The sequence below is a fragment of the Mesorhizobium sp. WSM4846 genome (assembly GCF_055811415.1).
The window spans coordinates 139,587-197,257 of the sequence record NZ_JBVVPZ010000004.1 but is presented as its reverse complement, the minus strand read 5'-3'; the positions used below and the strand labels follow the sequence as shown (position 1 = coordinate 197,257).

Below are 57,671 nucleotides of genomic sequence, written 5' to 3'. Positions count from 1 at the left end.
AAGAATTGGCGGGACCTCCGCCTTCCCTCCGCGCGTTTTGGTCCGCACAAAAAAAGCGTTTGGCGCCGGATCAGTCCGACGCGCCCCGAGACGCACTTCACGTCGTTTTCAGATTGAGCCTCGACCCTTCACCGGTCGAACATGCGGCCTAGTAGCGCCAGCTCGGAGGGGCGGGACACACCTGCTCCTTCAGCTTGTCGGGAAGGCATAACACTCCCCGCCTGCCCACGCCAGAACCCTGCCCTCTCTATCCCGTTCAGACTCATCGTGCCTGCTTGCCACGGACGAGTTCGCCTTCGGACGGCGGCGCTTGGCCTGCCGTTCAGGAACAACAACGCCCAAGCCAAGTTCGGTGGTGCAGGAGGTAAGGACAATGCGAACACTAAGAACATTATTTGGATACTTGTGGCGCTCGAATTGCAAGTCGCCGCCCGACCTTGCGCCGCCCGTCGATGCGATCGTTCGTCTGCTGAAAGAAAAGCAAAACTCGCTACAAAGAAAGGACTTGGTCGACCAGATCAGACTGCTGGCGGCTGACCGCTGGCGACGCAGCTTGGGAAGGATCGGCATCATGCCCCGGCTAGCCCTGGGTCGCTGGCGCATGGACCACGCCCGACTGGAAGGCAGCCGAAGCCCCGGTTCGAAGCTTGGCTGTGCTGGAGCCGGAACTTGCCATCGGGACGGTGCCCCGCGGCAGGCACGGGCATGCGGCAAGGCCTTGGTCGCCTGAGGTCAGGTTCGCGCCAGTTAGTCACCGCTCAATTCTGGCTGGCAGGTGACGACATGTCTTTTCGTGCAAGGCCCCGCACAGCTTCAAGACCCCGTGGGAAGCCGCTGCGGTTACTAAAATCCTGCGGTTGCCGGCGGCCTCGAGCGTGCCGGGCGCTTACCTTTTGCGCCGTCAATAAATCGATGAGTGTCACACCGGCAACGAGCACCAATGCAAGTCCGACGTTGTCACGTTTTGGATTGTCATGCCGGAACGCCCATAGGAGTGTTCCGATGTCGAGCCCATCACCGGCCACACGGCTCCAAAGCCCGGACTGTCTGTCTGCCGACAAGGACAGAATGCCGCTGCTGAGTTCACGCGCTCCATAGGCGCGGATCACGCCTTCCTTACCAGGTATGCCGAGTGCGCGGGCGATGCGCTCGGAGGCTATGAGTTCGACCATGCCCAGCGCAATGCTAAACCATCCGAGTTTGCGCGCTACCATATCGGAGGGCGCGAGCGCCTTCGGGCCAGATTTTACGACCTTTGGGTCGCTTGGCCGTCTGCTGAGATTGCCCAATTTTCTAAGCATGTTCATGACACTGATCCTATGGCTTCAGTACGACTTTGACGCAACTGTCCTGCTTGTCGCGAAAGATCTTGTACATCTCGGGTCCTTGTTCGAGCCCGGCAGTGTGGGTGATGACAAACGACGGGTCGATCTGACCTTCTTCGATGCGGCGCAGTAGGTCGTCGGTCCAGCGGTTCACATGGGTCTGGCCCATCCTGAAGGTCAGGCCCTTGTTCATGGCTTGGCCCATCGGGATCTTGTCGACGAACCCACTGTACACGCCCGCGATTGAGATGACGCCGGCTGGCCTGCAGACATAGATCATTTCACGCAGCACGTGGGGCCGATCGCTCTCCATCAGCATCATCTGCTTCGCGCGGTCATAAACAGTGTCTGGTTGACGAAAAGACACGTGACTTTCCATCCCGATGGCGTCGATGCATTTATCTGGCCCCTTGCCGCCTGTAAGCTCGTTCAGCCTTTCAACAACGCTCTCCTCCAGGAAGTTGGTGGTGATCGCGCCGCCCGCTCCGGCCATGGAAAGGCGTTCGGGCAGGCAATCTATGCCCACGACCTGCTTGGCACCGAGAAGAATGGCGCTGCGGATTGCCATCTGCCCCACCGGGCCACAGCCCCAGATCGCGACGGTATCGGAGGGCTCGATTTCGCACTGGACAGCAGCCTGCCAGCCAGTTGGCAATATGTCGCCAAGGAAGAGGACCTGCTCATCGGAGAGCCCGACCGGTACCTTGATGTGCGTTGCATCGGCAAATGGTACGCGAACATACTCCGCTTGTCCGCCCGGGTAACCGCCGGTCAGATGGGTATACCCAAACAGCCCAGCCGTCGTGTGACCGAACGCCTTGTCGGCGATGTTCTTGTTGCGGTTGGTACGTTCGCAGACCGAAAAGTTCCGGCGCTTGCACTGGTCACATTCCCCGCAAATGATGGTGAAGGGAACGACGATGCGGTCTCCCTTCCTAAGCGCGCCGTTTACCCCGGATTCAACTTCCACCACCTCACCCATCATTTCGTGGCCCATAATGTCGCCTGGCAGAATTGCCGGAATGAGGTTGTGATAGAGATGCAGGTCCGAGCCGCAGATCGCGCAGCTCGTCACCTTGACGATGACGTCGCGCGGGTCCTCGATTTCGGGATCGGTAACCTCATCGCAACGTATGTCTTCTTTTCCATGCCAAACCAGCGCTCGCATGCTTAATCTCCGTAGGCCCGGTTCGCGGCGTCATGAGAGCGAGCTCGGCCGCTTTCCTTCAGGCTGCGAATTGGCTTTCCGGGGTCCAACCGCGAGGCAGCATCCATGTTCCCCGCCTCCGTTAAAAAACTTAGGCCGGCTTTTGTAGGTGGGGCTGTTGGCAGTGTCGGAGCGTCGAGAAGGCGGTGGCCGCCCTGCCGGACATCGTTAAGAAGATCAAGGAAGATTCCCGGCTTCGCCGTGGGCGTGGTGCATGGCGGCAACGTGAAGGGGCTGGTTGCGAGTCGGGGTGGAGAAGGTTGGATTTCGTGCTCTCCCTCTACCACCTTCAAAATTGCCCAAACAATTCTCCGGCCCCTTCATGGCTTCCCGGAAGCCCAGCGTTTGCGGGATGTGCGGCCGAAAGCTGGGGAGAGCGGAAACAACTTTCCCTTCAATCTGCTCTCCGAATGTCCATCATTCTCCGAAGCTGGGGAACCTTTTGGATCTTCGGTCCGGCCCATCCGCGGACACAATCTTTGCGTTTCCGCCAACGGTTCGGCCAATGGCGTCTCTATGACTTGTCCGCAAGCATCGCCGCAACCTATAGGTTTGCAACTAGCCTTATGGTTTGCTAGCTTCACCGTAGGGATGAGGAGATGCGGATTTTGTACCGCCTTTGGAAGTGGCTCTTACGTCCGAAAGCGCTGGGTTCCGGAGCGAACAGGGAGGAGCTTTCACCGAGTCATCCGTCCTCCATCAGCGAAGCACGTCTCCTGGACTTTATGGCGAACACGACTGATGGTGTGTCGTTCTATGATCAGGACTTCCGCCTGACGCACTACGCAACCAACCTCAAAAGCATCCACAGCCGCCCGCTAGTTGCGGGCGACGCTCTGTGGGAGATTTATCCGAACGTCGACACTGAGCTCATCGAAAAATTTGTTCGCGTGCTGCGCGGCGGCACTCCAATAAATGTCAATCTCCAGCGATCGCTGGGGGAGGCGCCCCGTTCCGCTGTCGTTTTCGGCGCTGCGAACGGAATTGGAATCATTGAATCCAGAGAAAGGGAACGGGGCGGGCGGGGCTCACCGGAAGAGCAAGAGCGTATGATGCTCCTTCATCAGGCGACGCACGACGCATTAACCGGATTGCAGAACCGGCGGGGGTTCAGCGAAAACCTGCAACAAGCTCTGTCGGTGGTCGATGAGCCAAATGCCACTGCCCTGCTGCAAATCGACCTTGACGGTTTCAAAGCGGTCAATGACACGCTCGGCCATGGCACGGGCGATACGTTGCTTCAACTGGCAGCAGGCCGGATCCGGGACACGCTGCAGGACGGCGAACTCGCATACCGGTTAGCTGGAGACGAGTTCGCCGTCATTCAATCGCGTACGGGACAGCCCGCCGAAGCGGAACGCCTCGCGGGGGCGTTAATTGAAGGATTCAAGGCGCCGTTCATGATCAACGACATCCCCGTCTTCGTCGGCGCGAGCATCGGAATTGCATTCGGACCGGGACACGCGACCGAGGGCGAGCAGTTGATGAAGGCCGCGGATATCGCCCTTTATGCAGCCAAAAGAGACGGACGCGGCTGTGCGCGAATTTTCAATCGCTCGATGCAGCTCCTGCTCGAACAGCGTGAAAACCTGAGGCGCAGTCTTCGAATGGCGCTGGACCGGAACGAGCTTTATCTTGAATATCAACCGCTCATTCGGGCTCCCGCGTCGGTCGTGGGCTTCGAAGCGCTGCTGCGATGGCGGCATCCCGAAGTCGGGACCATTCCTCCGAGCGTGTTCATACCGATCGCCGAAGCCGACGGTCTCATGGACGAGATTGGACGATGGGTGATCGAAGAAGCCTGCCGCCAAGCAACGAGATGGCCGTCTTCACTGACGGTCGCCGTGAACCTGTCGCCGGCGCAGTTCCTGAGCGGTTCGCTCACGGACACGGTTGCTCAGATCGTCGACGCAGTCGGAATCCGCGCCGACCGGCTTGAGCTCGAGATTACCGAAACCGTTCTTCTCGAGCAAACCGTCGACAACATTGACACACTGAATACCCTGAATGTCCTCGGGATAAGGATCGCGCTAGACGATTTCGGCACCTACTACTCCTCGTTGAGTTACCTTAAGAACTTCCCGTTCGACACTTTGAAGATAGACCGATACTTCATAAAAGACTTAGAAACCGATCGAAAAAGTCAGACGATCGTGCGATCGATCATAGGCATGGCGCACGGCCTGGGGATAAGCGTCACCGCGGAGGGAGTTGAAACGTCGGGACAGGCACAGTGGCTGATCAGGGAAGACTGTGATTACCTCCAGGGCGATTTCCTGGGACGGCCACTCGGAGCCGAGGCGACGCGCGATTTCATCAGGCGATCTCCCAAGGAACTAATACGCGAAAGTGGGGACGAAATCTGGCGATCCAGCGTCCGGCCCCATGCATAGCGGCGTGGACGAAACTGAGGGGTCGCATCGCTCGACTAAAATGCAGCCAGAAACGAGTGAGGAACGCCGATGAATATTGCTTCTCATGACGAAGATGGCGAAGCAGTCTTTGAGACAATGATCCAGATCGATTTGGACGTCAAAACTTTTATGTCTGATTGGATACTCTGCGATCAACTCTCGACCTACTCGGCGCGAATGATCAGCCATAACAGACCTGACTCCGTACGGCATTCAAACCTCTTTTCCTCTGCGTTGAACGAATTATTGGAGGTCGCCTTTCGTACGCGGCATTTCGGCGGTGAAATAGCCTGTAGGGTGTCCCGCCGGGGTGAGACGGACAGGATCGAACTGACATTCCCTTGCATGCCCGAAGAACGACAATTCTTTGAAGAAGCGGTGTTTCAAATTACGGGATCCGAGGCAATGGAGCGCTATCTCAACTCAGTGTCCGGAGACCTCGCGCCCAGTCGTGAAGTCGTTCTCTTGGAACTCGCCATCGACTACAACGCGACCCTTCGAGTCGAGCAAGTCGGCGCTGATATCATCACCCTTGTCGTCGATCTTCCGCTTGAGGGCATGCCAAGTTGAGCGCGTACAACCTTTTCCCGCGTTTCAGAGCGCAATACGATGTAAACGATCAGGAGTTCTCGATATCGGGAATACTGCGGCCCCAGTCGATCGATGAGCTTGCGCCCAGCATTGCCCTGTTGAAGGAATCAATCGCTCGTGTACGCGGCACCCTGTACGTAAACGTCAAACGATTGACGCAAATGAACAACACCGCATTTCATGCTTTCTCGCGGGTCATTATTGACGCCTGTCGCGCTCGACCAGATCTCAGGTTCGTACTCGTAACGTCAAGCGTTGTCGGGTGGACGACCAGAAAATTCGGGCGCCTGAACGGAATCGAAGCGAACATCACGGTTCAAGAGTATGACAGTGATTTCTATCCGGGGCAGAGCTTCCTCGAAGAAGGCGGGTTCATTCCGATCCTCCGCACACAGACGAAGATGACTTGGCGCCACGAGCGCACAATCTTGCCGCGACACGGCATGCAATCCGGTATCATCATGGCCGACATCTGTTGCGGAATTGGTGATTTCGCCGTACTCGTGCAGAAAGAATTTCAGCCGTCACGGATTGTCGCTCTCGACCATTCCAGATCAAGCCTTGCTTATGCGCGAAGCGTGGCTGCGGCATTCGATATCGGAGGAATTGAATATACCTATGGCGACGCGTCAGAAATGCTGCTCGACCAAGATCAGTTTGACTTGGTCACATGCCGACACTCCCTGCAGGTGTTCAACAAGCCCGAACTGATTCTCAAGGAACTCTTTCGCATCTGCAAGCCGGGCGGACGCGTCTACATCACGAATGAAAAGAACTCGCACTGTCTGGGCGAACCGCGCGCCGATAGCATCCAGTGGACCTATAATGAAGTCGCCAAGCTTTGGGCGCACTTCCAGATGGATATCGAGCTTGGCCCCAAAAGCCGTCGATACCTGGTCGAAGCGGGGTTCGAAGACATTCGAGTCGAGTCTTTCGTGGTCACCAACCACGACGGCGATCCGCAGGACTTCGCAGATGTCGTCGCGGCATGGGAGAACGTCTATGCAGGCGAGATGGCGACAAAGCGAGGTGACCCGCCGGCGTTCATCAGACGGTTCCGACAGGGTTTCCAGGATCACATTTTCGCTGCGCTCCACCCCAAGGGATATGCCGGCTGGCCAATCTGGGTTGCATCGGGACGTAAGCCACTGTGAGCGAGTCGCATGCCATTTCCCCCAAACCCTGGTCCGTTTTCCGGCCTAACAGCTTCCGCGCGAAATTCATAATCGTTGTGGGCGGGGCGGTGCTCTTCGACCTCCTGGTCGGTGGGAGCGTCGCCCTGTGGAACGTCAACCGGCTTTCCCGCGACGCGACGTACCAGATCGAGAGCGGCCTCACCAAGGCGAGCCAGGAATACCTCCAGAATTATATCGAGACGACTGCTCTGCGCGCCGATCTCCTCTTCGACCAAATGCACTCCGAGGTCACCGCACTTGCAGGCTCCATGCAGAGACTGATCGACCATCCAGAGGCGAAGGAGGCAATCGGCAACGCGCTGGCGACGGACTCCTATTTCAATGCGCCGCTTATACATGACCCCAAGGGAAACTGGATGCAGAGCCCACAAGGGTCGCCTTCGGTCTTGAGTATCTGGGGATATCTTCTCTCCCCCGATGGCCGACCGAAGCCCGAAATTCTCCACAAAATTCAGGAGAGTGCGGCGTTCGACATTTTTGGCCCAAGCCAAATGGCAACAGGCGCCAGGAAGTTGCAGGTCTATTACGTTGGACCGAAGGCAGCACCTATCATGCGCACGACTCCTTACTCCGATCAGGCGCAAACCTTCGACAAGCTCTATCCGGGCCACAACAACGCAAATTTCTGGGATTTCTTCTTTCCTGGCGTCTATGAGCGCTGGCAGGGGTGGATCAGGGACCCGAATTCGCGCCCCGTAAAAGGCGATGACATCACAGCGACTGCCCCATATATCGATGCGATTACCGGTAAGCTCATAGTGAGTTTCTTCCATCCGCTCTGGACGAAGGACCGCAAGGATGTCGCCGGCATGGTCGCTTCCGACGTAACGCTCGATCAACTCGCTGAAATCGTCGAAAGCGTGAAGGTCGCTGAGACGGGCTTCGGTTTTCTCACCATGTCGAATGGCAATGTGCTCGCGATCAAGCCCGAAGGCGAGAAAACGCTCGGGCTCAAGATTGCAAGTGGTGCGGCGGGTCAAGGCGTTACCGGACTCGATCGCTCGCTCAAAAAGAGTACGCATTCGGCCGTTGCGGCGCTCGAACTTCCTGCCGACGACAAGACGGTCATCAAGCATATTTCGATTTGGGAGGAGGATGGCGAAGCCGAACCTCACATCGTCGCGCTTCGCCGACTGGAGGCAGTCAATCTCTGGAATAGCACGGGGTCCATCACAGCCGAAAACCAGATGCTCGGCTTCGTCGTCCCGGAGCGGGAAATCTATGCTTCCCTACTTGCAGCGCAACAGAGCATTTCCAGCGCGACCAACCGGATCCTGGTCTCCCAGATCATCGCAATTATCATTTCGCTCCTGATTGTCTTTGCGGCTGTCTTCGGAATCTCAAAGCGGATCACCGCAGGCCTCAGCGCGCTTGCAGCAGCCGCAAAGCGGCTCCAGGCACAAGACTATTCAGTTCGAGTAAGCATTCCGACGCATGACGAAGTGGGAGAGGTGGGGGTCGCGTTCAACCGGATGGCGGAGGAGATCAGCTTCCATACGGAAAATCTCGAGCAAATCGTCGATGAAAGAACGAAGGAGCTTGAAGACGCAAATCAGGAGATTTCCGCCCTCAACAGCAAATTGCGAGATGAGAACCTGCGCCTTGGTGCAGAGCTTGCAGTTGCCAAACATATCCAGATGATGGTTCTGCCGAGAGCAAGCGAACTCGAAGCCATCCACGGGGTCGAAATCGCCGCTTATATGCGGCCGGCCGACGAGGTCGGCGGCGACTACTACGACGTCTTGCAAGAGGGATCGCGGGTCAAGATCGGGATCGGCGATGTGACAGGCCACGGGCTCGAAAGCGGTGTGCTGATGCTGATGGTTCAATCCGTTGCACGCGCACTGCAGGAGACTGGCGAGGACAATCCACGTCAGTTTCTCGATCGACTGAACAGAGCCATCTATAAAAATATCGAACGGACCAACACCGACAAGCATCTCTCGCTGGCCTTTCTTGACTTTGAGAATGGGAGGGTGACCCTGTCAGGGCAGCATGAGGAGGTTCTCGTCGTTCGTGCAAATGGAGAGATCGAGCGTATCGATACCGCCAATCTTGGTCTGCCGATCGGCCTCGAACGCAACATCTTGCCGTTTATCGCAACGCGCGACATTCCGTTCAACAGCGGCGATGTGATCGTGCTCCACACGGATGGTGTGACCGAGGCGGAAGATCCGGAGGGAAAATTGTTCGGTTTGATACGCCTCTCTAACAGTGCGCGCCACTATCATCGCAAGAGCGCCGAGGAGATCAAAACTGGAATTATTGAGGACCTGATGGCCCATATCGGAACACAGAAAATCCACGACGACATCACGCTCGTGATCATGAGGCACAAGTAGGAATGACAACACTGTTCGGAACAGCCGACTTTGCAATTGGAATGAGAGAGAGCGTCAGCCGCGTGCGATTGTTCGATGGACCTCTCGACCTGAGTTGGCATCATTGCGCTACTACTTCGGACTTCATCGCGGACGTTTTTGCCCTACGCTTCCAGTCTTCTCGCAACGACTACAGGGAAGTGCGACACAGCATTGGCTATCTAGTCAACGAACTGATCGAAAATGCGGTCAAGTTTCGTGCGCCAGGCGAGATCACGATCGAGGCGGCCATAGAATCGGAAAGTTTTAAAATCAAGGTTTCGAATGTTGTTGACGTCGAAACGACCGCTAAATTTCAAAATCTTCTGTCGGAGATCACAGCCGGCGATCCGAGTGAGCTCCTGATCCAGCGAATCGAAGAGAATGCCGCGGACCCTCAGACAACAAATTCCGGTCTTGGATTGCTGACGTTGATGAGCGACTATGGCGCGAGCCTGGCTTGGGTCTTCAGCCCCGCCGACGAAAGGGATCAGGTTCGCCTGGAAACATATGCTTCAATTGTGGTATCATCAGAAACTTATAACTAAAACGAAATGAAGACAAAATCGTGGACATAACAACGACAAATTATCGCGTGTGGAACGAAGGAAGCGATGTTTATTTTGACGGCGTAATGAGGTTGTCCAGTTCTGAGGCCTATGCGCCCATTTTGCAGCTAATGATGAATGTCCTTACCTCCAATCCTACTACTATAACGATACATGTATCAGACTTGGAGTTTCTTAACTCGTCGGGCATCAATTTATTGGCCAAATTTACCATAGAGGTCAGAAAGCATCCCGAGGTCCAACTCATTGTCCGGGGAAGCTCGGAAATACCTTGGCAGTCGAAATCGCTGCCAAATCTCAAAAAACTACATCCTGCGATGGTACTCTTCGTTGGCTGACAGGCGGTTTATCCTCGCCGAGGACAACCTGTTAAGGCTCCACATGCTTAAGCCCGGCCGCCAGTGCTTGCAGGAGTTTGCAAACCAAAACCGTTCCGTCGTTATGCTGCCTGCACATTTTTCGAGATGCGCGCCCACTCCGGAATCCAGTCGCGGTGCGCGGCCAGCAGATCGTCGACCAGCGACCAGATCTGGTCGAGATCGAGCTCGGCGGCGGTATGCGGATCCATCATCGCCGCGTGATAAAGATGCTCGCGGTTTTCCGTCATCAAGGCCGCGACAGTCAGTTCCTGCACATTGACATTGGTGCGGATGAGCGCCGTCAGTTGCGGCGGCAAGGCGCCGATGAAGGTCGGCTGGATGCCGGACGCATCGACCAGGCACGGCACTTCGGCCGCGCAATTTTCCGGCAGCGAGGTGATGCAGCCATTGTTGCGGACATTGCCGTAAATAACCGAGGGCTCACCGGTCCAGACCGAGTTCATGATCAAGGAAGCATATTCATGGCTCTCCTCGATCTCGATGTTCTCGGCGCTCCGGTAGGCGGCCGCCTGCCCTTTCCAACGCTCGATCTGCTCGATGCAGCGCTTGGGATATTCATCCAGCGGAATGCCGAACTTCTCGATCAGATCGGGCCTGCCGTCCTTGATGAAATACGGCGTGTATTCGGCGAAATGCTCCGAGCTTTCGGTGACGAAATAGCCGAGGCGGGTCAGCACCTCGTAACGCACCTTGTTCGGGCAGCGCGGATTCCAGTGGCTGGGTTTCGGAAATCGCCCGTCGCGGTAGCCGCGCACGAGATCCGGATAAAGGTCGCGGTAGCTGCCATCGGCCTGCCGATGCTCGAATTTCAGGTAGAAGGCCATGTGGTTGATGCCGGCGGCACGGTAACGGATTTCCTCGAGCGGGATTTCGAGATCGCGGGCGAGCTCGAAAGCCGTTCCCTGCACCGAATGGCAGAGACCGACCTGCTTGATGAGCGGATACTTTTCCGCAATCGCCCAGGTGTTGATCGCCATCGGGTTGACGTATTGCAGGAGGATGGCGTCGGGGCAGATTGCCATCATGTCTTCGCAGATTTTCCAGAGATGCGGCACGGTGCGCAAACCCCGCATGATGCCGCCAACGCCGAGCGTATCGGCGATCGTCTGGCGCAGGCCGTATTTCTTCGGCACCTCGAAATCAGTGACCGTGCAGGGCTCGTAGCCGCCGATCTGGAAGGCAACGACGACGAAGTCCGCGCCTTCCAGGGCCTTGCGCTGGCTGGAATGCGTCTCGATGGTCGCCGCAGCGCCAAGCGTCTTGACCAGCTTTCCGGCGACGATCTCGCTTTCTTCCAGGCGCTGCGGATTGACGTCCATCAGCGCGATGGTAGCGCCCGAAAGAGACGGCCGCTGCAGCACATCGCCGATGACATTCTTCATGAAGACGGTGGAACCGGCCCCGATGAACGTGATTTTGGGTTGTCTCGTCATGAATTGCGCCCCTCTTGTCTGCGATTTATGCGGCTACCTCGAACGCGGCCTTGACGAGCCGTTCAGTGTAGGCGGTCCTCGGATGGGAAAGAACCTCGTCGACGGGTCCCTCCTCGACGATTTTACCGTGCTGCATCACCACGACCCGATGACAGAGCGCGCGTACGACCTTGAGATCGTGGGAAATGAAGAGATAGCTCAGGCCGCGCTCATCCTGCAGCTTGCGCAGGAGGTCGATGATCTGGGCCTGAACGGAGAGATCGAGCGCCGATGTCGGCTCGTCGAGCAGGATGAATTCCGGCTCGAGTGCGATTGCCCGCGCAATAGCGATGCGCTGGCGCTGTCCGCCGGAAAACTCGTGCGGAAAGCGCGACAGGATGTTGTGCGGAAGCCCGGCGCTGACAAGCGCCTGCTCCACGCGCTGCAGCCGATCACTTTTGTTGTCGCCGAGCCGATTGACGATCAGCCCCTCCTCGATGATCTGGCCGACCGACATGCGCGGATTGAGCGAGGAGAACGGATCCTGAAAGACGACCTGCATGCGCGATCTGAGCGGCCGCATCTGGTCACGTGTCCTTGCGTGGATCGGTTCGCCGTCGAAGAAGATTTCGCCGCCGTCGGCCGTCAGAAGCTTCACCAGCGCCTGCCCGAACGTCGTCTTGCCGGACCCGGATTCGCCGACCAGCCCCAGCGTTTCGTACCGGTGAAGCTTTAGGCTGAGGCTGTCGACGGCGACGAGTTCCTTGAGCCGCGGCTTGAAGAACCCGCCATGCTTCAGCATGAACGACACCCGCACATTGCTGCCCTCGAGAATGACGGCTGAGTCCACCGGCGTCGGATTGGCCATGCCCTTTGGTTCGGACGCCAGAAGATGGCGCGTATAGGGATGCTGCGGGTTCTTGAAGAGCGCTTCAGTGGTGTTGTGCTCCTTCACCTCGCCCTGGCTCATGACATAGACGTAGTCGGAAAACTGGCGAACGACCGTCAGATCGTGAGTGATCAGGATTACCGCCATACCTAGCTTCTGCTGCAGATCACGGATGAGGTTGAGGATCTGCGCCTGCACGGTGACGTCGAGTGCCGTCGTGGGTTCGTCGGCGATGAGTACGTCCGGATTATTGGCGAGCGCCATGGCGATCATGACGCGCTGGCGCTGACCGCCTGAAAGCTGGTGCGGATATTGGTTGAAGCGGCTTTCCGGGTCCGGAATCTGCACCTGCCGCAACAGCTCCAGCGTACGCTCCGCTGCTTGCCTGCGGCTCATCTTCTGATGAACGCGGATCGCCTCGATGATCTGCGCGCCGACCGTGTAGACCGGATTGAGCGAGCTCATCGGCTCCTGGAATATCATCGAAATGCGGTCGCCGCGCAGCGCCAGGCGCTGCCGGTCGGAGAATTTCAGCACATTCTTCCCATCATATTCGATCCGCGAGTGCACGGCCACGGTGGCGCGCTTGGTGAGCAAGCCCATGACCGTGCGCGCCGTCACCGACTTGCCGGAGCCGGATTCTCCCACCACAGCGATGGTCTCGCCGCGATAGAGCTGAAACGAGACATCCTTGACCGCGTCGACGGTTCCGCCTTCTACCTTGAAGGTCACCGCGACATTGCGGGCGTCGATGATCGGACTGCCGGTCCTCACCGCATGATCGTGACGTTCGTCCGGCGCCATCGAGGTCTTTTCCGTCAGAGCCATGGTGCCGGCCTTCTCAATAGGGATCGACGGCGTCGCGAAGACCATCGCCCAGCGCATTGAACGAAAAGACGGTGACCAGCACGAAACCCACGGGGGCAAGGATCCAGGGATAGGACCCAATGACGGAGTATGTCGCGGTATCCTGCAGCATCAGCCCCCAGGAGATCAGCGGCGGCTTCACCGCGAAACCGAGGAAGCCGAGGAAGGATTCAAGCAGCACGACATTGGGGATCGCCAGCGTGACGGCGACGATGACGTGGCTCATGACGTTGGGGAAAATATGCTGAAAGATGATCCGGCGGTCGGTTGCGCCGATCGCCATCGCCGCCCGCACATAGTCGATCCGCGCCAGCGCCAGCGTCTTGCCTCGAACTTCGCGCGACAGCTGTGCCCAGCCGAGCGCCGACATGACGACGATGACGAAGGCGAGGAAGACATTGGTCGGCGCCGTCACCGGAATCAGCGAGGTGAGCGCGAGATAGAGCGGCAGTTGCGGAAAGGCGAGCACCAGTTCGACGAAGCGCTGCACCCATGCGTCGAACCTTCCGCCGAAATATCCGGACACCATGCCGACCGTCGTGCCGACTACCGTGATGATGAACACCACGGTCAGGGCGATCATCAGCGAAATGCGCGAGCCGTAGATGATGCGCGACAGCACATCGCGGCCGAATTTGTCGGTGCCGAGGAAATTGACCGGGCTTCCGTCGGTGGCGCCGAAGAAATGCCGCTGCGCCGGGATCAGTCCGAATAGCCTGTAGCCGAACCCCTTGACAAAAAAGCCGAGCGTCTGCGGGTTATCGTAGTCGGGGCCGACGATCGGCTGGAACGTGACGGGGTCGAATTCATCTGTTTCACGAATCGGATAGCTGCGCGGCGGAAAGACGAAGTTCCCCTCCCGATCCGTCATGCTGATTGTCTGCGGCGGCGCGAAACCGACGCCGGTCAGTTTCGGATCGACGGGTGCGAAGAACTCCGCGAAAATCGTCATGATCATCAGGAGGCAGACAAGGATCAGCCCTATCATGCCGGTCCAGGATCGCTTCAGACGGCGCCAGACAAGCGCGGTATAGGTTTCATTGCCGTTGCCTTTGGCCGGCGGCACGGAGGCGAAGATTATGGATTGGACGTCGGCTTTCATGCGTCGGCCCCTCCCCCAAGACGAACGCGCGGGTCAAGTGCCGCGAGCAGCATGTCGGCGATGATGTTGCCGACGATCAGCGTCACCGACAGAACCAGCATGAAGGTCGCCGTGACATAGACGTCGCCGACCCACATCGAGCCGACGATGGCCGGGCCGACCGTAGGCAGGGCGAAGATGATCGCGGTCTCGATCTCGCCGGTCAGCATGTAGGGCAGCACGACGCCCTGATACATGACGAGCGGATGCAGCGCGTTCGGCACGGCGTGGCGCATGACCACCGCGCCCTCGCTCAGGCCCTTGGCCCGAGCCGTTTCGACATATTGGGCGTTCAGCGTATCGAGAAGATTGCCCCGCATGACGCGCATGTTGTAGGCGAGCCCGCCCAAAGTGGCGATCGCGATGACCGGCCAGACATGCTTGACCAGGTCGACGAACTTGCCCCACGACCAGGGCGCCCCGCCGTAGCGAGCGGAATGGAAACTGTTGATCTCAGTGACATTGAAGTGGAACACCAGGATATAGACGATAATCAGCGCCATCAGGAATCGCGGTATCGTCATGCCGAGAAACGAGATGCCCGACAGCAGGCTGTCCACCCAGGAATATTGCCGGGTTGCCGCCAAAACGCCGAAGGTGATGCCGATCACCGAAGCCAGGATATGGCAGACGAGCGCCAGCGCCAGCGTACGGGGCAAACGTTCGCCGACCACATCGGCGACAGGCTTGTTGTAGAAGAGACTGTGGCCGAATTCGCCGCGGGTGACGATGCCCGTGATCCAGTTGACGTACTGGAGGGGCAAAGGCTTATCGAGGCCATGCGCGATCTTGTAGGCCTGCGCCTGGGCGTCGGCCTTTTCGAAGGATGCGCCACCCTGGTTGATCAGTTGCGAGCGCACATAGTCGCTGTAGTCGCCCGGCGGGGCCTGGATGATCGCGAACGTCACGACGCTCAGGACGAAGAGGACAGGAATCGCCGAGGCGATACGCACAAGCAGAAATCTGAACATGATCGTGTTTGCTTCTCTTGTGGCTCGTGGCGATCTGCTCCTTCACGAGGCGCGGTATCTCCACGGTTCAATTCGCAACCTCACCTCCGGCGGATGCTCGCCGGAGGGGAAATCGACTGCGGTCAGTTGATCGGACCGCCTTCACCGGGCTTGCCCGGAAGCTGCTCGGGGAACAGCTCGTAGTCGCCCTGCTTGTCGGCAGCGACGAAGACCCGTTCACGGATGATCGTGTCCTCCGCCCAATTGAACATGAAGATCGGCACGCCTTCCGGAATGTTGGAGAAGCGCTTGTTGATGATGAGCGCACCCGGATATTCTGTCAGGCCGATCGTATCGAGATTCGTCGTCGAGACCTTCTGGAACTGCTTCATCAGATCAGCCCGCTCGTCATTGTCGTTGCTGGAGATGAACTTGTTGACGACGTCCACGAGTTCCTGTTCGAACGGCATCAGATCGACCGTGCCGTCCGTTCCTGCCCTGTGATGCCAACTCGTGCGCGGACCGGTCGGGGCAAGCTGGGTCGTGTTCTGCACAACTGAGGTCTGTTCCTGCTCGTTGCGGCGAACAAGCCAGTCGAAGCGCCCGGCATACTGGGTTGCGTCGCGCTTCGCGCCATCGATTGTGTTGAGCACGACCTTGAGGCCAAGCTGTTCCATCTGGCCGACCAGACCTTCCGCGAGATTGCGATCGGTGCTGTAGTCGGAATTCACCAGAAGCACGATCTGTACGTCCGAGCCGCCAGCTGTACCGGCCGGAAAGTTGACGGCGCCGTTGCCGTCCGTGTCCTTCAACCCGACCTTCTCCAGCAGCGCCTTGGCGCCTTCCAGATCGAACGGGTAGTACACCGTCGAGGCGCGGTCGTAAAAGCTCGTGCCAGAGGAAATGCCGCCGGGATAGATCGCGGTGAAGGGTCCTTTGACGAGGGATTCGCCGAGTTTCTTGCGATCGATGGCCATGGTCACGGCCTTACGGAAATCGACGTTGCGGTTGAGCTCGCGTACGGCCTGCGCCCGCTCGTCCGGCTCGCCCCAGCCATTGGCTGAAAAGTTCATGCGCAGATTGTAGCCGATCAGCCGGGCGCCAAAGGCCAGCCGCGCGGGAGCCGTTTCCTGTGCGGCGCGCTTCAGCGATTCCACGAAATTTTCAGGTTGCTCCAGGTTCGAGATATCGCCGGACCCGGCGATCGCCTGCACGTCACGATCGGCCCAGGTCGAAAGCTTGTAGTGCAGTTCGTTGAGATAGGGCAGCTGATTTCCCTCTTCGTCCACCTTCCAATAGTAAGGATTGCGGCGAAGCACGATGACGTCGTCCGAACGGTATTCGATAGGCACCCAGGCGCCCATGACGGGCATATTCAAGTATTCCGGCGGAAAGCCGTTCTTGTACTCGTCGTAGGTGGTGCCCGCATATTTCGGATGCTTGGTCTTCAAAATGTGCGAGGGGCCAGGGCAGAAGGTTCCATAGGCCATCGCATAGAGATGCTGGCGCGGGAACGCGTCCTTAAAAGTCCATTCGATCGTATATTTGTCTACCGCCTTCAGGGTGGTGCCTTCTCCGAACGTTTCCGGTGTTGCACCGTTCAGCGGCGAGACGTTCGGATCGACGACATTGTCGTCCCAATAGAACATCACGTCATCGGCGTCGAAGGGATCTCCGTCGGACCACTTTGCGCCTTCGATCAACTTCATCGTCAGTGTGTGGCCGTCTTCCGACCACTCCCAGCTCTGGGCAAGATTGTGCAGCGGCTCGACGTCTTTGGCATCGACCTGGAAGAGCGGCGCGGTGCGCGTCAGGCATTCGAACATCGCAATGTCAATGCCGCCCCAGCCTTGCGTCTGCCCGGCACTGTAGTTCCAGCCTTCCGGCCGGCCGCCGATGACGTGGCGCATCGTGTCGCCATAGACGCCTATCCCGTCGGGCATGTTGCCTGTCTTGAAGACCATCGGCTCCTTTGGCAGCCGCTCGGCCAACGGAGGCAGTTTCCCGGTCTTGACGAATTTTTCGGTGACCCACTCCGGCTCGCGATATTCGGATAGCGCCTTGAATTCCAGAATTGAATCGCGAGGCACGTAATTGATCTTGCCTTGCGCCGGAAACGGCGGCTGTTCCGGCACGATCGTCGGCTCGGAGGCCACGGCCTGGATCGCGAACGCCGATACACCAAACAGGAGCGCGGCGGCGGTTTTCATGCGGCCAAAAATGTTCATTGTCCTGGTCTCTCCCTTATGCTTCGGGCCTGCCGCGATGGCATGGCTCTCCTCCTACAAGCATTCGATCGAAGCGGTATTCCGCTTTCTCAGAAGCGGTATTCCGCTTTCTCGGATGACAGTGCCGTGCTGCCCGAGCGCATTCGCCGAGGCACGATCCTGGCCGCCCGGTTTTCCGGAACATTGGCTTATCGCAACCAATGTCTCAGCCGGCCGCGCGCAATGCGTCCTTTTCGGCCCTGATCTCTTCGATCGAGCGAACCTCGCGGCGGGCAACGCCCTTCCATTCCCGCGTTTTTACCGTCGCGCGGCTCAGCCGCTCCTTGGCGCTGTCGATCGCATGGTCGAATTGCGGCAGCCATTGCGCTTGCGCCACAACCATCTCGTCGACCATCTGCCAGACCTCTTCCGGCGTGCAGATGGCGCCAACCAGCGGATCGTGCAGCACGGCCAGTTTCAGGAGGTCGATGTCGCCGGAGATTGCCGCGTGGACGGACATGCGCTGGACATTAATCGACGAAATGCAGGTCGCGGCGCAGGCTTCCGGAAGCGTGATGCCGGCCACCATGTTGATGCCGAAGCGATCGACGAAACCAGGCGATTCGATGATTGCATCGGACGGAAGATTGGTGATGACGCCTTCGTTCTTGACGTTGAAGTGACCGCGATAGACCCGACCGGTCTCGAGCGCCTCCAGTATGTGGCTGGCGTGCTCGTTCGAGCGGCGCCCGGGATCGAAGGGCTTTCCCGCATCTTCGAGGAATTGCGGGAACTCGGTTTCGAACCAGTTCCGGGTTTCGGTCGAATAGCGCAGATAACCGCCGGTTTCGCCGTGGATCCAGTCCGACATATCGATCCACTTGGCAGTCTCCTCAGGCCGTTTGCGATACCAGGGTAGATATTCCGACAGGTGGCCGTTACTTTCGGTCGAATAGACGCCGAAGCGCTTCAACACGTCGATCCTGAGTTTCTCCTGCCGCGAGAAGACCGGATGCGCCTCGAAGGCGGCGACGAGCTCATCCCTGCCGATCTTGCGGCCCTTGACGCGAACGTCGACGAACCAGGTCTGGTGGTTGATGCCGGAGCAGACATAGTCGAGCTCGCCTTCCCCGGCGCCGAGGATCTCGGCAATCTGCTCGGCCCCATGCTGGACCCCATGGCAGAGACCGACCGTATCGACCTTGCCGAATTCGATCGCCGCCCAGGTGTTCATCGCCATCGGGTTGGCATAGTTCAGGAATTTGGCGCCTGGCTCGGCCAATTCGCGAATGTCCTTGCAGAAATCCAAAATGACCGGGATGTTGCGCTGGCCGTAGAGAATGCCACCGGCGCAGATCGTATCGCCGACGCACTGGTCGACGCCGTATTTCAAGGGGATGCGGATATCGTCGGCATAGGCGGCGAGACCTCCGACGCGCACACAGCTAATGATGTAGCGCGCGCCCTCGATCGCCTTGCGGCGGTCCGTCGTCGCGGTCACCCGTGCAGGAAGCTGACTCGACTTGACGATCCGCAGGAGAATTGACTCGATCATCTTGAGATTGTGCTCGCTGATGTCGGTCAGTGCGAACTCGATGTCGCGCAGCTCCGGCACACACAAAATGTCCGTGAACAGCTTCTTGGTGAAACCGACGCTGCCCGCGCCAATGATTGCGATCTTAAATCTGCTCATTCGAACCTTCTCCGCAAGCGGATTGGACCGATAGGTAAAATCGGTTCGTAGAAATCCAGTCCAGGCGTGTTATTCGGAAGACACGCAACCAAGCGGCGTGCAACCGGGGTTTCATCCTCATCTCTTTTGTTTTTTGGTCAATATGCGTAAGATCACGCCCCTCCGGTAGGGCGTAGATGTGCTTTGTAGGGTAATTTTGTGCTGCAAAAACTCGTCGACCTTGGACCGGTGATGAAAATGATTTCCCTGCCGCGCGCTCGGCAGCGATTGCACACCATGCCGACGAGCACCGGCTACGACGTGAGAACGGATGCCGGCTATAACTGGGATGGCCGCAGGCGCGGGCAGACGCCGTTCACAGTGATACAGCACACCATCAGCGGCACCGGAAACTTGCGTTACGGAACCAGGTCCTACCGCATCGCTCCGGGCGAGACGATGCTGTTGGTTGTTCCGCATTCGCACCGCTACTGGGTCGAAAAAGGCGGGCGCTGGGAGTTTTTCTGGATATCGATGCATGGGGCGGAAGCGTTGCGCATCCATAGAGAAGTCCTGGCAACGAAAGGACCGGTGTTCAGCCTTCGGGCAGCGACCGTCGATAATCTGGCCGACTGCGCCTACCGGCTGGTCAAAGGCGACGGCTCAACGCCGGCACGCGCCTCGGCAATTTCCTACGAGGCGGCCATGGCACTCTATGACGACGTGTTCGAACTGCACGGAAATGACGTGGCGGAGAATTCGGTAGTGCGTCAGGTGACTGACTATATCGGTGCGCATCTGCATCTGCCGTTGCCGGTCGATGAGCTGGCGCGGCTTTCCGGTCTCAGTCGCGCGCATTTCTCACGTGTGTTCGCAGCGCATGAAGGTATTCCTCCGGCTGAGTTCGTCCTCAACAGACGACTCGACCGCGCCGCAAAGCTACTGACCATGTCCGCCGACCTTCCGGTGAAGGATATTTCCGGCATGTGCGGCTTCGAAGATCCCAACTACTTCGCCAAGGTATTCCGACGTGGCTTCGGCGTCAGTCCGACAGAATTCAGAACCACTGGCATGTATGCAAGCGCCGGTTATCAGCAGGGGTAGATTTTGGACAGATGACAAATAGCGCTGACCTGTCACCCTTTGATGGCTGCTTTTAGCGCGAGAGAGACCGTCAACCTGGTCACTCGGACATCGGCTTTCAGGAGGCGGCAAAGCTGGCCTTGTAAGCAAAAAGCGTCCCAAAAGGCGCCTCTCAATAGCTTGATTCCCTTGAGAGAACTTGGAGCGGATGAAGCGATTCGAACGCTCGACCCCAACCTTGGAAACGTCTATTTCTGCCAACGCCGACTTATCCGAATCTTCGCTGCCAATCCGAGATGATCAAGACCAGAAATGATGCAGGTTCTTCTGGACCAGCGTGGCAGCTGAGCAGACGCAGCTTCCTGGCTTCTGCATATGGACCCTCTTGGGTAATTGATAATTGCGCCGTCATGCTCCAAAACAGGTCGGCAGACCCGCGAGGATGGTTTCGTGCGGGGTCGTCCACGGTCCTCAGGCGAGAATTCCAAAAGACGTTCAACAATGACCCAGCACGTACAAAATGCTCGAATTCTCATGTACAGCCACGACACGTTCGGGCTCGGTCACTTGCAGCGCTGCCGGACGATCGCGCATTCGCTGGTCGAGGATTTCCGCGGACTTCAGGTGCTTATCATTTCGGGTGCGACTATCGCTGGCGCCTTCGACTACCGCGCCCGTGTCGACTTCGTGAAGATCCCCAGCGTCATCAAGTTGCGCAACGGCGAATACACCTCGCTGGAAAAGGATATCGATCTGCATGAGACGCTAAGGATGCGCCAGTCGATCATCCGCCACACAGCCGAGACCTTCCGGCCGGATATCTTCATCGTCGACAAGGAACCGCTTGGCCTGCGCGGTGAGATCGAGGACACGCTGTCCTACCTTAAGACGCGGGGCACCACGCTCGTGCTCGGCCTGCGCGAGGTGATGGACGCGCCGCATCTGCTCGAAGCAGAGTGGGCACACAGGGATGTGATGCGTAAGATAGGCCTGTTCTACGACAAAGTCTGGGTCTATGGTCCGCCGGATTTCTACGATCCGCTGATCGGTTTGGACGTGCCGCCGGCTGTCAGGGCAAAGATGAAGTTCGTCGGTTTCCTGCAACGGAGCCTGCAGAAGAACGAGTTGCCCGGCCACCGGCCCGACGGCGATTATATCCTCGTTACCACCGGTGGCGGCGGTGACGGCGGCGACCTGATCCACAGTGTCATCGATGCCTATCAGCAGGATCCGCAATTGCAGCATAGGGCGCTGATCGTGCTTGGGCCTTACATGCCGGCGCGCAAGCGCAACAAGCTGCTCAAGAAGGGGGCCAAGATCCCCTATATCAAGATCATCGAGTTCGACAACCGCATGGAAGATCTCATTGCCGGCGCCAAGGCGGTCGTGGCGATGGGCGGTTACAACACCTATTGCGAGATACTGTCTTTCGACAAGCCGGCGCTGATCGTGCCGCGCGTCAAGCCCCGCGAGGAACAACTGATTCGAGCACGGCGCGCAGCCGAACTCGGCCTCATTGAGATGCTTTTGCCGGAAGAAGCCGAGGATTCCCAGCGGTTTGCCAATGCGCTGGAGGTGCTGCCGGCCCGGCCCGGCCCATCGCAGAGCCATCCGCATCTGACGCTGGAAGGGCTGCCTCACATTTCTGAAATCGTCTCGGAACTGCTCGACCGGCGAGGCGGCCATCACCTTTCGGTCATTGAAGGCATGATCTGAATTGCAACATCGCAAGATCGTCGTGGTTCTGAAGGGCTATCCGCGGCTGTCGGAAACCTTCATCGCGCAGGAACTGCTCGGTCTGGAGCGTGCGGGGTTCGACCTGATACTCTTCGCGCTCAGGCGGCCGACCGACGCAAAACGCCACCCCGTGCATGACGAGATCAAAGCGCCCGTCCATTATCTGCCGGAATATCTGCATGAAGAGCCGCTGCGCGTGGTTCGCTCCCTGTTTGCTTATCTGCTTCGGCCGGGCTTCTGGCGCGCGCTCGGATCGCTGGCTATCGACCTCGGCCGCGACTTTACGCGTAATCGCGCGCGCCGCTTCGGGCAAGCGCTCGTGCTGGCGGCCGAATGGCCGGAAGACGCGGGCTGGCTGCACGCACATTTCGCGCATACACCGGCATCGGTGACGCGCTATGCCAGCCAGCTTCGTGGCCTGCCCTGGAGTTGCTCGGCCCATGCCAAGGACATCTGGACTTCGGCGGACTGGGATCTGGCTGGCAAGCTTTCCTCGGCCCGCTGGACGGTAACTTGCACGAAAACCGGCTTCGACCGTCTGAAAAAACTCGCTAACGGCAACGCGTCTGTGCATCTGAGCTATCATGGGCTCGACCTTGATCGCTTCGGCAGTTTCGGCGAGGCGCGAAAACAGCATGACGGCTCGGCGCCGGACCAACCGGTTATCATTCTGAGTGTGGGGCGCGCCGTTGAAAAGAAAGGTTACGATACGTTGCTGGAGGCCCTTGCCCTCTTGCCTGGTGATTTGGCGTGGCGTTTCGAGCATATCGGCGGCGGCGAGGAACTAGAACGGTTCAAGGCGCTGGCGCAAAAGCTCGGCCTGGATGGCCGCGTCTTTTGGAAAGGCGCGCTTGCGCAGGAGGAGGTGCTTGAGCACTACCGCTGCGCCGACATCTTCGCCCTGGCCTGCAGGATCACCGCAAATGGCGACCGGGACGGTCTGCCGAATGTCCTGGTGGAGGCGGCTAGCCAGCGGCTTGCCTGCGTGTCGACCGATATTTCCGGCGTGCCGGAGCTTCTATCGCCGGATGAAACCGGGCTGCTGGTTCCGACGGAAAACCCAATTGCCCTGGCGCAGGCGCTGGAGCGCCTGATCCGTGATCCCGTGCTGCGCGCCCGCCTCGGCGACGCCGCAGAGCGGCGCGTGCGCGGTAATTTCGATCATTTGGCAAGCATTGGACAGCTCAAGGAACTGTTCGAGCGGGAGTGGCGGGCCGCCGAATGAAGCGGCTGCGGGCTTTCTTCTATGTCCAGCACCTGCTCGGCATCGGCCATCTCGCGCGCGCCAGCCGCATTGCGGCGGCTCTGGTCGACGACGGGTTTGACGTAACCGTCGTGACCGGCGGAGCGCCGATCGCGGGGTTTCCGGGAGTGGGTGTGAAATCTGTAACCCTGCCACCTGTCACCTCCGGGGATGAAGGATTTTCCGGACTTGTCGACCTGCAGGGCAAACCCATCGACGATGATTTCAAGAGATGGCGTTCAGAGATGCTGCTGCAGGCGTTCCGGGATTGCAGGCCTGATATCGTCATTGTCGAGGCGTTTCCATTTGGACGCCGGCAGATGCGTTTCGAACTCCTGCCGCTGATCGAGGCCATCGACGCGACGTCGCCCAGACCGCTGCTGGCGACGTCCGTCCGTGATATCCTTCAGGAGCGCGTCAAGCCGGGCCGAAACGAGGAAACGGTCGATCTGATCAACAGGCATTTCGACCTTGTCATGGTCCACGGCGATCCGGCTTTCGCAACCATCGACAAGACATTTCCATTGGCTGGGGCGATCAAGGCCGAGGTCACCTACACAGGGCTCGTTGCCGCGCCGCCATCGCCCGCGGCCTCCGCGCGGTTCGACGTTCTGGTGTCGGTTGGCGGCGGGGCTGCCGGAAAGAGCCTTGTCTGCTCCACCATCGCAGCGGCGCGGCATGCCAACAACGCTGGGAAATGGTGTTTGATCACCGGCCCCAACCTGCCGAAAGACGAGTTTGACGCGATCACACGCGATGCCTCGCCGGTCCTGTCCATCTTCCGGTTCCGCGAGGATTTCGCCAGCCTGCTGACCGGCGCCCGCCTGTCGGTCTCGCAGGCGGGTTACAACACGGTCTGCGATGTCCTGCGCGCGGGTTGTCGCTCTCTGCTCGTTCCATTTGCAGCCGGCGGGGAAACCGAACAGACGGTTCGCACCCTGAGGCTCGAAGAACTCGGTCTTGCAACGGTGCTGATGGAGAAGGACCTAACGCCTGAAGGTTTGGCGCAAGCGATCGAACAGGCGCTTGCGGGACCGACGCCAGCCGCGCATCGTCTCGATCTGGAGGGCGCGCATCGCTCGGCGCAAATTCTGCGCCAGCGGTATCGAACATGGTCCCTAAAAGTGGGGCCCGGTTTCGGAGAAGTTCATGATCAAAACAGACGATAGATGCTAACGCGCGTCGCGTCTGGCGAGGTTCGTGCGACGCGCTTCAACTCCTCGTTTATGCATGTCGTTGTCCCAAACCGCGCGAAATGCGTCAAACAGTTCCAATCAGCATAAAGCGCGTATATTTTTTTGTCGGCAGTTCGCCGGAGAACCGCACCTCCCGTAACGCCGCCATTGCTTCGAAGGCTGCAAGCGAAGCCACGCAGTTGATGTGCGTCGGCTCGCTGAAATAATCGTTCGATTGCAGCAGTACAGTCGTGCCCCGCGGAAGCAGAGCAAGCCAGGCGCGCAGATCGGCTATGTGTTCGCAGCTCGTATTGACCATCAGGTCGGGCCGCCCGGCCGCATAGTCGAGTGCGTACATATCTGCCGTCAGCGCCCGGAACCGGTCGCCGGCTTCCCGGTTGAGGGTCCGGGCGACCGGCGCGACTTCGGGATCGATGTCGATGCTATCGACTGCCGCGATGTCGAAGCGGGCGTCGTTGAAAAGCATAGCCGGCAATACGCCGTACCATCCACCCAGAACCCATATGCGCCCGAACCGGCCGCCGCAGCTTTCGAACAGCCTGTCGAGCGCCCACATCTTGCAGGCGACCTGCTTGTGGTTGAAGGCGTTGGCGATATCGGCGTTCGGATGCCTGGTGATGACGCGCGCCAGCCCTGCCACCAGGGGGCACTTGACATAGGCAGCAATTCCCCGCGTCAGGTCAAAGGCTTGCTCGTGCCAGTCCATGCCGGCATTGCGTGGTTGCGTGACATCCATCATATTCGTCTTGTAGGTTGGGATTTCGGGCGACACAACGCAATCTTGCCTCCCGGAAGGCTGTTGATTCGCGGACGTGATTATGCTGCAAGCCGCTTCGCCATTGCCCGGTGCCGGAGAGAGCCTGTTGCATCTGTCCGTACCATCGGCGTCCATTCGCCAGCACCAGCCGCTCAGCTGCGGCTTCGTGCTGCTCGGCTATTCGCCGAAACCCTACCGAAGCCGCGAACCGTTTGGCCAGCCGCCTTCTTCGATGATCAGCAATGCCCATGTCGTTGTCATCGACCATGCGCCGGAACTGGATCGCGCCGCGTCGCAGGTTCCTTCCATCGTTGAGCGCAGGACAATTTCCGTGCGCTGCAGCTTCGAGCTTGTTCTTGGTGACGAAGAAATTGCCGACACGCCATTCGCCGGCAGGTGCTTTTACATCCTGCATCGTTCCAACTGAAGGGTCCACAGCCGCATATGGAACCCAGCCTAGCCCGCTATATCTGGACGCACACCAAGAAGCAGCAGCTCTGGATATTGATGATCGTCGTGCTTTCGATGATCCCGTATTTCATGTCCTTCGACCTGCCGAAGCTGATCATCAACGGCCCGATCCAAGGTAGCGGGTTCGAGCAACCGGGCGCGACCCAGCCATTCATGAGGCTGCACTATAACCTGCCGTTCATCGGAGAGGTCCAGTTCTTCTCCGGTTTTCAGCTCGACCGCGTGGCGACGCTGTTTGCGCTGAGCCTTGTGTTCCTCTTGCTGGTCGTCATCAACGGCCTGTTCAAATTCTATATCAACACCTACAAGGGCCGCCTCGGCGAACGCATGCTGCGGCGTATCCGCTTCGATCTGGTCGATCGTGTGCTGCGGTTTCCGCCGTTTTACTTCAAGCGGGTGAAATCCGCCGAAGTGGCGACCATGGTGAAGGACGAGGTGGAGCCGCTGGGCGGCTTCATCGGCGATGCCTTCGTGCAGCCGGTGCTGCTCGGCGGCCAGGCGCTGACGGCCATGCTGTTCATCGTGGTCCAGAATTTCTGGCTCGGAATGATCGCGGCCGGGATCGTGGCGGTCCAGATCGTGCTCATCCCGCGAATGCGGCGGCGGCTGATCGTGCTCGGGCGCGAACGGCAGTTGACGGCGCGCGCGCTTTCGGGCCGGGTTGGCGAAATCGTCGACGGCATCGGCGCGGTACACGTCCACGACACATCAAACTACGAGCGCGCCGACATAGCTGCCCGGCTCGGGCTCATCTTCAAGATCCGCTTCGATCTTTACCAATGGAAATTCATGGTGAAGTTTCTGAACAATTTTCTCGCGCAGCTCACGCCCTTTCTGTTCTACATGATCGGCGGATATCTGGTCATCCAGGGGCGGCTGGACGTCGGTCAGCTCGTGGCCGTGATCGGCGCCTACAAGGACCTGCCCGGACCGATGAAGGAACTGATCGACTGGGATCAGGCGCGGCAGGATGTCCAGGTCAAATATCAGCAGGTCGTTGAACAATTCACCGTCGATCGGCTCATTGCGCCGAGGATCGGGGCATTGACGATCGACGATCCCGATCCGATGACCAAGCCCCTGTCGGCGATCGGTCTGTCGATAGCAGATGATGGCGGTGCAATGCTCCTCGACCGTGTCTCCCTCAAGATCAAGCCGGGTGAGACGGTGGCGCTGCTCAGTACCGCAACAGGTGGAGCCGAGGCGCTTGCAGAAGCCTTCGCAAGGCTGAACTGGCCGGACAGCGGAAGGGTCGCTTCGGGCGCCGACGACTTGCTTGAACTCCCCGAAGCAGTGACCGGCCGGCGCATGTCCTATGCCTCGTCGGATGTTTTCCTGTTCCAGGCAAGCCTACGCGATAACCTGCTCTACGGGCTGAAGCATGCGCCGCTGACATCGGTGCCTTATGACGATGCTGCGGCAGACCAGCACCGCTGGAACATGCATGAGGCGCGCCTGTCGGGCAATCCGGATCTTGATATCCACAGCGACTGGATCAACTATGTTTCCGCCGGCGCTACCGGCCCGCACGACCTCTTTGAAGCCGTGCGCCGGGTACTCGACGCGGTTGTTCTATCGCGCGATATCCTGGATCTTGGCTTGCGCTCTTCGGCCGATCTCACGCGTCACAGCGAGCTTGCCCGGCGGATCGTCGAACTGCGTGCGGCGCTGCGAGCCCGGCTGGAACACGAAGGGCTGAGCGGACTAGTGGTTCCTTTCGAACCGGGCGCCTACAACAAGGAAGCAACGATCGGCCAAAACCTGCTCTTCGGCGCTGCCGCCGGCCCCGAACTGGCCGACAGGGCTCTGGCGGCCAATCCCTATTTTGCTTCTGTTCTGAGGCAAGCCGGCCTCGACCGCACGCTCTACGAAATGGGCATGGAGATCGCCGAACAGGCGATCGAGCTGTTTGCCGACCTGCCGCCCGATCACCCGTTCTTCCAGCAACTTGCCTTCATGAGCGCCGAGGAGATACCCACCTACGAAACCTTGCTGCAACGGCTCAAGAACCGTCCCCACGAGGCGGTTTCGGAGAGCGACCGCGCCATGATCGTCACCTTGAGCTTTGCCTATATCGAGCCCCGGCACCGTTTCGGCCTGCTGAGCGACGAACTGATGAGCAAGATCGTCGCTGCACGCAACCTGTTCTATGAAAACCTGCCGCCCGAGCTGCAGAATGCCATCGAACGGTATGATCCCGCCAAATACATTGCCGCGGCCACCGTCATGGATAATGTCCTGTTCGGGCGTGTGGGCAACAACCATCCCGACGCGCCGGATCGCATACGCTCCATCGTCTATGACATTCTTGACGAACTTGGGCTTTATGCCGAACTTCTGGATGTCGGCCTGGACTTCAACGTCGGCTCCAGCGGCAGGCGGCTGACCAGCGGGCAGCGACAGAAACTCGATGTTGCCCGGGCCCTGCTCAAGCGTCCTGATTTTCTCATTCTCAACCGGCCGCTGTCGGCGCTCGACCAGCGCATGCAGGACAAGGTGCTGCGGAACGTGCTCGAGGAAGCCAGGCGCGACGGCCATTCGCCGGCAATTGTGTGGGTCGTGACGAATCCGGCGATGGCGATAATGTTCGATCGCGTTATCGTCTTCGATTCGGGTAAATTGGTGGAAGACGGAACACCCGAGACACTTTTGGCAGGGAACGGTACATTGAAGGGACTGTTGTCATAGAGCAGCGGACATTCAGATGGGATCATTCTGCCGGTGGGAATTTACTGCAAGGTCAAGGGATTCGACGACGGGCGCAGCGAGGCCACATCCCGCCGAAACCCGAAGGGTTTGCCGCAGATTCATCCGGCTCTTCGAGTTTCCGGTTGGCGGACGCCATTGCCAGGTGGCATCGCCCGATCGCACGACATCGGGCTCGCCACCTTTCGCGCGGTTCGTCTCGCCATCCCGGAAACAGAATTCATTCCATCTGGGCGTCCATTGCTCTAGTCTGGCAAACGCGAATTTTGGGAAGGTTTGCGACAATGCTGCTCAAGGATGAAGTTGCAATGCTGCAACGCGTTCCCTTGTTCTCTGCCATCGACCCGACAAAGCTCAAGCTGCTTGCGTTCACATCCGATCGTGTGAGCTACAGCGCCGGCCAGATCCTTTTCCGGCAGGGCGACGAGGGAGACGCCGCCTATGTCATCCTTTCAGGCAGGGCGGATATTCTGGTCGATTCCGACAGCGGACCGATAAAAGTTGCCGAACTGGAGCCAAATTCGATTGTTGGCGAGATCGCCATATTGTGCAACAGCTCTCGCACCGCCACCGTCAGAGCGGCAAGTCCGCTGGAAGTCTTGAGGATCCGCAAGGATCATTTCCTGAGGCTTATGAGGGAGTTCCCGGAAATGACCATCGAGATATTGCGGGTTCTTGCCGATCGCCTAAGCCATACGACCGCGGATCTGATCGACGCACGAAGCACCAAATAACGGATGACGTGCGCTCGATCCTCGCCGTCGCGATGGCACTGGCCTCTTGCTGAGAAGGTTACCCCGGAGAAAACCTGTCTCGCCTAGCAGCAGTTGTTTGGCTACGATGGGCGACGGGGACTGGGAAGGGGTAGCATGGACTACGAAGTTTTCCTGGTCAGGTTTTGGGGCGTGCGCGGCAGCACTCCGGTATCAGGGCCAGAATTCTCTCGCTATGGCGGCAACACGAGCTGCATTGAGATGCGATGCGGCAAGCACACGCTTCTATTCGACGCGGGCTCTGGCCTACGGCCTGCCGGCGCCGCACTTCGGGCGTCAGGCGTGACCGATTTCGACCTGTTTTTCACCCATTGCCATTACGATCACATCATCGGGCTGCCGTTTTTTGCGCCGATCTATGACCGGAGCGTCAAGCTTACGCTTTGGTCCGGGCATCTTGCAGGACGCATGACGACCCGGCAGATGGTCGATGAGTTCATGCGGCCGCCGTGGTTTCCGGTGAAACTGGAGATCTGCAAGGCAAGCCTCGACTGCCGCGATTTCGTATCCGGAGACGTGCTTCGCCCGCGCGAAGGGGTGGTGGTCCGAACCGGCAGTCTTATCCATCCGGGCGGCTGCATAGGCTACCGGGTAGAATGGGGCGGCCGGGTCGTGGCGGTGATCACAGACACTGAGCACGAGCCGGACAAACTCGATCAGGCGGTGCTCGCCCTGATCGAAGATGCCGACCTCGTCATTTACGATTGCACCTACACCGACCAGGAAATGAAACGCCGCCGCGGTAACGGGCATTCGACGTGGCAACAGGGCGTCAAGCTCTGTGAGGCGGCCGGTGCGCGGCGGCTTGCGCTGTTTCACCACGATCCGACACGCACCGACGAGCAACTGGACGAGATCGAGCAACTGGCCAAAGACAGGTTTGCCGGCGCTTTTGCCGCTCGGGATGGCCAGACGCTCCAATTTCCGGGCTCGTTGCACAAAAAGCGCTGAGCTATTTTCCTCTACTGGCGCTGCGCCCGATCAATGTCCCGATCGGAAGCCATGCGCACGCTTCAGTCTGTGCGGTGACTGTGAACAGCCGTTCGAGGAACAGCCAGGCCGATTCATCATGTACGAGATGGTGGGTGAGCAGGCCGACCGGTTCGCCGCCGCCGAGTGCACGCTGCAATTGCGCGATGATAGCCTGAACCAATAGGCCATGATCTCGGCAGCCGCGCGTGCCATGCCAATCCATGATGTCGACATTGCTGTTGATGACCGCCAGTGGAGCCGGCTTCGGCGGCCCATAGACCGACAATGCCGCAAATCCTATCGATCCAAGGTTGGGTACCAAGCCGGCGTCGATCCTGTTCCAGGGTGGCACCAGCATCGGAACGGCACGTGAGCCGTGCAGGCCGGTTATATGCGACAGCCCGCGAGCCAGATCATCGAGCACCGCCTCGCGTGGCCGATGCGCGCCGAGCTCCTGCTTTTTCTGGTTCTCGGGCGCATGATTTCGGTGCGCCCAGCCATGGATGGCGACCGCGGCATGCGGCGCCTCGTCAAGCCGGACGACAAGCTTCTCATCAGTCAGGGCCGGAATGACGGCCAGAGTGACCGGAACCGCGAATTCACCGGTGAGGTCGAGCAGCCGATCAAGCGCAGGCGTCGGATCCACGGCGTCATCGTCGCGGAGCCAGAACTCTGCCTTACGGTCCGCCCGTTGCCGGCACGCCAGTTCTTCCACCAAGGGCTGCCAGATCCGATCGGATGTCATGAAACCGGGATCTTCGCAAGAAGTTCGGCCAGACGCCCCGCTGCAACACCGAGGGAGCGTTCTTCGAGGATGAAACGTCTGGCTTCCGCGGCCATGATGGTTCTTTCGTCGTTACGGGTGAGAAGCCTTTCAATGGCAGAAGCGAACGCCGCCACATCGCCCGGCGGGGTGAGAAACCCGGTCTGGCCATCCCGCACGACCTCCGGCACGCCGGCGATGTCCTGAGCCACCACCGGAAGGCCGGCGGCCTGTGCTTCAAGATAGGCAACGCCATAGGCCTCGCCGTAACCCGGCCAGACGTAAATTCCCCCACTGTAGAGGACATCCGGCACGGCGGCCGGCTCAATCGCGCCAAGCCATACGATACGGTCGGCGGGCAAGCCGGCGAATTGCGCTTTGACCTCGTCACGGGCAGGCCCATCCCCGACGACGGACATGGTCCAGGGCAGGTGGCCGATCGGACCGAGCGCCTGCGCCAGCATGCGATAGCTTTCGACTTTGTCGCCCGGGCGCATCATGGCGACGGTAACGAGGCGCGTCGGACAACCCCGTGCCGGCATTTCCCAGAATGCCGATGTGTCGATGAAGGGCGAAAGCAGACCGAGAGCGGCGTCGGGAATCGCATCAGCCAGTCCCTGACGATCCCTTTGCGTGAAGCAGATGTTCAGCGCTGCCTGTTCGACGGCTCGCGCCACCAACGCCTGCGTGTCGGCCCACAAACCGGCGTTGCGCCGCCTTGAATAGGAGGCTTCCGCTGTCACACAGGGGATAGCAAAGGCCGACGCCAGTTCGGGTCCGATCAGGTCGGGCGCCTTGTAATAGGGATGATAGCAGAACCAGAGATCGGGCTTGCCGTCACGATCCCAAAGCTTTGTCAGCCGCGCGGCTTCCTCTCGGGCTTCGATCTTGAGCGCATCGAAACTTTTCGGAACCGGTTCGCGTAGATAGAAGCGCAATTCGGATGCCAGTTCGACGCTATGCCCTGCATGCTCCAGCGCCTTGACCAGCGTCCGTGCCATCTGGCGGTCGCCGGAGGCAACGGGATGATTGGGCGACTTCAGCGGCGCGTAGAAGGCAATTCGCATCGTCGGACCCTATCATCGGAAAGCCTGCGCAAGTCAATTTCGAAGCATGATCGACTCACTTTCAAGCAGTGGAATGTGGTATCTGATGCTCATGGAAACAGCTGCAGCGTCCGATCCGTTTGTCGCTTCTTTGCCGGTCTTCGCAAGGTTCGAAAGCGTTGCCGATATCGATAACTATCGGCCTCTCCCGGATGGCTGGGCGCTGGCCACCGCCGACATCGTCGGCTCGACCAAGGCGATCGACGCTGGGCGCTATAAAACCGTCAATATGGCCGGCGCCAGCGTTATCTCGGCGCTGCTCAATGCGCTGGGTCGGCGAGATCTTCCCTTTGTCTTCGGCGGCGACGGCGCGCTCGTGGCGTTTCCCGGCTCGGCACTGGAGATCACCCGCAACGCGCTGGCCGCTGTCCAGAGATGGGTGGCGGACGAACTGGACCTGACCTTGCGTGCCGCAATCGTGCCGATAGAGGATATAAGAGCGCAAGGCCTCGACGTTCGCGTGGCGAGGTTCCGGGCCTCCGAAGCGGTCTTCTATGCCATGTTTGCGGGCGGTGGCGGCAGTTGGGCGGAAGCCGAGATGAAAGCGGGGCGCTACCGCATCGATCCTGCGCCAGCCGGCACACGGCCGGATCTTACCGGCCTCTCCTGCCGCTGGAACCCGATCGACGCCCGGCACGGCGAAATCGTCTCGATCATAGCCATCCCGGGGGCGTCGCGCGACTTGCGCAGTTTTCAGTCTTTGGCTTCCGACATCATCGCCCTTGCCGGGGGGCAGGAACGCGATGGCCACCCGTTGCCGGTGAACGGTCCGGCCTACAGTTTTTCGCCCGCCGGCCTCGATATCGAGGCGCGGGCCATGGCGCCGGCAGGATGGCGGTGGCTGTCGAAGCTGTGGATATTGTTCCAGCTGACGCTTACGGCTGTCAGTGATAGATATGGCTGGACGATCGGCAGCTTCGATCCGAAGATCTACAAACGCGACGTGGCCAGCAATTCGGATTTCCGGAAGTTCGACGACGGCTTGAAGATGACTATCGACGTTGACGCGGATGTGTTGCAACGGATCGAGAACCGGCTGAAACAGGCGGAAGAGGCGGGCATCTGCAACTATGGCCTGCACCGCCAGAAATCGGCCTTGATGACATGCCTCGTCGCCTCGCCGCTGCAGCGCGATCACGTTCATTTCATCGATGGCGCCGCCGGCGGCTATGCGATGGCCGCCGCAAGCCTGAAGGCGAAGGTGCCGGCCTGACGGCAGCTTGCGGAAATCAATTTTCCGCAATATCCGTCGGGGTTCTTGGGGAACCAGGTGAGCCTCGCCATGGGCGCGGTCGGCCTGTCCGAATTGACGGAAAGCAGATTTTTTGGACGCCTCACGATCGACATATGACCGTCTTCTGAACCTGATTTCGACGCGCGCCGCGCAAGTCGGCGTGATCGGGCTGGGCTATGTCGGGTTGCCGCTGGCAGTTGCGATCGCACGCGCCGGCTTCCCGGTTTCCGGCTTCGACATCGAATCCCAGAAGGTCGAGAGCCTGAACAAGGGCCAATCCTACATTGAGGCGGTGACGTCGACAGCCCTTGCCGACCAGGTGGCGAGCGGACGGTTCCGCGGCACTGCGGATTTTGCCGAACTGGCCGTCTGCGATGTCATCATCATCTGCGTTCCGACACCGCTGACGAAAAACCGTGAGCCGGACCTCTCCTTTGTCAGGAACACGGCAGGCACCGTCGCGAAGCATCTGCGTCTCGGCCAGCTGATCGTGCTGGAATCGACCACCTATCCCGGCACCACCGACGACGTGATCAAGCCGATACTGGAAGAGACCGGCTTGCAGTCGAATATAGACTTCTTCCTCGGTTTCTCGCCCGAACGCGAGGATCCCGGCAATCGCAGCTTTGAAGTCGCGACGATCCCCAAGGTCGTGGCAGGCGACGGCATTGAAGCGGCGATACTCGTGCAGGCTTTCTACCAGGGCGTCGTCAAGACCGTCGTTCCGGTTTCCACCACGGCGACCGCCGAGGCGGTCAAGCTGACGGAAAACATCTTCCGCTCGGTCAACATAGCCCTGGTCAACGAGTTGAAGGTCGTGCTCGGTGCGATGGGCATCGATATCTGGGAGGTGATCGAGGCGGCAAAGAGCAAGCCCTTCGGCTACATGCCCTTTTATCCTGGCCCCGGACTTGGCGGGCACTGCGTTCCGATCGATCCCTTCTACCTGACGTGGAAGGCGCGCGAATACGAAATGCCGACCCGCTTCATCGAGCTGGCGGCAGAGATCAACACGGCCATGCCGCGTCATGTGGTCGATGAACTGGCGAAGGCGCTGGACCGGCGCTGCGGCAAGGCGCTCAGCCGCTCGCGCATTCTCATCATCGGGCTCGCCTACAAGAAGAATGTGCCCGACATCCGCGAAAGCCCCTCGTTGCGGCTCATTGAACTCATCGAGGAATGGGGCGGCAAGGCGGAATTTCACGATCCGCATGTTACCGAGATCCCGACCACACGGGAGCATATGACGATCAAGGGGCGGCGCTCGGTCGAATTGACCGAGGCGGCATTGAAGGATTTCGATGCTGTCGTCATTGCAACCGACCACGACGCGATCGACTATCAGGCGATCGCTGATCACGCTCTTCTGATCGTCGACACACGCAATGTTTTTGGCCGCCTCGGGCTAGCCCGAGAGACGGTGGTGAAGGCCTGACGGCGTCTGGGCTGGCGAATTTGTTGCCTGATGTCAGGATCGTGATTGCACTCCGCCGGCAGCCTCGCCACATAATTGCCCTTCGCCGGCTTTTGCCCGAAGCCGGCTTCATTGACTTCGAGGGTCTTATCTCTGGGTCGTTAGTGGCGGATCAAAGGAGAATGGCTCGTCTTCGACGGGTCTCAACATAGCATGAGCACAGCGCAAGCAGAAATTTCCACCATTCTCATGGATAAGGTTGCCGATTGGCTGACCCAATCGGCGTTGGCGGGCGACGCCCTGGAAACATTGGTAAAGGGCTTTTGTGAACGGCTGGCTGCTGCCGGCCTGCCGCTGAAGCGGGTGCATTTGAGCTTTTCGATGCTTCATCCGCTTTATGACGCGCTTGGCTTCACCTGGCTTCGCGGCCAAGGCATGGAAGTGGAAGGCTTCCGCAAAGAGGACGGCGTTCATTCTGACAGATTCCTGACCAGCCCATACTACCATCTGCTCAGCAACAAGCTCGACCATCTGCGGCGCCGGCTCGACCCGTCGATGCCGTCGGAATTTCCTGTTTTCGATGATCTCAGGCTTATGGGCGTGACCGATTACATGGCTTTCGTCCATCCCTTCAACGGCAATACCAGTCAGGGCATGATGGGATCCTGGTCCACCGACAGCGCTGCAGGCTTCAGCGACAACATGATTTCAGCGCTGCTGCGCATCCAGAACCATCTCGCTATCGCAACGAAGATGGCGGTGCTCACCAAGCTGGCCGACAACATGATGACCACTTATCTCGGCGGCGACGCCGGCAGGCGCGTGCTGGACGGCCAGATCAAGCGCGGCGAGGGCGACACAATCCGGGCCGCACTGGTCATGGCCGATATGCGCGGGTCGACAAGGCTTGCCGAAACTTCCGGCCGCGAAATCTACATCGATACCCTGAACCAGTTTTTCGATGCCATTGCTGCACCTTTCAATCGCCGAGGCGGACAGATCATGAGTTTCCTGGGGGATGGCTTCATTGCCGTCTACCCTTGCGAAAGGCACCGCTCGCAGTCCGAGATCGCCTGCCAGGCTGCTCTTGCAGCAGCGCACAAGGCCACCGCACGCATGATGGATCTCAATCTGCGCAGAAAGGAGCAGGGATTGGGCGACATAAAATTTGGCATTGGCCTGCATGTCGGCAATGTGATGTTCGGCAACGTCGGGCTTACCGATCGGCTAACATTCTCTGTCTTCGGCTCGGCTGTAAACGAGGTCCAGCGCCTCCAGACCCTGACCAAGAAATATCCGCACAGCGTTCTCGCCAGCAAAGACTTCGCCGGCTATTGCGGCGCCAACAGCTGGCTGACGCTCGGCAACGAGGAACTGGCGGGCATCAAGCAGAAGCTGACGGTGCTTTCACCCGATCTGTCGGGTGCTCTCGCACTCGATGAGGACGGTGCGCTGGAGCCGATCCACGACCGAATATCCGACGCCGAGCAGGTCATGCTGCTTCATCGCGATGCCGCGCGACTGTCGGCGGGCGACCCGAGGAAGCTCCAGTAACCGCCACGATCTGATCCGAACGCCTTTGGTATGCCGTCCGGTCTCCGGTTCCGCCAGGGAACTGGCGACCGTTTCGAATCCAAGTTGCTCTAGGCTGGCAATGCGTTAGTCTCGCTTTCAGGGCCTGCCGCCGGGCGGGCTGCCAGAGTGGGGCTGGTGTGAGAATGAATTCGGGTGTTGATCTGCTGCGGATCGAGGATGTTGGCATCTCTTTTGCCATTATCGGGGGACCGTTGCATGCCGTCAGGCGTGCAAATCTTCGCGTCCTGCCCGGCAAGGTTACTGCGCTTGTGGGCGAGTCCGGTTCCGGAAAATCGGTTCTCAGCCAGGCAGTGATGGGCATTTTGCCGAACACAGCCCATGTTCGCGGCCGTATCCTGTTTTCCGATCCTGAAAAGCCCGGCACGACGCAGGATATCCTGCAGATGCCGCGTGACGGACCCGAAATCCGGGCGTTGAGAGGCAGCCGCATCGGCAAGATCTTTCAGGAGCCAATGACATCACTGTCGCCGCTGCACACGGTCGGCAATCAGGTCAGCGAATCCCTGCAGATTCATACGCCCATGGCTCGGGCGGAACGCAAGGCGCGGGCCGAGGAAATGCTCGACCTTGTCGGCTTTCCCAACCCCAAGCGCGCCTATGACATGTATCCGTTTGAACTTTCGGGAGGATTGCGTCAACGCGCGATGATCGCCATGGCGCTTATCTGCCGGCCCGCCCTGTTGATCGCCGACGAGCCGACAACGGCGTTGGACGTCACCATCCAGGCGCAAATCCTGCAATTGCTGCGCGGGCTTCAGGCCAAGCTGAACATGGCGATGCTGCTGATCACGCATGACCTTGGCGTGGTCGCCAATGTCGCCGACGAGGTGGTGGTCATGTACCATGGCGAGATCATGGAAGCGGGACCTGTCGAGGCGATATTCCGCCGGCCAGGCCACCCCTACCTGAAGGGCCTGATGGCAGCCGTTCCGCATTTCGACCTGAAGCCTGGCGAAAGGCTAAAGGCGCTCCGCGAGGTGCCGGTGAATGTCGGGAATCTGCTCGGCAAGCAGACGGCGCCGGCATCGAAGGGGCCGGACGACATCCTGCTGTCGGTCAGGGATCTCATAAAGACCTTCACCATCCGCAAGTCCGGATGGTTCGGCGGAGATCATCAAACCTCTGTTCGCGCCGTGGACGGCGTGAGCTTCGATATCAGGCGAGGTGAGTGTCTGGGTCTTGTCGGCGAAAGCGGCTCCGGCAAAACCACCGTCAGCAAGGTCCTCATGCGGGCTGTCACCCCAAACGGCGGCTCTGTGATCTTCAACGGCCGCGATGGTCCGATCGACGTCCTGGAAGCCGAGGGAGACGCCCTGCGCATGCTGCGCGCCAAAATCCAGATGGTCTTCCAGGACCCGGTTTCGTCGCTTTCACCTCGCATGACGGTGGAGAACATCTTGAGCGAGCCGCTGGAGATCCATCAACGTGGCAATGCCGCGTCCCGACTCGCCACAGTCAAGAGCCTGATGCAGGCAATCGGGCTCGATCCGCGCTTCATAAAGCGTTATCCGCACAGTTTCTCCGGCGGGCAGCGTCAGCGTATCGGCATCGCGCGCGCGTTGGCGCTGGGGCCTGAACTGCTGATCTGCGACGAGCCGGTTTCGGCACTCGATGTCTCCGTCCAGGCGCAGATCCTGAACCTTCTGAAGGACCTGCAGAAGGAACTGGGCCTGACCTACCTGTTCATATCCCACAACCTGGCGGTGGTGGACTACATGGCAGACCGCATCGCGGTGATGTGCGGCGGCCGTATCGTCGAGCTCGCGCCGCGCGAAATTCTGCTTAGGAAACCGGTCCACCCCTACACGCGCTCACTGGTCGCCGCAGTACCTTTCCCCGATCTCGACAGGCCGATGGACTTCACAACGCTGAAGCTCGACGGCGCTTCCGACACCAGCACATGGGGACCGCAATTCCGCGACGAGAGCGACAAGGATATGCTGTCGCCGCTCGACCTTGGCGGCGGCCACCTCGTGCTGGCCCGGCGTACGGCCGATGTCAGCGAGTTACGCCATTGATCAGCCGGCGCACCGTCCTTGGACTTATGGCTTCGGCATTTCTGCCGGGCACGTCGCGCGCCGGCGATCTGGAGCCGGAATTTCTTCAGCCGCAGCTGAAGGCCAAGGCGCTGCCGGCACTCGCCGAACGCTTGCCCAAGAACCCGCGCGCGTTGAACCTCGCCGCGATGGGCCGGCAGCCCGGCCAGTATGGCGGCACGCTGCGCACGATCATCGGCAGCCAGAAAGATATCCGGATGATGACGATCTACGGGTATGCTCGCCTGGTCGGCTATGACGAAAAGCTCAACTTGCAAGCCGATATTCTCGAAAGTTTCGACGTAGCGGATGATCGCGTCTTCACTTTCAAGATTCGGGAAGGGCATAAATGGTCTGACGGCAGCCTGCTGACGCCGGAGGATTTTCGCTATTGCTGGGAAGATGTCTGGCTGAACGATGAGCTTTCGCAAGGCGGGCTTGCCCCCGCCCTGCTGGCGAACGGCAAGTCGCCACACTTCGAGATCGTCGATCCGTCGACGGTCCGCTATAGTTGGGATGCGCCCAATCCCGACTTCCTGCCCAAGCTTGCTGCTGCTTCGCCGCTATCGCTGGTTCTGCCGGCCACCTATCTCAAGCAGTTCCACAAGAAATACCAGGATCCAGTCCGGCTCGCCGGCCTAATGAAGGAGAACCGGGCCAAGAAATGGACGCTCCTGCATATCCGCATGTCGCGGCAGTATCGCCCGGAGAACCCGGAACTGCCGACGCTCGATCCCTGGCGGAACCGGACCAAGCCGCCGGCCGAGCAATTCGTCTTCGAGCGCAACCCGTTCTTTCATCGAATAGACGAGAATGGCCGGCAACTGCCCTATGTTGACCGGATCGTCATGAATGTCAGCTCGCCGGCGATCATTTCCGCCAAGACCGGTGCGGGCGAGAGCGACCTGCAAAGCATGGGAATTGACTTCACCGATTACTCCTTCCTGAAGGATGCGGAGAAGCGCTACCCGGTGAAGATGCGTCTCTGGAAACGCACACAGGGTTCGCGGCTGGCGCTGCTGCCCAATCTGAATTGTGCCGACCAGGTGTGGCGTGGCCTTCTTCGTGACGTGCGCGTGCGCCGCGCCCTTTCGCTCGCTGTGGATAGGCGCGAGATCAATTTGGCCGTGTTCTACGGACTGGGGCAGGAAAGTGCCGATACGGTCCTGCCGGAGAGCCCGCTCTACCGGCCGGAATTCGCGAAAGCCTGGGTCGCCCATGATCCCGACCAGGCCAATGCCCTGCTTGACGAGGCCGGGCTTCAGACGCGTGACGATGAAGGCATGCGGATACTTCCCGATGGACGCCCTGCGCAGATCATAGTGGAAACGGCCGGCGAAAGCACGCTGGAAACCGACGCGCTCGAACTCATCACCGATCACTGGCGCAAGATCGGGATCGCCCTGTTCATCCGGACTTCGCAGCGCGATATCTTCCGCAGCCGCGCGCTTGGCGGCCAGATCATGATGTCGATGTGGTCGGGCATCGACAATGGCGTGCCGACCGCCGACATGAACCCGTACCAGCTGGCCCCCACCATCGACGACCAGCTGCAATGGCCGCTCTGGGGTGCTCACTACTTGTCTCATGGCAAGGTCGGTGAGGCGCCCGATCTTCCGCCTGTGGTCGAGCTGGTGGCTTTGCTCAAGCGCTGGAACGCATCGACCGAAGCCACGGAGCGCGCCGAAATCTGGAATTCAATGCTGTCGATCTACACCGATCAGGTGTTTTCGATCGGCACCGTGAACGGAACGCATCAGCCGGTTCTGGCGTCATCGCGGCTGCGCAATCTGCCTGACAAGGCGCTCTACGGCTACGACCCGACCGCCTATTTCGGTGTCTACATGCCGGATACATTCTGGCTTGGAGAGTCCTGAGCGTGCTTCGATATTTGGTCTGGCGCATCGCCGTGATGGTTCCAACGCTGCTGGTCATATCGGCACTGGTGTTCACGATCATCGAACTTCCACCCGGCGACTATTTCGACAGCTATGTTGCCGAGCTTCGGGCTCAGGGCGAAGCGGTGGATTCCGATCGCATCGAGATGATGCGCAAGGACTATGGTTTCGACCAGCCACCGGTCATTCGCTACTTCTACTGGGTCGGCGGGATGCTGCGCGGCGATTTCGGCTATTCCTTCGAATATGAGCTGCCGGTCCGCGACGTCGTCGGGGACCGAATGTGGCTGACCGTGCTGGTTTCCTTCGTCACGATCATCTTCACCTGGCTCATCGCCTTTCCGATCGGCATGTACTCCGCCACGCATCAATACAGCTGGGGCGACTACGGCCTGACTTTCTTCGGCCTTCTCGGGCTTGCCATTCCGAACTTCATGCTGGCGCTGATCCTGATGTATTTCGCCAACATCTGGTTCGGCACATCCATCGGCCATCTCATGGACCAGCAATATCTCGGCGAGCCGATGAGCTGGGCCAAGGCGAAGTCGATCCTCGCCCATCTCTGGATTCCGGTCTTGATCATCGGCACCGGGGGCACGGCAAGCATGATCCGGCGGCTGCGCGCCAATCTTCTCGACGAGCTACACAAGCAATATGTCGTGACCGCGCGCGCCAAAGGACTTCATCCGTTCAAGGCGCTGGTCAAATATCCGCTGCGCATGGCGCTCAATTTCTTCATTTCCGACATCGGCTCTATCCTGCCGGCCATCATCTCCGGCGCCGAAATCACGGCGATCGTGCTGTCTTTGGAAACGACCGGGCCGATGCTGATCAAGGCGCTGCAAAGCCAGGACATGTATCTGGCAGGGTCGTTCCTCATGTTCCTCGCCTTCCTGACGGTCATCGGCGTCCTGATTTCCGACCTGGCGCTGGCGCTGCTTGATCCAAGAATTCGTTTGCAGGGTGGCAGCACCAAATGAGCACGCATTCGCCGCTGCCCGCTCCGGGTGCTCCGCTGCAACACTATGTTTCCAGCGCGCCCTTTGACCTGCAGTCGGTCGAGGCGATGACGCCGGAGCAGTCGAAGGTCTTTCAGGCGTCCCAGTTGCGGCTGATGTGGTGGAAATTCCGGGAGCACCGGCTTGCCGTTGTATCCGGCATATTCCTGGCAGCGCTTTATTTCGGGATACTGATCTGCGAGTTCCTGGCGCCCTACAATCTGCATACGCGAAACATGGACTACATCTATTCGCCGCCGCAGCGGGTGCACCTGTTCCACAACGGCCAGTTCGTCGGGCCGTTCGTCTATGGCCGCCAGATGACGCTGGATATGGACACGCTCAAGCGTAACTACATCGAGAAACAGGATGATGTTCAGCGGATCCGTTTCTTCTGCAAGGGCGACAGTTACCGGTTCTGGGGCCTAATCGAAGGTGACAGGCATCTTGTCTGTCCTGCCGAAAACGGCCAGCTCTTTCTGGCCGGCACCGACAGGCTGGGGCGCGATGTGCTCTCGCGCATCATCTATGGCGCACGCATTTCACTGACAATCGGCCTCGTCGGCATCAGTTTTAGCTTCCTGCTCGGCATTGTGATCGGCGGACTGGCCGGCTATCACGGCGGTATCTTCGACCTGATCGTTCAACGAATAATCGAAGTTCTGCAATCGATCCCCAGCATTCCGCTATGGCTGGCTCTGGCGGCGATCATGCCGATAACCTGGAGTCCGATCCTGATCTATTTCGGCATCACCGTCATCCTCGGGCTGCTCGACTGGACCGGACTGGCGCGGGCCGTGCGTTCAAAGCTTCTAGCCTTGCGCGAGGAGGATTACGTTCTGGCCGCGCAATTGATGGGCGCCAGAAGCAGCCGCATCATCGGGCGGCATCTCATTCCCGGCTTCATGTCGCATCTGATCGCGACGGCGACGATCTCCATACCCGGCATGATCCTGGGCGAGACGGCGCTGAGCTTCCTCGGGCTCGGCCTGAGGGCGCCGATAACCAGCTGGGGCATCCTGCTCACCGAGGCGCGCAGCGTCAGCGTCATCGCGTTCTATCCATGGCTGCTTTTGCCGATGCTTCCCGTCATTCTCGTCATCCTGGCGTTCAACTTCCTCGGCGACGGCCTGCGGGACGCCGCAGACCCCTACAAGTGAGATCGCTATTCCGCCACGCGTCGGCCGCCGACTCCACCCGGTATGATCCTGTCGGCAGCCTGTTCGGTTATTGCAGCGTTCATCGTTCGCCTCTATAGGTGCCGAGACGCAATCGGGGTTTAACACGTCGCCCTCGGGTTTCACCTGTGAACCGTTCTGGTCGCGGGCATTGCCCATCTCTTGAGCTGGTTTCAGGACACACAACGCATATGACTCGCCTTGAGAATTTCATCAGCAGGATGACCGCACAGCGCGACATTCTCGATCAAGTTTGCCCCGAGGTGGCGAAGATGGAAGGCCTGGTGCTCGAGTTCGGCCTCGGCAACGGCCGGACGTTCCACCATCTGCGCGAGCGCCTGCCCGGACGCCGGATCGTGGTGTTCGACCGCGAACTTAGCGCACACGCCAGCTCAATTCCCGACGCTGAAGACTTCGTGCTCGGCGAAATACGCGAGACGGCGAAGAGGTTCATTGGCATCGACGCGGCTCTTGTTCATGCTGACATCGGCACCGGCTATGACGATCGCGATGCAGTGACCTCTACCTGGCTCCCCGATCTGATCGCGCGCCTGCTTCGCGTCGGCGGCTTCGCGGTCAGCGGCACGCCGCTCGAGCACCCGCTGTTGCAACGCCTCCCGCCGCCGCCTTCGGTGCCCGCCGATCGTTATTTTGTCTGCAGGCGCGTGTGAGGAGCCGAGACGACCCGAATATTTGGCGGCCAAATCTTCGGGGCCAAATCTTCGGGTCCAAATCTTCAGGGGATCATATATACTGCTATCTCCCGCTCAATGCCGCGCAGCGAGACCTCGTGGGGCACGGGCGTCAGCGCGTTCCTGTGCAACAGATCGGCGGTGAGATTGTCGTTGACCACGGCACGAGTGGCGAAGATCGCCTGTGCGTTGGCAAGGTTCTGGACCCGCGAAGCAATGTTGACCGTCTGGCCGAAATAGTCCTGTCGCTCGTTCATAGACACGGCGATGCAGGGGCCGGCATGGACTCCGATCTTGAGCAGCAGATCCTCGCGCCCGCTCTTGTCGTTGAGCTCACGCATGGCATCGCGCATCCTGAGGGCCGCAGCAATCGCACGATCGGGCGTCGCGAAGGTCGCCATCACCGCATCACCGATCGTCTTCACCACCGCGCCTGCCTCCGCCGCGACGATCTCGTGCAGAACCTGGAAATGCACGCGCACGAGATCGAAGGCTGAAAGATCGCCAACCCGCTCGTAAAGCTCGGTCGATCCGCGCAGGTCGGTGAACAGGAAGGTCAGGCTGGTGATTTTCAGGCGCTGGTCGATGTCGAGCGTATCCGTGCGATAGAGATCGCGGAACGTCTGGTTGGTGAGCAGGCGCTTGGCAGTCAGGAAGGGCCGGCGTTTGCCCAGGAGATCATGCAATTCCTGGCCGGCGATGAAGACCGTCGGCAGCACGCGGGTGTCGGTCCTGTTCTCCAGCGAAATGCGCAACGGGCCGGGTTGCATCTCCAGCGTCTGGTTCTGGACATGGTCGCGGTCGAAGACCAAAGAGAGGCTTCGGCGCTCTTTTGTTGGTTCGCCCTTCCCGTCGATGAACTGCGCTGAATGGGTGACCGGCTCGAAGACGATGACGAACTCAGACGGAAGCTGGATGGGCAGAACCGCCTTTTCACCGGGGGCAAGCTCGATATCCTCCAGCGAGAACGCTTCTATCTTTTTCGCGAAATCCTCTTCCGGCAGATCGACGCCGGACGCCCAGTAGATCTGGCGGAAATATTCCACCAACGGCAGTTCGTGTGGATTGTGAGCGGCAATCCTGCGCACGCGGGGACTGACGGTGAATGTCACCTCGACCATCTCGTCGAGGGTCGGCGAATAGCCCTCGGAGCACAGCGCGCAGGTGTATTCGTCCTTCTGCAGGGTTTTCAGCGTGGCGTTGGTGTCGAGCACGCCGCCACAGCCGGGGCATAGAACATTCCAGGAAATGTCGAAGATGCCCACCCGCGCCGCATGGAGAAAGGCGCTTATGGCGCGTTCCTCGTCGAGGCCATGCTTGCTGGCGAAGGCTGGCGCATTGATGCGGCAAAGTTCGCGGTCCTTGCCCTCCGCGATGGTTCGCCTGATCGCGTCGATTGCCTGCGGATCGACATCGGTCGATTGCCGCAGAAGTGAGAACAGGTCCTGAGCTTCGTTCATCGTGCAGGCTCCGGAAAATGCGCCCCGGAGGCGTCTTTGGTCCGAGTGCTCCATCTTACTTCGAAACGCATCGTACGGCCATTCGAATAGATAGGCCTGGTGACGGTTCAATTTCCATTCGGCGGATTTTCACCGGCCGCAAGCGGCACTATGATGGGTCCATGGGGCATTCATCTTTGGACTTTCTCCCATGCCGGCATCCAACAACCCGCCATTTCCCGCGGCCCTGCGCCTTTTCTCCGTGGTGGTCATCATCGTCCTGATCGTCGGCGCCGGCCTGTTTTTCGCGCCTGTGCTGGTCAAGCCACGCTGGCCTTGGGCCGTCACGCCTTTCAATGCCCGCTTCCTCGGCGGCTTCTACACCGCCGAAATGGTCGTGATGGCGGCGCTAGTGGTCTGGAATCGCTGGTCACCCGGCCGGCTCGTGCTCGTCATGGCCTTCATCTTCACCGCCATTGTGTCGGTGGCTTCGTTCATCAATCTCGGCTATTTCAACTTCGAGCGCAAAGCGCCCTGGCTCTGGTTTTTGGTCTATCTCGCTTCGGTCGCGGTATCCGGGCTGTTCCTGTGGCGGGCCAGGGCCCGTCCTTCAGCAAAAGGCGTTACCTTAACCCCCGTGTGGCGCGGCTACATGCCGGTGGAATCGGCGATCCTTGGGCTCTATGGCGTCGGCCTGTTACTGTTTCCCCTGACATTCGGCAGCATCTGGCCATGGCCGATCGATGCCTTCCACGCTCAGGTCTACAGCGCCATCTTCCTGGCCGGTGCGGGCGGTATATATCTCGTCTGGAGAAGCGCGCCGCGCGAGGAACTGCTGGTGCTCGGCTTGGCGCAGTTTCTGGTTGGCCTGCTTGCCATTCTTGGCCTCGTCATCACCGACGCTGCGGTGCACCGGATCGACTGGACAGCGACCGGAACATTGTGCTGGCTCGCCCTTTTCGGCTGGATCGGCATCAGCGGCGTCTTCAAACTCTACGCCGCCTCCCGGTATTTTAGCTCGCAACCGGCATCATAGGTTGCAGAGACGGCTGGATTTTCAGGTGACGTCCGGTGCATCGTGGCGGCCGATTGCCTTCGCCGGGAAAGCCATGACCAGCACGACCTCGCCATCCCCAAAGAAAATCCAGCCGCAGCTCCGGTCCATCCGGCTAAGCGATGCGGAGGCGCTTTGCGCTATCTTCAACATGCCGGGCTTCCGCTGGGGCACGCTCAGGATGCCTTTCGAGATGGTGGAGCAGGTGGAGCGGCGCATCGCCAAGTCCGGCCAGGAAACCACCTGGATCGTTGCCGAATTGGATGGCAGGGTCGTCGGCCATGGCAGCCTGGTCGTGCAGGGTTCGCCGCGCCGTTCGCATATCGGCGAGATCAATATCGGCCTTGACGATGCCTTTGTCGGCAAGGGTATCGGCTCTGCCATACTTGGCGCGCTGCTTGACGTGGCCGACAACTGGCGCGCCCTGAAGCGGGTCGAATTGACCGTCTATGCCGACAACGAACCGGCCATCCGTCTCTACACAAGACACGGCTTCAAGGTCGAAGGCCGACATGTGAAGGCCGGTTTTACCGACGGCCAGTACAATGACCTCCTGAGCATGGCCCGGCTGCGGTTCTGAGATGCGCTGTTTGGCCTGTCAATTTCGTCTCACACCATTTTGATCAGAGTTGACAGTCCAAGTGTGGGCCGGCCGTATCCAGCAAGTCCTGTCTCCCTTGGCGTTTGCACGGCAAGCGGCTAGACGGGACCAATGACCGCCGTCTTTGACCCCTCCCCTACGCCTCCGGTGGAAATCCTGGCAGTGCTGTCGCTGCTCTGCCCGGAAGTCGTGCGCGACATCGAGCAGAACTGGAATGCACCGGTTTCCGATTACGCCCGCCATCTGTGGCGGCCGGTGGCAAGGCCTGCATCGGGCCCGGCGATCGCTGCCCGCTCGATCCTGCGCGAAGTCCTGCACCAGCGCCTTGGTGTGATCATGCAGCCTGAAGAGATCGGCAAGGTCCTCGACGAGTTCGAGTACAGACCGGTGATTCAGTCCGGCCTGCACTGCCTGCTCCTGATGGACCGGATCACCTTCGATGCCCTCCTGCTTGCCTGGCTCGGCGCGGTCGAAAACGGGCTGTCGGCCTTCTTCAGCTTCATGGGAACGACGATGACCATGGAGACAATTGGCCGGGAGGGGCCGGGATGGCTCGATGTCGGTGACGACAAGGTCAACCTGTTTGGCATGGGGCGCCACAAACTGTGCCGCAAAAGCGCCTGCGTGGCCGGTCCCGTCACCCTCAACAAGTGCGCGCTCGAAGCAGTGGGCGACGAAACGGATGCCAGCCGCTGGCTGGGCACACTGCTTGCCAGCCAGGACAAGGTGTTTGGAACCGCCGCCGATGCGCTGACAGCCCTCAACGAGGATCTGGTCGCTGATTGGGATCGTTCCGGCATGGCCCAGCCGGTTTTCATCGATGATCGGCTCGCCGCGGCTGCCATGGCGCGGCATCTGGAAAATGACGGCAGCCTTGTTTCCAGGCTGCTCCTTGAGCCCGCAAGGCGCCAGCGTCTCGAACGTGCCTTGCAAGCAGCCGCATCGAGCCCATTTGGCAGGTTCCTGCCCAATGCCACGGCCTATTTCTGGGGTATCCGCGAGGAGCGCGTGCGCAAGCTCGTCCTCGATAACGGGCACCTGATCGAGCCTGGCAGGCCGCATGGTCTTTCCATCCCGTTCGAGCGACCGCATCTCAGGCAGGCGCTGCTGGACGGCATGCTGCTGCCGAACTTGTTCCTGATGTTCCTGGTCCTTGCCATATTGCCGCGCGTGCGGGTTGTGGGCGGCCTGAGACAGATTGGTTATGTAGCGCTTTTCCACTCGATCCTGCTGGCTGCGCTAGATGAAAACGCGCCGGAAGAGCGCGATCTGGCTGCGGAGTTGCAGGTTCGGGAAAATGCCTGGGGCATGCGGGTCATCGACGAAAAGATCTCGGTCCGCGAGCAGCTTGCCGGCCTGCCGGAAGGGGCGGTCTTCCCGGACCTGCTCCGGCAATACCGTTTGCGGACGTTTGCCGAGGCGACCGACGACCTGAAGCTGGTTCGCGAAAACGCCCGATGGCGCAAGATCGGCCAGGCAGAGATCAAGGCGAACTGAGCCTACTTCAGGTTGATTTTCTGGTGCGCAACCGCAAGCGACGGGGATCTATCGGTGAGCCTCTGGCGTCTGATCCGGCCGCTTCCTTGACGCTGATGCCTTTCGGGATTTCGACGACGGCTTCCGCCTCGATCGGCAGCGCTCTGCCACCGGACCCACACGGATCGCTCGATACCCATTTGCGCTGCCGCTTGCTGGTCGACGGCTATCGGTTCATTCTTGTGAACCTTGGCCGTGAAGTGCGTAGCGAGATCACGCCGTCACGGCCCCTAGTGAGGTCTTGTTCGATGGACTGCTCGGGCTGCGGTTTCGAGGTTGAGGGCGGTTACGCTTTCTGTCCGAGGTGTGGCAGGCGCCAGCCCGTGCCATGCGCCAGTTGCGGCTTCCGCTGCGCACCTGATTTCGAGTTCTGTCCGAAATGTGGGGCAAGCGTCGGTGCGCCCGCAAAAGCCGTCGAACGGCCTGCTCCGACGCCAAGCCGGACCACTGTGCAGCCTTCTCGAACTCCGTCGCTGCTTCCGAACATCGAAAGCGAAGATGGGCAGTATCCCGTCTCTGACGCCGATCGCCGGACGGTAACGGTCCTGTTCGCCGACCTTTGCGGCTTCACGACACTCAGCGAGCAGCTCGACCCCGAGGTCATGCAAGCGCTGCAGAACGAACTGTTCAAGGAATTGACGGCGGCCGTGCGAAACTTTGGCGGTTTCGTCGACAAATTCATCGGCGATGCACTGCTCGCTTTGTTCGGTGCGCCGGTCGCGCATGAGGACGATCCGGAACGTGCGCTTCGCGCCGCTCTCGACATGATCGCCCGGACGGCGCGGCTCGGCGAAAGCACCCCCCACTCCGGCTCGCCTCTGTCACTCCATATCGGCATAAACACTGGTCCGGTCGTCACTGGCGGATTGGGCGTCGGCACCGCCAAATCCTATTCGGTGACCGGCGATACAGTGAATACGGCGCAACGCCTGCAATCGCTGGCCGCACCAGGTGAGGTGCTGGTAGGCGAGCTCACTCACAGGCTGACCCGGCATGCCTTCTCTTACGAGTCGCTGGGTGATGTCGTGCTTCGCGGCAAGGCTGGCAGTGTGCTCGTCCATCGACTGGATGCACCGCTTGCGGCGCCGCGTGCAGCGCGTGGGCTCGAGGCGCTCGGCCTCAGTGCGCCGATAATAGGTCGTGGTGCGGAGCTCAATAGAATGCTGGCGAGCCTTGACCAGGCGTGCGGCGGCTCGGCCCAACTTGTCCGCCTCGTCGGAGAAGCCGGTATCGGGAAATCGCGGCTGGTGAACGAGTTCGTCGCCCGCGTCGGCGACGAGGATCGTTTTCGCAACGTCGCCGTGCGGCAGGCCACGTGCTCACCGCTGGGCGAACAATCATTTGGCGCCTTGGGCGCAGTGGTGCGCAGCGCTGCCGGGATGATGCAAAACGACAATGGGGACGAAATGCGGGGGAAGCTCGCAGGCTTGCTTGCCGATCTCGGCCTGCAGGGCGAGGAGGCGAAGCGGCTGATGCCTTTGCTCTACCATGTGCTTGGCCTTGGCGACCCCGATACCACCTTGCAGCATGTCGAGCCCGAGCAGCTGCGGCGGCAAATTCTCTACGCAGTCCGCACAATCATCGAACGGCGGCTTGCGTTGTCGCCGCTGTTGATTGTCGTCGAAGACCTGCACTGGGCCGACGCCGTGTCGCTCGAGGCACTACGTTTCGTGATGGACAGGTTAGTGCGCACGCGGTTGATGGTGCTGGTCACGCATCGTCCGGCGCCGGACAATGACCAGCTCGACTCAAGTCGGGTCAGTCACACAGCGCTGAGGCTTTCGCCCCTCAACAGCGATGACGGACGCAGCCTGCTGGCGGCGCTTTTCGGCGAGAGCTGGGTAAACTCCGCGGGAGGGCTTCTCGACCAGATTCTCGAGCGCGCGGGCGGCAACCCCTTTTTTGTAGAGGAGATCGTTCGCGGTCTTATCGATCGCGGTGTACTGATGCGCGAGGGCCAGCGATGGCGGACTGTGGCAGGCGAAGTGGCAACCGGCATTCCCGCCACTATCCAGGCAATGTTGCTTGCTCGCGTCGACCGGCTGCCCCAAGAGGCGCGCCGGTTGGCCCAGGAAGCCGCGGTAATCGGCCCGCGCTTCAATGCCACACTTCTGAAAACCGTGACAGCCGACCCTGGCCGGCTAGAAGCCGGCTGCGAACTGCTTTGCGATGCGGAAATCATCGAGGAAGTTGCCGGATCAGGCTCGGTCTCGTCGCAAGGCTACCGCTTTACGCAAACACTGCTGCAGGACGTGATCTACCAGAATCTGCTCCTGCAACGCCGGACCGACATCCACGGGCGGGTCGGCGCTGCCTTGGAGCAACTGTGCGGCGACAAGCCGGAACGGCTCGAGGATTTGACCGTGCTCGGTTATCATTTCGCACAGAGCGCCGAGCGGGAGAAGGGCGCGCATTACCTACAGGCGGCGGGCGATCGCGCTCGCATGATATACGCCAACGACGACGCCCTTCGTTTCTACGATCGAGCACTGACTGCGTTGGGCGCGATCGGGCAAACACCGCTCAAACTGGCAATTGCAGAGCGCATTGCCGATTTGAGCGGCCCGGTAGGCCGCCGCGAGATCGCGCACCACCACTACGAGACGGTGTTGCAGGCATACCGCGAGTCAGCCAATCGTGTCGCTTCGGCGCGAGTTTTGCGTAAGATCGGTCGGCTGCTCTGGGACGTCGGCAAGCGGGACAACGCAGAATCCCGCTATGCTGAAGCGGCAGCGCTCCTCGATGGAGCGGATGCTCCGATCGAGCAAGCGCAACTCTGGCAAGAACGTGGCCGACAGGCGTTCCGTAGCGGAGATCACGCTCTCGCGGTAAAATGGGCAGACGCGGCGCTGGATTGCGTACGCACTCTGACAACGGAGCATGTCTCCGAGGTAGGATGTGACGCCACTCTTGTGACCGCCGAGGCACTTAATACCAAGGCTGTTGCGCTGGCTCGCCTTGGGCGAAGCCGTGAAGCCGTGCGACAGGTTGAGCGTAGCATTGAATTGGCCGAAGCCGCCGGTCTACTGGGCGCGGCCTGTCGCGGCTACACCAATCTCGGCGTGCTTTACACGACTATCGATCCGGCACAGGCGATGGAGGTCTGTCGGCGCGGTCTTGAAGTGGCGCGCCATATTGGTGATTTGGGTTTCCAGGCGCGCCTTCTCGCCAATCTGGCTGTCGCTTGTTGTACTTTCACGGATCGCTGTCCAACGGAGGGCGTGCCTGCTGCCGAGAAGGCCATCGAGATCGACCGGGCGCTCGACCAGCGCGAGCACCTGGCGGTGCCGTTGATCGTGCTTGGGCAGATCCACCAGTGCCACGGCCGTCCGGAACTGGCGGTCGGCTTGTTCCACGAAGCACTCGACGTAGCCCGCGAAACGGGCGAACCCCAACTGCTGTTTCCGTGCTATGATGGTCTCGCAACGCTTAATCTCGACCTCGACAATCTGGCCGAGGCCGAACGCTACTTTTCCCTGGCGCAGGGCATATGCGCCCAGCACGGGCTCGACCCGGAAGCGCTTGTGGTGCTGCCTTTTCTCGACTAGCCGGGTTGGAGGTTGGAAATGTCCGCGCGTAGTGACTTGGTACCGCTTCAACCGGGCGACCGTGCGCCGAACTTGGTACTCGACGCCATTACCCAGGAAGGCAAGATCGCGCTTGACCACTATCGCGGACAAAAACCGGTGCTGGTCGGCCTGTTTCGAGGTCTGCATTGTGCGTTTTGCCGGCGCTATATCGCCGCCCAGGCGCGGCTTGATCCGGAGCTGCGCGAAAAGGGCGTGGAGAGCCTGACGGTGGTCAACACCCCCATCGAACGGGCGCGCCTCTATTTCCGCTACCACCCGATGCCGAATCTGCTTGCGGCCTCCGATCCTGAGCGCGCTTCACATCGTGCTTTTGGACTGCCCAATCTCGAATTCACCCAAAACGAGACGAACTGGCCGTACAAGGTCTCGATGGCAGCGGTAAAGGATATGCGGGTCGACCTACCAGGCGAGTTGCCCGGTCCTATGGATCCTATTGCGGCCACCGAAATCCTCAACAAGAGGGACCATTACGAAGTGACCGAAGCCGACGAGCAGATGGTGGCAACGGGACACGGACAACTGGTCGGTCAGTTCCTGCTGGACCGGCAGGGGATCGTCCGCTGGAGCTTCACGGAGGTTCCAGAGGGTGGGCGATACATGTTTGGGGCGCCAAACCCGGAGGAGCTGATGTCAGCCGTGTCCCAAGTCGCCCAATAGACTTGCGAACGAGGTAAACGGGCGGGGCACTGAATGACACTGACAAGTTCGCCGTTCATTCGAGCACGGCCTCGACAGTGGCAACAAAGTCGTCGAGCGAGCGGTCCCCGCGAATCTCGATGCGCGGAAGGTCGATGGGATCGCAATTGAGGTCCGCCGGCCCGTGTTTGCTGCCGAAGCCGATTCGATAGCCGCACTCCTTGGCCAGCCGGCCAAGCCGTCGGTCGGTGACAGAGAAGGGTGCCGCAAAAGCCGTGGTTGGCCGACCGGTCCACCGTTCGATGAACATACGAGATCGCAGGAGCTCGGCGGCCAAGTCAGAGCTCGACAGACCATCGATCGCGCGATGCGTCGCCAGATGGCTTCCGAAGAACGCACCTTCGGCGGAGAGGCGTCGCACCGTCCCGGCGTCCATAAGCTGCGTCGGCTGACCGCTGTCGGCGTCCCACTGTGCGCTTGCGCCCACAAGGTCCGTCACCAGGAACACTTCCGCGGTCAGGTCGTTCGCGCGCAAGGTCGGCCAGGCATGGTCGGCAAAGTTCTGGAAGCCATCGTCGAAGGTGATGAGGACCGGGCGGCCAGCGAAAGGCTGACGGTTGGCGATGGTCTCTTCCAGCTGCTCGGACCTAATTGCGTGAAAGCCATTGGCGCGCAGCCATGCCATCTGGCTGACGAATGCGGCGCGCGTGAGCCGAAAACGGGCGAGCGCGGCCGGACCTTCATCGGAGACGCTGTGATACATGAGGACAGGGATACGCTGCCGCCGCTCGCTACGCGCAACGTCGCGGCGCAAGGCCCGCGCCCCGCCCCAGACGATGTTTCGCGCGACCCCAATTTCGAGACGCGCGCGGATTGGGACGTAATCGATTGTCGGTTCCGTCGCCACATCTCCAGGTGAGAGGCGGCGGAAGCGGTCTATGCGATAGAGCTCGGTCTGGATCGATTGATCGAGGACGAGGCCTTCGGTCCCTGCCAGCGTCTCCGAGATCGCTTGTGCACCGAACGTGTTCCAGTCGAAGCCGGTCCTTTCAACATTGTCACATAACACGAATGCGTGTGCGTTGATGAAACTGCCGCCAGGCGCCAATGCCTCAACGATTTTCTTGGCGATGCGCCGCAACTCGGCGAGATCTTCCAGGTAGTAGAGCACTTCCGAACAGACGATCAGGTCCATCTCACCAGGCAGCGTGTCGGCCGAGAAATCCAGTACGCCGAACTCGACATTCGGCTGATCGCTGCATCGCGCGCGCGCTCGCTCGATGGCTACGGCGGAGATGTCGGTTGCGGTCAAATGGCCCACATGCGGCGCCAGCTGCCGCGTGAAGTGGCCCTCCGCGCAGGCCAGCTCAAGCGCCCGTCCGATAGGACCGGTAGGCAGGATTTCGAGCTGCCGCTCGTATTTTTCCTGCTCATAGGAGGAACCGTAGTTCCAGGGATCCTCGGTCGCGAAATAGCCATTCCAGAACGACGTGCGATCCTTGTCGTGCCTGGGCCGTGCGCGGCGCGGCGCCGCAGGAGGCTCCGCAGGTTCGGCGCTCGACCGAACCAGCTCCCGCGCTTGCGCGGCCAATTGCGCGAGTTTGCCAAAGTGGCTGTCCGGATCAGGCCCGCGTTCGGCTGTGGCTGACAATGCCTCGGCTGCAGATATGTTTGACTTGTCGGCACCGGCGCCCTGTTGCGGGGCATGTACCGGCGGTCGCCTCGCAAGCCGCGCGGCATTCTGTGTAAGCCGCTCAGGGGGCACGAAATCCCGGATCAATTCAATCCAATGGCGCCTTGTCACTTTCCCGAGTACGCCGAACTGTGCGACAGCCTCGATCTGGCCATCCATCGTCAGATAGGCATAAATTTGATCGATTCCGTCCGGAAGTTCGATCGAGGTCGGATTTTGAATATCGACGCGAATTCCAAGCGTCCGCGCCAGCCTTCGCGGCGCGGCAAGATCGTCTACGTCGAGAAGCATTTGCTCAAGCTGATACTGGACGCGGCGACCCGCGACGGGATTGTCCCAGACCTTGCCGAGTTCGATGATCAACTCGGTGATGGAGCCGCCGAACCTGTCCCATTTGGCAGCCAATTGCGCTGGCACCGATAGGGTTCCTACCATAAGGCCATCGAAGGCCACCTTGGCGATGTCATGCGCCCACTTACGTCCTGCCGGGAGCGCGCGCAGGGTCTGCGGGCTGATCGAGCGGCGGCCGCTGCCGCAATCCGACGCGGCGTTCCACAACGCGAACCACGCGAGTGCTTCGGAAGCGGTGCCGCCGTTCGCCTCGATCGCTCCATTGGCATGAGCCGATGCCGGCTGTTTGACCCTGGGATCAGCAGAAAAGCCGCGGGCGATCACGATTTTCGCATCTGCCAGCATCTGCGTCGAATTGCGGGAGAGCGCGTTGGGGCTGATACGATAGAGAGCGAGCGGCTCGTCGACCATCACCCAATTTTTGCCTAGACGTGCGAGGCGCTGCCACAGATCCCAGTCCTCGCAGGTGCGCAGCGACACATCGAAACCGCCCAACTCGACAATTGTCTCCCGGTCGACGAGCAGCGCGTGAGTGCGGATGGCACACCGGCGCGCGAATGTTTCGAAGGGCTGGATCGCAACCTCCGTCGGGATGCTCGACGGGGTGAGTTCGCCATCGGGCATCACGCGCCGGGAACCGCAATAGGCGGCGACTGCATCGGGCGCGGTTTTCAGTGCGGCCAGCATTTTCGCAAGGAAGCTGGCGTCCACCCAATCGTCCGCATCCAGGAACATGAGCCAGCTTCCGCGCGCTGTCGAAATCCCGCTGTTGCGCGCGCCGGCGGCGCTATACGCGCAAGAGCTCAACGTCCGAAACCGGGCATCGCGCTCCACATAACCGGCGATGATCGCGGAGGTGCGGTCAGCGGAGGCGTCGTCGATGACGATCGCCTCCCAATCCACTATTTCCTGATCGACAAGGCAATCGAGTGCGCGCGGCAGCGTTACCTCCGCGTTGTGCGCAGGAACCACGATTGAAACCAAGGGATTATGCGCCACGCCGTCTTACCCGCGCCTGGTTCGAAGGTAGAACAAGCGTCCCGAAACATAGCCGGCGATTTCCTGCCAAAGGAAACGTTCCTCAGCGACACTGCGTCCAAACAGTCTCCTGCGAACGCTTCCGAGCCGCCGCGACGCCGCCATTTGGCTGCAGAGCGAGCTTGCTCCTGTCGTGCTACAGATGTTGGAGCCGGGCGCAGCATTCGCATCCGTGCCGCCGAGCTTGGGCGCCAGCTGTCGCAGAGGGACGTCAAGGCCAAGCATGCCGCATACTCATGTCGTCGGTCCCCGGAGTCGGCGCCATGGCCACAAGCTGCGGTCCCTGGCATCGTGCAATAGCTATGGCAACCTGACGTCTTTTGCAATCGGGGCGCAATAGATGCAAGCCCACTGAAGCGTTGGTGTGAATGACTGCAGTGATTGGGACTATTGCTCCCCTGCTATCGACCGAAACGCCTCGATTCCGAGGTGCATTCTCGAACAGCCATTCTCCGTGCGAAAGAAGACCTTCCTTCTACCGTTGGGCCCGCATCGGAAGCTGATCGTCGCAGTATACAGCCGGGTGCGAGACAGTATGCGCACCGCCAGACCTGCTATTTTAGATACTTCTAATGAATATGCGCTACTCAATTGAGTTCCCAGTAGCTATAGACTGACATTGTATTACTAATTTCTATAGTAGATTGCGTCAAATGGTCGATTAGATTAGCCGGTTATGCCTGCTATAACGAAGAGATGTGCGAGCGACGTAACTCGGAACCCGTTCATTTGCCGCTAGTCAAGAGATGTAAAAGGAACCCACGAATTGGCTTAAGGCAAGAAGATTCCGGCTTGCGAGTCGGCTATTTTGCTGACATGTTTGGGCGTTTTTGAGTTTTGCACTGTGGCAGGTGTTCAAATGAAGGGGCATAAGGATGGCTAAGGAATCTTCGAGTACCGCTTCAGCAAGTAAAGCGGACGAAAATCTGATAGGTAATGCAGATGGAAACGGGCTGGCCTTCATGGGGGTCCAGGCCCGCGAGGCCGGCGTCTCCGGCGACGCTGTAGGTGTCGACAAGATACGTGATCTGCTGTTCGGCAACCAGATGCAGGACTACGACCGCCGTTTTTCCAAGCTTGAAGAACGGTTCTTGCAGCGCTTCAAGGATGTCGAATCCGAGGCCAAGCGCAATCTTGAAATGTACGAGTCAAATGCAAAAAAGCAGGTCGAATCGCTCGCGGCGCAATTGCGGAACGAAAAAGATGCACGAGCCGAGGCCGACAAGGAGATTGACCGGAATCTTCGCGAGCAAAATCAGGCGCTTGAAAAGCAGGTGCGCGCGTTGTCGGATCAATTGAGCGAGCTTGAGCGCGAAGTGGCGGACCGGATAAATCGAAGCGATCAATTGCTGCGTGAGGAAATCAAGCAAAAGAATGAAAGCATTCAGATGCTGATTGAGAAAATGTTTTCCGATCTCAGCAACGTCAAGACCGACCGAAATCTTTTGGCCGGCCTGTTTGTCGAGGTTGCAAAATGTTTAAATCAGGATCCCGTCGGCAGCAAGCACAACTCGGAACGCAGCTGGAAAGTGAGTTGATCGGAACTTGACGTCGACCGTCGACCCAATCAGCCTTCCTCAAAGAGCAGCTTCGAACGATCCAGAGATTGATCGCGAGGCTCTGGCTAATCTTTTGGTCGAAATTGCTCGGAACGTCGATCCGGACTATCGTGCGCGTCTCTACGGAGTTCCAACCGCCGATCCTCGCATGGAAACGCTGCGCCAGTTGCTGGTCGGCCGCGAAATTTCGGAGCTTTCACGAGTTGCGCACCTGCTCGACGAACCTGAGCAGCTTGCGTCTGCAGTGGGGGGTGTTCTCCCCAGTGCAGCCGCACGTGCGCCTCAGGTGCAACTCGGCGAGGCCCTTACGCCAGCTGTCGAGAGGGCCGTGCAACGGTCCATCCAGAAGAGCCCGCGTACGCTTACGGATATATTATACCCGGTGTTTCTGCCGGCAATTCGCAAGTCGATCGGGGAAAAGATCGATCAGACCTTTCAGTCGCTGAATGAAACTTTAAGACATATATTTACCTGGCATGGTCTCAAGTGGAGATTTGAAGCTTGGAGAACGGGTGCAAGCTTCTCAGAAGTTGTTCTTAAGCATTCTCTTGTCTATCGCGTAGAGCATGTCTTTCTCATCAACCGCAATTCCGGTATTTTGATAGCGCATGTAACTGCAGATAATGCAACAAGCGAAGATCCTCAACTCATTTCTTCGATGCTTAGTGCTATTCAAGATTTTGTGAAAGACTCATTTAACGAGAAAGAACAGAGCGGCCTGGACACTATCCGTTTCGGGGAGCTTCGTCTTTGGTCGGAAGTTGGACCGTTTGCGACCTTGGTCGCGGTGATCCGGGGAAATCCGCCAGAGGAATTACATGAAATCGTTCGCGATGTGTTGTTTCGCATCCATGATGAATACTCACAGGCTTTAGAGCAGTTTGACGGCGACAGTTCGCAGTTGGCCGGCATAGAGACGCAGTTGCGGACCTGCGTTGAACTGAAGCAGGAGGACTCAAACCAGGGATTTCCGTGGCTGGTGGTGGCTGCAGTCCTGCTGGTTTTGATTCCGGCAGGCGGTTGGTTCTTTCTATCCTGGCAATCCGGGCAACGCTGGCAGGCCTATGTGTCGCGGCTGAGTACCCAGCCGGGCATCATCGTTGCCGAACAAAAGATGCGCGATGGCCAGTTCTATATTGCC

Annotated in this window: 41 protein-coding genes and 1 pseudogene; 29 read left to right on the top strand and 13 right to left on the bottom strand. The window is 59.7% G+C overall.

The features are described from left to right. Positions 1-758: 758 nt before the first annotated feature. A complete protein-coding gene (locus AC0L15_RS06175) occupies positions 759-1,307 on the bottom strand; it encodes a hypothetical protein (protein WP_473496005.1) in 549 nt (182 codons plus the stop codon). Positions 1,308-1,317: 10 nt separating this feature from the next. Beyond that, positions 1,318-2,493, bottom strand: coding sequence for a zinc-dependent alcohol dehydrogenase (locus tag AC0L15_RS06170; protein WP_473496004.1), 1,176 nt, complete (start codon positions 2,491-2,493; stop codon positions 1,318-1,320). 764 nt (positions 2,494-3,257) lie between these two features. Here AC0L15_RS06170 and AC0L15_RS06165 point away from each other — a divergent pair. The 6 genes from AC0L15_RS06165 to AC0L15_RS06140 all read left to right on the top strand — a co-directional run bounded on the left by AC0L15_RS06165 (position 3,258) and on the right by AC0L15_RS06140 (position 10,000). After that, positions 3,258-4,925: a putative bifunctional diguanylate cyclase/phosphodiesterase gene (locus tag AC0L15_RS06165; protein WP_287246597.1), complete on the top strand. Its 1,668-nt coding sequence runs from the start codon at positions 3,258-3,260 to the stop codon at positions 4,923-4,925. Between the two features lie 69 nt (positions 4,926-4,994). Next, positions 4,995-5,516, top strand: a complete 522-nt coding sequence (locus AC0L15_RS06160) for a ubiquinone biosynthesis methyltransferase UbiE (protein WP_287246212.1) — start codon at positions 4,995-4,997, stop codon at positions 5,514-5,516. After that, positions 5,513-6,691, top strand: coding sequence for a class I SAM-dependent methyltransferase (locus AC0L15_RS06155; protein WP_287177776.1), 1,179 nt, complete (start codon positions 5,513-5,515; stop codon positions 6,689-6,691). The genes AC0L15_RS06160 and AC0L15_RS06155 overlap by 4 nt, the downstream gene beginning before the upstream one ends. After that, positions 6,688-9,075: a SpoIIE family protein phosphatase gene (locus tag AC0L15_RS06150; RefSeq protein ID WP_287246210.1), complete on the top strand. Its 2,388-nt coding sequence runs from the start codon at positions 6,688-6,690 to the stop codon at positions 9,073-9,075. The genes AC0L15_RS06155 and AC0L15_RS06150 overlap by 4 nt, the downstream gene beginning before the upstream one ends. A 2-nt stretch (positions 9,076-9,077) precedes the next feature. After that, positions 9,078-9,641 carry a slr1658 superfamily regulator gene (locus tag AC0L15_RS06145; protein WP_167366451.1) on the top strand — a complete coding sequence of 188 codons (564 nt, stop codon included), beginning with the start codon at positions 9,078-9,080 and terminating at the stop codon, positions 9,639-9,641. Positions 9,642-9,661: 20 nt separating this feature from the next. Beyond that, the gene (locus tag AC0L15_RS06140) at positions 9,662-10,000 is read left to right on the top strand and encodes a slr1659 superfamily regulator (RefSeq protein WP_287064582.1); all 339 of its coding nucleotides are present in this window, start codon (positions 9,662-9,664) and stop codon (positions 9,998-10,000) included. A 101-nt stretch (positions 10,001-10,101) separates the two neighbouring features. Here the strand turns inward: AC0L15_RS06140 and melA (AC0L15_RS06135) are convergent, their stop codons facing one another. The 6 genes from melA (AC0L15_RS06135) to melA (AC0L15_RS06110) all read right to left on the bottom strand — a co-directional run bounded on the left by melA (AC0L15_RS06135) (position 10,102) and on the right by melA (AC0L15_RS06110) (position 19,201). Beyond that, positions 10,102-11,475: an alpha-glucosidase/alpha-galactosidase gene (gene melA, locus AC0L15_RS06135; protein ID WP_287246207.1), complete on the bottom strand. Its 1,374-nt coding sequence runs from the start codon at positions 11,473-11,475 to the stop codon at positions 10,102-10,104. 25 nt (positions 11,476-11,500) lie between these two features. After that, the gene (locus AC0L15_RS06130; protein WP_023797950.1) at positions 11,501-13,171 is read right to left on the bottom strand and encodes an ABC transporter ATP-binding protein; all 1,671 of its coding nucleotides are present in this window, start codon (positions 13,169-13,171) and stop codon (positions 11,501-11,503) included. A 13-nt stretch (positions 13,172-13,184) separates the two neighbouring features. Beyond that, positions 13,185-14,312, bottom strand: coding sequence for an ABC transporter permease (locus AC0L15_RS06125; RefSeq protein WP_287246205.1), 1,128 nt, complete (start codon positions 14,310-14,312; stop codon positions 13,185-13,187). Next, positions 14,309-15,322, bottom strand: a complete 1,014-nt coding sequence (locus AC0L15_RS06120; RefSeq protein WP_287246204.1) for an ABC transporter permease — start codon at positions 15,320-15,322, stop codon at positions 14,309-14,311. The genes AC0L15_RS06125 and AC0L15_RS06120 overlap by 4 nt, the downstream gene beginning before the upstream one ends. A gap of 122 nt (positions 15,323-15,444) precedes the next feature. After that, positions 15,445-17,529 (bottom strand): ABC transporter substrate-binding protein, encoded by a 2,085-nt coding sequence (locus AC0L15_RS06115; RefSeq protein ID WP_287246203.1) that lies wholly within the window; start codon positions 17,527-17,529, stop codon positions 15,445-15,447. A gap of 205 nt (positions 17,530-17,734) precedes the next feature. After that, entirely contained in the window at positions 17,735-19,201 is a 1,467-nt protein-coding gene (gene melA / locus AC0L15_RS06110) for an alpha-glucosidase/alpha-galactosidase (protein WP_287246201.1), read from the bottom strand. Between the two features lie 231 nt (positions 19,202-19,432). Between melA (AC0L15_RS06110) and AC0L15_RS06105 the strand changes: the two genes are divergently transcribed. The 4 genes from AC0L15_RS06105 (at position 19,433) to AC0L15_RS06090 (ending at position 24,412) form a co-directional block, all read left to right on the top strand. Then, complete coding sequence (locus tag AC0L15_RS06105) at positions 19,433-20,284, top strand: AraC family ligand binding domain-containing protein (protein WP_473496027.1); 852 nt, start codon at positions 19,433-19,435, stop codon at positions 20,282-20,284. A gap of 480 nt (positions 20,285-20,764) precedes the next feature. Continuing rightward, complete coding sequence (locus AC0L15_RS06100) at positions 20,765-21,979, top strand: glycosyltransferase family protein (RefSeq protein WP_023797956.1); 1,215 nt, start codon at positions 20,765-20,767, stop codon at positions 21,977-21,979. A gap of 1 nt (position 21,980) precedes the next feature. Then, on the top strand, positions 21,981-23,225 hold the full coding sequence (locus tag AC0L15_RS06095) for a glycosyltransferase (RefSeq protein WP_023797957.1): 1,245 nt from the start codon (positions 21,981-21,983) through the stop codon (positions 23,223-23,225). Further along, positions 23,222-24,412 carry a glycosyltransferase family protein gene (locus AC0L15_RS06090; RefSeq protein WP_287064589.1) on the top strand — a complete coding sequence of 397 codons (1,191 nt, stop codon included), beginning with the start codon at positions 23,222-23,224 and terminating at the stop codon, positions 24,410-24,412. Before AC0L15_RS06095 ends, AC0L15_RS06090 begins: the two co-directional genes overlap by 4 nt. 91 nt (positions 24,413-24,503) lie before the next feature. On the opposite strand, the gene AC0L15_RS06085 is transcribed toward AC0L15_RS06090, so the two are convergent. Beyond that, the gene (locus tag AC0L15_RS06085) at positions 24,504-25,175 is read right to left on the bottom strand and encodes a class I SAM-dependent methyltransferase (protein WP_287246595.1); all 672 of its coding nucleotides are present in this window, start codon (positions 25,173-25,175) and stop codon (positions 24,504-24,506) included. Positions 25,176-25,362: 187 nt separating this feature from the next. Here AC0L15_RS06085 and AC0L15_RS06080 point away from each other — a divergent pair, with 187 nt between their 5' ends. The 4 genes from AC0L15_RS06080 (at position 25,363) to AC0L15_RS06065 (ending at position 30,097) form a co-directional block, all read left to right on the top strand. After that, positions 25,363-25,623, top strand: a complete 261-nt coding sequence (locus AC0L15_RS06080) for a hypothetical protein (protein WP_287064590.1) — start codon at positions 25,363-25,365, stop codon at positions 25,621-25,623. Positions 25,624-25,640: 17 nt separating this feature from the next. Then, positions 25,641-28,355 (top strand): ABC transporter transmembrane domain-containing protein, encoded by a 2,715-nt coding sequence (locus AC0L15_RS06075; RefSeq protein ID WP_473496003.1) that lies wholly within the window; start codon positions 25,641-25,643, stop codon positions 28,353-28,355. Between the two features lie 302 nt (positions 28,356-28,657). Next, positions 28,658-29,107, top strand: coding sequence for a cyclic nucleotide-binding domain-containing protein (locus AC0L15_RS06070; protein ID WP_091594718.1), 450 nt, complete (start codon positions 28,658-28,660; stop codon positions 29,105-29,107). Between the two features lie 135 nt (positions 29,108-29,242). Then, positions 29,243-30,097, top strand: coding sequence for an MBL fold metallo-hydrolase (locus AC0L15_RS06065; protein WP_287064592.1), 855 nt, complete (start codon positions 29,243-29,245; stop codon positions 30,095-30,097). 1 nt (position 30,098) lies between these two features. Here AC0L15_RS06065 and AC0L15_RS06060 read toward each other — a convergent pair whose 3' ends face one another. Next, a complete protein-coding gene (locus AC0L15_RS06060; RefSeq protein WP_128173707.1) occupies positions 30,099-30,863 on the bottom strand; it encodes a polysaccharide deacetylase family protein in 765 nt (254 codons plus the stop codon). After that, a complete protein-coding gene (locus AC0L15_RS06055) occupies positions 30,860-31,948 on the bottom strand; it encodes a glycosyltransferase family 4 protein (RefSeq protein ID WP_128173708.1) in 1,089 nt (362 codons plus the stop codon). The genes AC0L15_RS06060 and AC0L15_RS06055 overlap by 4 nt, the downstream gene beginning before the upstream one ends. Before the next feature lie 73 nt (positions 31,949-32,021). Here AC0L15_RS06055 and AC0L15_RS06050 point away from each other — a divergent pair, with 73 nt between their 5' ends. From AC0L15_RS06050 to AC0L15_RS06015, 8 genes are all read left to right on the top strand, one after another. After that, positions 32,022-33,200, top strand: a complete 1,179-nt coding sequence (locus AC0L15_RS06050) for a DUF3095 domain-containing protein (protein WP_287064593.1) — start codon at positions 32,022-32,024, stop codon at positions 33,198-33,200. A gap of 112 nt (positions 33,201-33,312) precedes the next feature. Next, the gene (locus tag AC0L15_RS06045) at positions 33,313-34,656 is read left to right on the top strand and encodes a nucleotide sugar dehydrogenase (RefSeq protein ID WP_287064594.1); all 1,344 of its coding nucleotides are present in this window, start codon (positions 33,313-33,315) and stop codon (positions 34,654-34,656) included. A 192-nt stretch (positions 34,657-34,848) separates the two neighbouring features. Then, positions 34,849-36,189 (top strand): adenylate/guanylate cyclase domain-containing protein, encoded by a 1,341-nt coding sequence (locus AC0L15_RS06040; protein ID WP_287064595.1) that lies wholly within the window; start codon positions 34,849-34,851, stop codon positions 36,187-36,189. 164 nt (positions 36,190-36,353) lie between these two features. Next, the gene (locus tag AC0L15_RS06035) at positions 36,354-38,249 is read left to right on the top strand and encodes an ABC transporter ATP-binding protein (protein ID WP_287064596.1); all 1,896 of its coding nucleotides are present in this window, start codon (positions 36,354-36,356) and stop codon (positions 38,247-38,249) included. Between the two features lie 26 nt (positions 38,250-38,275). Continuing rightward, positions 38,276-40,144 (top strand): ABC transporter substrate-binding protein, encoded by a 1,869-nt coding sequence (locus tag AC0L15_RS06030; protein WP_473496002.1) that lies wholly within the window; start codon positions 38,276-38,278, stop codon positions 40,142-40,144. A 2-nt stretch (positions 40,145-40,146) separates the two neighbouring features. Further along, positions 40,147-41,145, top strand: a complete 999-nt coding sequence (locus AC0L15_RS06025) for an ABC transporter permease (RefSeq protein WP_202366148.1) — start codon at positions 40,147-40,149, stop codon at positions 41,143-41,145. Beyond that, positions 41,142-42,323, top strand: coding sequence for an ABC transporter permease (locus AC0L15_RS06020; RefSeq protein WP_287064598.1), 1,182 nt, complete (start codon positions 41,142-41,144; stop codon positions 42,321-42,323). Before AC0L15_RS06025 ends, AC0L15_RS06020 begins: the two co-directional genes overlap by 4 nt. Positions 42,324-42,532: 209 nt before the next feature. After that, on the top strand, positions 42,533-43,012 hold the full coding sequence (locus AC0L15_RS06015) for a class I SAM-dependent methyltransferase (RefSeq protein ID WP_236372684.1): 480 nt from the start codon (positions 42,533-42,535) through the stop codon (positions 43,010-43,012). 65 nt (positions 43,013-43,077) lie between these two features. Here the strand turns inward: AC0L15_RS06015 and AC0L15_RS06010 are convergent, their stop codons facing one another. Further along, a complete protein-coding gene (locus AC0L15_RS06010; protein ID WP_287064599.1) occupies positions 43,078-44,493 on the bottom strand; it encodes an adenylate/guanylate cyclase domain-containing protein in 1,416 nt (471 codons plus the stop codon). Positions 44,494-44,683: 190 nt separating this feature from the next. On the opposite strand from AC0L15_RS06010, the gene AC0L15_RS06005 reads away from it, so the two are divergent. The 5 genes from AC0L15_RS06005 to AC0L15_RS05985 all read left to right on the top strand — a co-directional run bounded on the left by AC0L15_RS06005 (position 44,684) and on the right by AC0L15_RS05985 (position 51,910). Then, complete coding sequence (locus AC0L15_RS06005; protein ID WP_287072583.1) at positions 44,684-45,508, top strand: hypothetical protein; 825 nt, start codon at positions 44,684-44,686, stop codon at positions 45,506-45,508. A gap of 73 nt (positions 45,509-45,581) precedes the next feature. Beyond that, positions 45,582-46,106, top strand: a complete 525-nt coding sequence (locus AC0L15_RS06000; RefSeq protein WP_287246197.1) for a GNAT family N-acetyltransferase — start codon at positions 45,582-45,584, stop codon at positions 46,104-46,106. 132 nt (positions 46,107-46,238) lie between these two features. Further along, on the top strand, positions 46,239-47,624 hold the full coding sequence (locus AC0L15_RS05995) for a hypothetical protein (protein WP_287246195.1): 1,386 nt from the start codon (positions 46,239-46,241) through the stop codon (positions 47,622-47,624). Positions 47,625-47,911: 287 nt separating this feature from the next. Continuing rightward, positions 47,912-51,211 (top strand): adenylate/guanylate cyclase domain-containing protein, encoded by a 3,300-nt coding sequence (locus tag AC0L15_RS05990; RefSeq protein ID WP_287246594.1) that lies wholly within the window; start codon positions 47,912-47,914, stop codon positions 51,209-51,211. An 18-nt stretch (positions 51,212-51,229) separates the two neighbouring features. After that, positions 51,230-51,910, top strand: a complete 681-nt coding sequence (locus AC0L15_RS05985) for a redoxin domain-containing protein (RefSeq protein WP_473496001.1) — start codon at positions 51,230-51,232, stop codon at positions 51,908-51,910. Positions 51,911-51,965: 55 nt separating this feature from the next. Here AC0L15_RS05985 and AC0L15_RS05980 read toward each other — a convergent pair whose 3' ends face one another. Further along, positions 51,966-54,932, bottom strand: a complete 2,967-nt coding sequence (locus tag AC0L15_RS05980) for a trifunctional glycosyltransferase/class I SAM-dependent methyltransferase/polysaccharide deacetylase (RefSeq protein ID WP_287246191.1) — start codon at positions 54,930-54,932, stop codon at positions 51,966-51,968. A gap of 914 nt (positions 54,933-55,846) precedes the next feature. Here AC0L15_RS05980 and AC0L15_RS05975 point away from each other — a divergent pair. Together AC0L15_RS05975 and AC0L15_RS05970 are read left to right on the top strand one after the other, a co-directional pair. Continuing rightward, positions 55,847-56,509 (top strand): coiled-coil domain-containing protein, encoded by a 663-nt coding sequence (locus AC0L15_RS05975; RefSeq protein ID WP_091594751.1) that lies wholly within the window; start codon positions 55,847-55,849, stop codon positions 56,507-56,509. 7 nt (positions 56,510-56,516) lie between these two features. Continuing rightward, a pseudogene (locus AC0L15_RS05970) lies at positions 56,517-57,671 on the top strand (OmpA family protein); the annotation flags it as partial.

What these genes read in the sequence shown, in the direction of transcription:
- AC0L15_RS05985 (WP_473496001.1), top strand. Translation starts at nt 51,230, where the DNA reads ATGTCCGCGCGTAGTGACTTGGTACCGCTTCAACCGGGCGACCGTGCG.
- melA (WP_287246201.1), bottom strand. Translation starts at nt 19,201, where the DNA reads ATGAGCAGATTTAAGATCGCAATCATTGGCGCGGGCAGCGTCGGTTTC.
- AC0L15_RS06100 (WP_023797956.1), top strand. Translation starts at nt 20,765, where the DNA reads ATGACCCAGCACGTACAAAATGCTCGAATTCTCATGTACAGCCACGAC.
- AC0L15_RS06105 (WP_473496027.1), top strand. Translation starts at nt 19,433, where the DNA reads ATGAAAATGATTTCCCTGCCGCGCGCTCGGCAGCGATTGCACACCATG.
- AC0L15_RS06070 (WP_091594718.1), top strand. Translation starts at nt 28,658, where the DNA reads ATGCTGCTCAAGGATGAAGTTGCAATGCTGCAACGCGTTCCCTTGTTC.
- AC0L15_RS05975 (WP_091594751.1), top strand. Translation starts at nt 55,847, where the DNA reads ATGGCTAAGGAATCTTCGAGTACCGCTTCAGCAAGTAAAGCGGACGAA.
- AC0L15_RS06020 (WP_287064598.1), top strand. Translation starts at nt 41,142, where the DNA reads ATGAGCACGCATTCGCCGCTGCCCGCTCCGGGTGCTCCGCTGCAACAC.
- AC0L15_RS06050 (WP_287064593.1), top strand. Translation starts at nt 32,022, where the DNA reads ATGTGGTATCTGATGCTCATGGAAACAGCTGCAGCGTCCGATCCGTTT.
- AC0L15_RS06115 (WP_287246203.1), bottom strand. Translation starts at nt 17,529, where the DNA reads ATGAACATTTTTGGCCGCATGAAAACCGCCGCCGCGCTCCTGTTTGGT.
- AC0L15_RS06065 (WP_287064592.1), top strand. Translation starts at nt 29,243, where the DNA reads ATGGACTACGAAGTTTTCCTGGTCAGGTTTTGGGGCGTGCGCGGCAGC.
- melA (WP_287246207.1), bottom strand. Translation starts at nt 11,475, where the DNA reads ATGACGAGACAACCCAAAATCACGTTCATCGGGGCCGGTTCCACCGTC.
- AC0L15_RS06170 (WP_473496004.1), bottom strand. Translation starts at nt 2,493, where the DNA reads ATGCGAGCGCTGGTTTGGCATGGAAAAGAAGACATACGTTGCGATGAG.
- AC0L15_RS06165 (WP_287246597.1), top strand. Translation starts at nt 3,258, where the DNA reads ATGGCGAACACGACTGATGGTGTGTCGTTCTATGATCAGGACTTCCGC.
- AC0L15_RS06075 (WP_473496003.1), top strand. Translation starts at nt 25,641, where the DNA reads ATGGAACCCAGCCTAGCCCGCTATATCTGGACGCACACCAAGAAGCAG.
- AC0L15_RS06120 (WP_287246204.1), bottom strand. Translation starts at nt 15,322, where the DNA reads ATGTTCAGATTTCTGCTTGTGCGTATCGCCTCGGCGATTCCTGTCCTC.
- AC0L15_RS06015 (WP_236372684.1), top strand. Translation starts at nt 42,533, where the DNA reads ATGACTCGCCTTGAGAATTTCATCAGCAGGATGACCGCACAGCGCGAC.
- AC0L15_RS06060 (WP_128173707.1), bottom strand. Translation starts at nt 30,863, where the DNA reads ATGACATCCGATCGGATCTGGCAGCCCTTGGTGGAAGAACTGGCGTGC.
- AC0L15_RS06145 (WP_167366451.1), top strand. Translation starts at nt 9,078, where the DNA reads ATGACAACACTGTTCGGAACAGCCGACTTTGCAATTGGAATGAGAGAG.
- AC0L15_RS06175 (WP_473496005.1), bottom strand. Translation starts at nt 1,307, where the DNA reads ATGAACATGCTTAGAAAATTGGGCAATCTCAGCAGACGGCCAAGCGAC.
- AC0L15_RS06130 (WP_023797950.1), bottom strand. Translation starts at nt 13,171, where the DNA reads ATGGCTCTGACGGAAAAGACCTCGATGGCGCCGGACGAACGTCACGAT.
- AC0L15_RS06085 (WP_287246595.1), bottom strand. Translation starts at nt 25,175, where the DNA reads ATGGATGTCACGCAACCACGCAATGCCGGCATGGACTGGCACGAGCAA.
- AC0L15_RS06005 (WP_287072583.1), top strand. Translation starts at nt 44,684, where the DNA reads ATGCCGGCATCCAACAACCCGCCATTTCCCGCGGCCCTGCGCCTTTTC.
- AC0L15_RS06040 (WP_287064595.1), top strand. Translation starts at nt 34,849, where the DNA reads ATGAGCACAGCGCAAGCAGAAATTTCCACCATTCTCATGGATAAGGTT.
- AC0L15_RS06055 (WP_128173708.1), bottom strand. Translation starts at nt 31,948, where the DNA reads ATGCGAATTGCCTTCTACGCGCCGCTGAAGTCGCCCAATCATCCCGTT.
- AC0L15_RS05990 (WP_287246594.1), top strand. Translation starts at nt 47,912, where the DNA reads ATGGACTGCTCGGGCTGCGGTTTCGAGGTTGAGGGCGGTTACGCTTTC.
- AC0L15_RS06035 (WP_287064596.1), top strand. Translation starts at nt 36,354, where the DNA reads ATGAATTCGGGTGTTGATCTGCTGCGGATCGAGGATGTTGGCATCTCT.
- AC0L15_RS06125 (WP_287246205.1), bottom strand. Translation starts at nt 14,312, where the DNA reads ATGAAAGCCGACGTCCAATCCATAATCTTCGCCTCCGTGCCGCCGGCC.
- AC0L15_RS06030 (WP_473496002.1), top strand. Translation starts at nt 38,276, where the DNA reads ATGGCTTCGGCATTTCTGCCGGGCACGTCGCGCGCCGGCGATCTGGAG.
- AC0L15_RS06090 (WP_287064589.1), top strand. Translation starts at nt 23,222, where the DNA reads ATGAAGCGGCTGCGGGCTTTCTTCTATGTCCAGCACCTGCTCGGCATC.
- AC0L15_RS06160 (WP_287246212.1), top strand. Translation starts at nt 4,995, where the DNA reads ATGAATATTGCTTCTCATGACGAAGATGGCGAAGCAGTCTTTGAGACA.
- AC0L15_RS06010 (WP_287064599.1), bottom strand. Translation starts at nt 44,493, where the DNA reads ATGAACGAAGCTCAGGACCTGTTCTCACTTCTGCGGCAATCGACCGAT.
- AC0L15_RS05995 (WP_287246195.1), top strand. Translation starts at nt 46,239, where the DNA reads ATGACCGCCGTCTTTGACCCCTCCCCTACGCCTCCGGTGGAAATCCTG.
- AC0L15_RS06000 (WP_287246197.1), top strand. Translation starts at nt 45,582, where the DNA reads ATGACCAGCACGACCTCGCCATCCCCAAAGAAAATCCAGCCGCAGCTC.